The 57,671-nt window shown below is 57.6% G+C and carries 45 protein-coding genes, 1 tRNA gene and 4 pseudogenes (2 of these 50 cut by a window edge); 30 read left to right on the top strand and 20 right to left on the bottom strand.

From position 1 onward, the window contains the following. The 9 genes from tssC to Q6A51_RS01505 form a co-directional block, all read left to right on the top strand. Positions 1–939 carry the 3' portion of a type VI secretion system contractile sheath large subunit gene (gene tssC / locus Q6A51_RS01545; protein WP_201001872.1) on the top strand. Its footprint begins 549 nt before the window's first position, so only the last 939 of its 1,488 coding nucleotides appear in the window; its start codon lies off the left edge, out of view; its stop codon occupies positions 937–939. A 75-nt stretch (positions 940–1,014) separates the two neighbouring features. After that, on the top strand, positions 1,015–1,512 hold the full coding sequence (locus Q6A51_RS01540; RefSeq protein ID WP_117164857.1) for an Hcp family type VI secretion system effector: 498 nt from the start codon (positions 1,015–1,017) through the stop codon (positions 1,510–1,512). 15 nt (positions 1,513–1,527) lie between these two features. After that, positions 1,528–1,977 (top strand): type VI secretion system baseplate subunit TssE, encoded by a 450-nt coding sequence (tssE, locus tag Q6A51_RS01535; RefSeq protein WP_201001871.1) that lies wholly within the window; start codon positions 1,528–1,530, stop codon positions 1,975–1,977. Further along, positions 1,961–3,757 carry a type VI secretion system baseplate subunit TssF gene (gene tssF, locus Q6A51_RS01530; RefSeq protein ID WP_304573963.1) on the top strand — a complete coding sequence of 599 codons (1,797 nt, stop codon included), beginning with the start codon at positions 1,961–1,963 and terminating at the stop codon, positions 3,755–3,757. The genes tssE and tssF overlap by 17 nt, the downstream gene beginning before the upstream one ends. Continuing rightward, positions 3,721–4,740 carry a type VI secretion system baseplate subunit TssG gene (tssG, locus tag Q6A51_RS01525; protein WP_304573962.1) on the top strand — a complete coding sequence of 340 codons (1,020 nt, stop codon included), beginning with the start codon at positions 3,721–3,723 and terminating at the stop codon, positions 4,738–4,740. The genes tssF and tssG overlap by 37 nt, the downstream gene beginning before the upstream one ends. 2 nt (positions 4,741–4,742) lie before the next feature. Next, a complete protein-coding gene (gene tssH / locus Q6A51_RS01520; RefSeq protein WP_304573961.1) occupies positions 4,743–7,304 on the top strand; it encodes a type VI secretion system ATPase TssH in 2,562 nt (853 codons plus the stop codon). A 38-nt stretch (positions 7,305–7,342) separates the two neighbouring features. Further along, positions 7,343–7,879: a hypothetical protein gene (locus tag Q6A51_RS01515; protein ID WP_304573960.1), complete on the top strand. Its 537-nt coding sequence runs from the start codon at positions 7,343–7,345 to the stop codon at positions 7,877–7,879. A 110-nt stretch (positions 7,880–7,989) separates the two neighbouring features. Beyond that, the gene (gene tssI / locus Q6A51_RS01510; RefSeq protein ID WP_304573959.1) at positions 7,990–9,996 is read left to right on the top strand and encodes a type VI secretion system Vgr family protein; all 2,007 of its coding nucleotides are present in this window, start codon (positions 7,990–7,992) and stop codon (positions 9,994–9,996) included. 11 nt (positions 9,997–10,007) lie between these two features. After that, the gene (locus Q6A51_RS01505) at positions 10,008–10,553 is read left to right on the top strand and encodes a toxin-antitoxin system YwqK family antitoxin (RefSeq protein WP_304573958.1); all 546 of its coding nucleotides are present in this window, start codon (positions 10,008–10,010) and stop codon (positions 10,551–10,553) included. On the opposite strand, the gene Q6A51_RS01500 is transcribed toward Q6A51_RS01505, so the two are convergent. From Q6A51_RS01500 to ptrR, 5 genes are all read right to left on the bottom strand, one after another. Further along, positions 10,554–10,886 carry a hypothetical protein gene (locus Q6A51_RS01500; protein ID WP_201007254.1) on the bottom strand — a complete coding sequence of 111 codons (333 nt, stop codon included), beginning with the start codon at positions 10,884–10,886 and terminating at the stop codon, positions 10,554–10,556. Positions 10,887–10,921: 35 nt separating this feature from the next. Next, positions 10,922–11,317: a DUF4280 domain-containing protein gene (locus tag Q6A51_RS01495; RefSeq protein ID WP_025259740.1), complete on the bottom strand. Its 396-nt coding sequence runs from the start codon at positions 11,315–11,317 to the stop codon at positions 10,922–10,924. Between the two features lie 68 nt (positions 11,318–11,385). Next, positions 11,386–11,766, bottom strand: coding sequence for a VOC family protein (locus tag Q6A51_RS01490; RefSeq protein WP_201007256.1), 381 nt, complete (start codon positions 11,764–11,766; stop codon positions 11,386–11,388). Between the two features lie 101 nt (positions 11,767–11,867). Continuing rightward, positions 11,868–12,566 carry an alpha/beta fold hydrolase gene (locus tag Q6A51_RS01485; RefSeq protein WP_304573957.1) on the bottom strand — a complete coding sequence of 233 codons (699 nt, stop codon included), beginning with the start codon at positions 12,564–12,566 and terminating at the stop codon, positions 11,868–11,870. 65 nt (positions 12,567–12,631) lie between these two features. Continuing rightward, positions 12,632–13,519, bottom strand: coding sequence for a putrescine utilization regulator PtrR (gene ptrR, locus Q6A51_RS01480; protein WP_304573956.1), 888 nt, complete (start codon positions 13,517–13,519; stop codon positions 12,632–12,634). Between the two features lie 102 nt (positions 13,520–13,621). Here ptrR and Q6A51_RS01475 point away from each other — a divergent pair, with 102 nt between their 5' ends. Next, complete coding sequence (locus Q6A51_RS01475; protein ID WP_304573955.1) at positions 13,622–15,013, top strand: aldehyde dehydrogenase family protein; 1,392 nt, start codon at positions 13,622–13,624, stop codon at positions 15,011–15,013. A gap of 42 nt (positions 15,014–15,055) precedes the next feature. On the opposite strand, the gene Q6A51_RS01470 is transcribed toward Q6A51_RS01475, so the two are convergent. The 5 genes from Q6A51_RS01470 to Q6A51_RS01450 all read right to left on the bottom strand — a co-directional run bounded on the left by Q6A51_RS01470 (position 15,056) and on the right by Q6A51_RS01450 (position 21,931). Then, positions 15,056–15,640, bottom strand: a complete 585-nt coding sequence (locus Q6A51_RS01470) for a flavin reductase family protein (RefSeq protein ID WP_201007264.1) — start codon at positions 15,638–15,640, stop codon at positions 15,056–15,058. 76 nt (positions 15,641–15,716) lie between these two features. Further along, complete coding sequence (gene fabF / locus Q6A51_RS01465; protein ID WP_304573954.1) at positions 15,717–17,009, bottom strand: beta-ketoacyl-ACP synthase II; 1,293 nt, start codon at positions 17,007–17,009, stop codon at positions 15,717–15,719. A 41-nt stretch (positions 17,010–17,050) separates the two neighbouring features. Beyond that, positions 17,051–20,131 carry an efflux RND transporter permease subunit gene (locus tag Q6A51_RS01460; RefSeq protein ID WP_201007271.1) on the bottom strand — a complete coding sequence of 1,027 codons (3,081 nt, stop codon included), beginning with the start codon at positions 20,129–20,131 and terminating at the stop codon, positions 17,051–17,053. Next, positions 20,128–21,237: an efflux RND transporter periplasmic adaptor subunit gene (locus Q6A51_RS01455; RefSeq protein WP_304573953.1), complete on the bottom strand. Its 1,110-nt coding sequence runs from the start codon at positions 21,235–21,237 to the stop codon at positions 20,128–20,130. Before Q6A51_RS01455 ends, Q6A51_RS01460 begins: the two co-directional genes overlap by 4 nt. 79 nt (positions 21,238–21,316) lie before the next feature. Continuing rightward, positions 21,317–21,931, bottom strand: a complete 615-nt coding sequence (locus Q6A51_RS01450; RefSeq protein ID WP_304573952.1) for a TetR/AcrR family transcriptional regulator — start codon at positions 21,929–21,931, stop codon at positions 21,317–21,319. Positions 21,932–22,161: 230 nt separating this feature from the next. Between Q6A51_RS01450 and Q6A51_RS01445 the strand changes: the two genes are divergently transcribed. Both Q6A51_RS01445 and Q6A51_RS01440 read left to right on the top strand, forming a co-directional pair. Then, positions 22,162–22,746 (top strand): nucleotidyltransferase family protein, encoded by a 585-nt coding sequence (locus tag Q6A51_RS01445; protein ID WP_304573951.1) that lies wholly within the window; start codon positions 22,162–22,164, stop codon positions 22,744–22,746. Between the two features lie 19 nt (positions 22,747–22,765). Continuing rightward, positions 22,766–23,524: a carboxymuconolactone decarboxylase family protein gene (locus Q6A51_RS01440; protein ID WP_304573950.1), complete on the top strand. Its 759-nt coding sequence runs from the start codon at positions 22,766–22,768 to the stop codon at positions 23,522–23,524. A 69-nt stretch (positions 23,525–23,593) separates the two neighbouring features. On the opposite strand, the gene Q6A51_RS01435 is transcribed toward Q6A51_RS01440, so the two are convergent. Further along, positions 23,594–24,043, bottom strand: coding sequence for a (R)-mandelonitrile lyase (locus Q6A51_RS01435; RefSeq protein WP_405046114.1), 450 nt, complete (start codon positions 24,041–24,043; stop codon positions 23,594–23,596). A 256-nt stretch (positions 24,044–24,299) separates the two neighbouring features. Then, positions 24,300–25,250: a DMT family transporter gene (locus Q6A51_RS01430; RefSeq protein ID WP_201017620.1), complete on the bottom strand. Its 951-nt coding sequence runs from the start codon at positions 25,248–25,250 to the stop codon at positions 24,300–24,302. Between the two features lie 142 nt (positions 25,251–25,392). Between Q6A51_RS01430 and Q6A51_RS01425 the strand changes: the two genes are divergently transcribed. Continuing rightward, positions 25,393–25,887 (top strand): Lrp/AsnC family transcriptional regulator, encoded by a 495-nt coding sequence (locus tag Q6A51_RS01425; RefSeq protein ID WP_201007281.1) that lies wholly within the window; start codon positions 25,393–25,395, stop codon positions 25,885–25,887. 6 nt (positions 25,888–25,893) lie between these two features. On the opposite strand, the gene Q6A51_RS01420 is transcribed toward Q6A51_RS01425, so the two are convergent. Then, entirely contained in the window at positions 25,894–26,196 is a 303-nt protein-coding gene (locus Q6A51_RS01420; protein ID WP_304573948.1) for a putative quinol monooxygenase, read from the bottom strand. 914 nt (positions 26,197–27,110) lie between these two features. On the opposite strand from Q6A51_RS01420, the gene mqo reads away from it, so the two are divergent. Continuing rightward, the gene (gene mqo / locus Q6A51_RS01415; protein ID WP_201007284.1) at positions 27,111–28,748 is read left to right on the top strand and encodes a malate dehydrogenase (quinone); all 1,638 of its coding nucleotides are present in this window, start codon (positions 27,111–27,113) and stop codon (positions 28,746–28,748) included. Between the two features lie 92 nt (positions 28,749–28,840). Here mqo and Q6A51_RS01410 read toward each other — a convergent pair whose 3' ends face one another. Further along, positions 28,841–29,266, bottom strand: coding sequence for a VOC family protein (locus Q6A51_RS01410; RefSeq protein WP_025259725.1), 426 nt, complete (start codon positions 29,264–29,266; stop codon positions 28,841–28,843). A gap of 137 nt (positions 29,267–29,403) precedes the next feature. On the opposite strand from Q6A51_RS01410, the gene Q6A51_RS01405 reads away from it, so the two are divergent. Then, the gene (locus Q6A51_RS01405) at positions 29,404–30,279 is read left to right on the top strand and encodes a LysR substrate-binding domain-containing protein (protein ID WP_304573947.1); all 876 of its coding nucleotides are present in this window, start codon (positions 29,404–29,406) and stop codon (positions 30,277–30,279) included. Positions 30,280–30,475: 196 nt separating this feature from the next. Continuing rightward, positions 30,476–32,044: a sensor domain-containing diguanylate cyclase gene (locus Q6A51_RS01400; protein WP_304573946.1), complete on the top strand. Its 1,569-nt coding sequence runs from the start codon at positions 30,476–30,478 to the stop codon at positions 32,042–32,044. 130 nt (positions 32,045–32,174) lie between these two features. On the opposite strand, the gene Q6A51_RS01395 is transcribed toward Q6A51_RS01400, so the two are convergent. The 5 genes and pseudogenes from Q6A51_RS01395 to Q6A51_RS01375 form a co-directional block, all read right to left on the bottom strand. Next, complete coding sequence (locus Q6A51_RS01395; RefSeq protein ID WP_304573945.1) at positions 32,175–32,669, bottom strand: hypothetical protein; 495 nt, start codon at positions 32,667–32,669, stop codon at positions 32,175–32,177. Between the two features lie 360 nt (positions 32,670–33,029). After that, positions 33,030–34,331 carry an Nramp family divalent metal transporter gene (locus tag Q6A51_RS01390; RefSeq protein ID WP_304573944.1) on the bottom strand — a complete coding sequence of 434 codons (1,302 nt, stop codon included), beginning with the start codon at positions 34,329–34,331 and terminating at the stop codon, positions 33,030–33,032. A 122-nt stretch (positions 34,332–34,453) separates the two neighbouring features. Then, entirely contained in the window at positions 34,454–34,693 is a 240-nt protein-coding gene (locus tag Q6A51_RS01385) for a hypothetical protein (protein ID WP_221599290.1), read from the bottom strand. Between the two features lie 484 nt (positions 34,694–35,177). Continuing rightward, positions 35,178–35,643: pseudogene (locus Q6A51_RS01380) on the bottom strand (ParA family protein); the annotation flags it as partial. A 193-nt stretch (positions 35,644–35,836) separates the two neighbouring features. Next, a tRNA-Asn gene (locus Q6A51_RS01375) sits at positions 35,837–35,912 on the bottom strand. Positions 35,913–36,073: 161 nt separating this feature from the next. On the opposite strand from Q6A51_RS01375, the gene Q6A51_RS01370 reads away from it, so the two are divergent. From Q6A51_RS01370 to Q6A51_RS01360, 3 genes are all read left to right on the top strand, one after another. Continuing rightward, positions 36,074–37,699: an NADP-dependent glyceraldehyde-3-phosphate dehydrogenase gene (locus Q6A51_RS01370; protein WP_304573943.1), complete on the top strand. Its 1,626-nt coding sequence runs from the start codon at positions 36,074–36,076 to the stop codon at positions 37,697–37,699. 158 nt (positions 37,700–37,857) lie between these two features. Further along, a complete protein-coding gene (locus Q6A51_RS01365) occupies positions 37,858–38,370 on the top strand; it encodes a sigma-70 family RNA polymerase sigma factor (RefSeq protein ID WP_025259719.1) in 513 nt (170 codons plus the stop codon). Between the two features lie 121 nt (positions 38,371–38,491). Further along, positions 38,492–39,484 carry a FecR family protein gene (locus Q6A51_RS01360; protein ID WP_304573942.1) on the top strand — a complete coding sequence of 331 codons (993 nt, stop codon included), beginning with the start codon at positions 38,492–38,494 and terminating at the stop codon, positions 39,482–39,484. A 20-nt stretch (positions 39,485–39,504) separates the two neighbouring features. On the opposite strand, the pseudogene Q6A51_RS01355 reads toward Q6A51_RS01360, so the two are convergent. Then, positions 39,505–39,957 (bottom strand): annotated as a pseudogene (locus Q6A51_RS01355) (energy transducer TonB); the annotation flags it as partial. Between the two features lie 505 nt (positions 39,958–40,462). Between Q6A51_RS01355 and Q6A51_RS01350 the strand changes: the two are divergent. The 11 genes and pseudogenes from Q6A51_RS01350 to Q6A51_RS01300 all read left to right on the top strand — a co-directional run. After that, the gene (locus Q6A51_RS01350) at positions 40,463–42,883 is read left to right on the top strand and encodes a dynamin family protein (protein WP_304573941.1); all 2,421 of its coding nucleotides are present in this window, start codon (positions 40,463–40,465) and stop codon (positions 42,881–42,883) included. Then, complete coding sequence (locus tag Q6A51_RS01345) at positions 42,880–43,788, top strand: diguanylate cyclase regulator RdcB family protein (protein WP_304573940.1); 909 nt, start codon at positions 42,880–42,882, stop codon at positions 43,786–43,788. Before Q6A51_RS01350 ends, Q6A51_RS01345 begins: the two co-directional genes overlap by 4 nt. Further along, positions 43,785–44,864 carry a patatin-like phospholipase family protein gene (locus Q6A51_RS01340; protein ID WP_304573939.1) on the top strand — a complete coding sequence of 360 codons (1,080 nt, stop codon included), beginning with the start codon at positions 43,785–43,787 and terminating at the stop codon, positions 44,862–44,864. The genes Q6A51_RS01345 and Q6A51_RS01340 overlap by 4 nt, the downstream gene beginning before the upstream one ends. A 306-nt stretch (positions 44,865–45,170) precedes the next feature. Continuing rightward, positions 45,171–45,335, top strand: a pseudogene (locus tag Q6A51_RS01335) (GGDEF domain-containing protein); the annotation flags it as partial. Positions 45,336–45,349: 14 nt separating this feature from the next. Next, positions 45,350–46,318, top strand: a pseudogene (locus Q6A51_RS01330) (AraC family transcriptional regulator ligand-binding domain-containing protein); the annotation flags it as partial. Positions 46,319–46,473: 155 nt separating this feature from the next. Beyond that, positions 46,474–49,308, top strand: coding sequence for a TonB-dependent receptor (locus Q6A51_RS01325; RefSeq protein ID WP_201017633.1), 2,835 nt, complete (start codon positions 46,474–46,476; stop codon positions 49,306–49,308). 49 nt (positions 49,309–49,357) lie between these two features. Next, complete coding sequence (locus Q6A51_RS01320; protein ID WP_304573938.1) at positions 49,358–52,180, top strand: M16 family metallopeptidase; 2,823 nt, start codon at positions 49,358–49,360, stop codon at positions 52,178–52,180. Then, the gene (locus Q6A51_RS01315; RefSeq protein ID WP_304573937.1) at positions 52,177–53,850 is read left to right on the top strand and encodes an ABC transporter ATP-binding protein/permease; all 1,674 of its coding nucleotides are present in this window, start codon (positions 52,177–52,179) and stop codon (positions 53,848–53,850) included. Before Q6A51_RS01320 ends, Q6A51_RS01315 begins: the two co-directional genes overlap by 4 nt. A 375-nt stretch (positions 53,851–54,225) precedes the next feature. Beyond that, positions 54,226–55,380, top strand: a complete 1,155-nt coding sequence (locus tag Q6A51_RS01310) for a mandelate racemase family protein (protein ID WP_201002926.1) — start codon at positions 54,226–54,228, stop codon at positions 55,378–55,380. A 76-nt stretch (positions 55,381–55,456) separates the two neighbouring features. Next, positions 55,457–57,079 (top strand): ABC transporter substrate-binding protein, encoded by a 1,623-nt coding sequence (locus Q6A51_RS01305; RefSeq protein ID WP_304573936.1) that lies wholly within the window; start codon positions 55,457–55,459, stop codon positions 57,077–57,079. Positions 57,080–57,110: 31 nt separating this feature from the next. Further along, positions 57,111–57,671 carry the 5' portion of an ABC transporter permease gene (locus Q6A51_RS01300; protein WP_025259706.1) on the top strand. 477 nt of this gene lie beyond the right edge of the window, so the window shows 561 of its 1,038 coding nt (coding positions 1–561); it begins with the start codon at positions 57,111–57,113; the stop codon falls past the right edge of the window.

Genomic DNA, 57,671 nt, shown 5'->3' with positions numbered 1-57,671 from the left:
GCGGCAGCGGCTCACGCGCCATTCATTGCCGCAGCCAGCCCGCGCCTGTTCGACATGAGCAGCTTCACCGAACTGGCAGTGCCTCGTGACCTGGCCAAAGTGTTCGAGAGCCAGGAACTGATCAAGTGGCGCTCCTTCCGCGAAAGCGAAGACTCGCGTTATGTCTCCCTGGTGCTGCCGAACTTCCTGCTGCGCCTGCCTTACGGCCCGGACACCAGCCCGGTTGAAGGCATGAACTTCGTCGAAGACGTCACCGGCACCGACCACAGCAAATACCTGTGGGGCAATGCGGCCTGGGCACTGTCCCAACGCATCACCGAGGCCTACGCCAAATACGGCTGGTGCGCAGCGATTCGCGGTGCAGAAGGCGGTGGCGCGGTCGAAGGTTTGCCAGCGCATACTTTCCGCACCTCCTCGGGCGATATCTCGCTCAAGTGCCCGACCGAGGTGGCGATCACCGACCGTCGCGAGAAAGAACTCAACGACCTGGGCTTCATCTCGCTCTGCCACAAGAAGAACAGCGATGTTGCCGTGTTCTTTGGCGGGCAGACGACCAACAAGCCCAAGCTCTACAACACCAACGAAGCCAACGCCAACGCGCGGATTTCCGCCATGTTGCCGTACGTGCTCGCCGCTTCGCGCTTCGCTCACTACCTGAAAGTGATCATGCGCGACAAGGTCGGCAGCTTCATGACCCGCGACAACGTCCAGACCTACCTCAACAACTGGATCGCGGATTACGTACTGATCAACGACAACGCGCCGCAGGAAATCAAGGCCCAGTACCCGCTGCGTGAAGCGCGCGTGGACATCACCGAGGTCGCCGGCAAGCCAGGTGCCTACCGCGCCACGGTGTTCCTGCGTCCGCACTTCCAGCTGGAAGAACTGACCGCCTCGATCCGTCTGGTTGCCAGTCTGCCGCCGCCGGTAGCAGCCTGACCCTGAGCCCTGCGGGCCTGGCTCGCAGGGCTTCTCCCCCACTTTCTTTTTGCCAATTTGCAGGAGTTACACCCGATGGATGCGATCATTCTGGATCTGGGTGACGATATTAAAGGCGACAGCATGCTGGAAGGCTTCACGGACAAGATCGAAATCATGTCCTACAGCCATAACGTTGCCATGCAAGTGACCAACGACGTCAGCAACTCGGAGCGTACTTCGGGTAAACCCCATGTCGGTGAGTTCACCCTGACCAAGTTCGTCGACAGCTCCACCCCCAACCTCAACAGCTACTGCTGCGCGGGCAAGCCCATCGCTACCGCCAAGATCACCATTGGCCGCAACGCCTCCGAAGGCAGCGGCCAGATCATGCCGTTCATTGTCTACACCCTGGACAACGTTGTGCTGTCCAACGTCAGCGTCAGCGGCGGTGCCGGTGGCAAACCGGTGGAAACCATCTCGCTGAACTTCACCAAGATCAAATGGGAACTGACAGCCCAGAAAGACGATGGCACCAAAGAAGGCGTGGCTGGCACCAGTTGGGACCTGGCCGCCAACAAGAAAGCCAGCTAAGAAAGGTAACTCGCCATGCCAGGCACAGGCATTCGTCCGCCGTTATTCGAGCGCCTGGCTTTCAGCGAGGAGCAGACGCAACACACCCGATTTTTCGACCGACAGGCTCTGGCCGACTCGGTCCGGACCGAACTGTTGCGCCTGCTCAATACCCGCCGCGCTTCAGGCAACATGACAACGCCACCAACCCTGCTCGACTATGGCATTGCCGACTGGAGTGCCTTGCAAGCCAGCAATAGCGATGATCGACGCCGCATGACCCGGGAAATCCGCGCAGCAATCACTCACTTCGAGCCTCGGTTGCACTTGACCGGTGTGGATGTGCAAACCATGCCCGGACGCCCCCAGCAACTGGATATCCGCCTGAGCGGCACCCTGCGCCATGACCGTCAGGAATGGCCCGTAGCCTTTGTGGTTCAGACCTCGCAAGCCGGGCTGGAGGTCAGCCATGAGCGACTCGATTGATCCGCAACTGCTTGATTATTACCAACGCGAACTGACCTGGCTGCGACATGCCGGCAGCGTATTCGCCAACCGCTACCCCAAAGTCGCCCGACGCCTGGAACTGTCTCCCGGTGAAAGCCAGGACCCGCATGTGGAGCGCCTGCTCGAAGGTTTCGCCCTTCTGGCCGCACGCCTGCAACGACGCCTGGATGACGACTACGACGAATTCAGCAACGCCCTGCTGGAACAGCTTTATCCGCTGGCCATCAGGCCCCTGCCCTCGTGCAGCATCGTCCGGTTCGAGCCGGACCCGAGCAAAGGCAACCTCGCAGCGGGCTATGCATTGCCACGGGATACGCCCTTGTTTGTCACCACGACCAAGGGTGAAAGCATCCACTTTCGTACCAGCGCCGAAGTGACTTTGTGGCCCATTCAGATCAGCGAAGCCGTGCTGCTCAATGCTGAAGAAACACAGGCCCTGACCGGTGTGACCCAGGCCCGTTCGGCCCTGCGCCTGAGTCTGGAATGCCTGGGAGAAACAACAGACTGGGCGCAACTGAGCATTGAGCACCTGCGCCTGCATCTGGACGCATCACCGGTGGTGAATGCCGCGCTGTACGACTTGCTGGGCGCCCATGCCGTCAAGGTCTTGAGCGGCGCACCGGGCAGTCAGCCAGTCGCCCATGGCGACCTGCCGCACATTGTCGGTTTCGCCAATGACGAAGCTCTGCTGCCAGAGGAAGACGGCGTACATCCAGGCATGCGTTTGCTCGCCGAATATTTTGCCTTCCCGGAAAAATTCCACTTCTTCGATATTCCCCTGAGCACGGCTCATGTCGAAGGCCGCACGCTTTATCTGTATATCGTCTTCGACCGCGCTCCTCAGGCTCGCCTGCATCTGCAAGCCAGCGATATCGCACTGGGCTGCACACCGGTGATCAATCTGTTTCCGCGCACATCCGAACCATTGCGTCCGGACGGCACGCAAAGCGAATACCGGCTGATTGCCGACAGCCATCGCGAGAACAGCGTCGAGATCCACAGCATCCGTGGCATGCGCGCCGCATCGCCCCAAGGCGTACGCCCGGTGCCGGCCTATTACGGCAGCCAGCACAGCCTGGGCGACAGCAACCTGTACTGGCATGCCCGACGCATCACCGGGCTGACGCCCAACCGACTGGGCAGCGACCTGATGCTCAGCCTGGTCGACACCCGCTTCGACCCGCTGCTCGACGCACCGAACTACAGCCTGACGGCGGAGCTGCTTTGCACCAACCGTCATCTGGCCCAGAGCCTGAGCGCTGGAACCCCTTTGAGCTTCGAGCGGCCCGGCCCGGTGGCCAAGGCCAGCCTGATCAACCCGCCCAGTTCGCAAAGCTCGCCGCATCTGGGTGGCGACTCACGCTGGCGTCTGATTTCGCAACTGAACCTCAACCACCTGTCACTGGTGGAAGGCCCCAAGGCGCTGGAAGCCCTCAAGGAAATCCTCAGCCTGCACAACCTGCGCGACGAGGCCAGTGCCCGTCGGCAGATCGAAGGTTTACAAAAGATGACCTGCGAACGGGTCATCGCCCAGGTGGGCGAAGATGCCTGGCGCGGCTGGCGCAACGGGCTGGAAGTCAGCCTGCAACTGGACCCGGAACACTTCGTCGGTAATAGCGCCGTGCTGTTCTCGGCAGTGCTGGCGCAATTCTTCTCGCTTTACGCCACCGCCAACCGCTTCGTGCGTACGGTGCTGGTCAACTCGGACAAGGAGGTCAAGACATGGCAACCCCAGGCCGGCATGCCCCTGTCCCTCTAAGCGAGGTCTTGCGCAAGGAGCCACAGACTTTCGAGCTGTTGCAGGCCTTGCTGATTCTGGAGCGCGAGCACCCGCAGGCTTCGCCATTGGGCACCGGCACCTCGCCACAGGCCGAAGCCATCCGCCTGCGCGGCCCGCTGACGCCCTTGTTTGCTTCCAGCGAAGTCGAAAACCTGACCCAGGAACCCGGCCAGCAACCGGTACTGACGACGCCGATCTTTGGTTTGGGCGGCCCCGACGGTCCTTTGCCGTACGCCTTTCAGGAATGGCTGCAACAACGCGCCCGCGCCAAGGATCATGCGCCTGCCGAGTTTCTCGACCTGTTCCAGCATCGCCTGCTCAGCCTGCTCTATCGGGTGCTGCGCAAGCATCGCGTGGCGCTGGGGTTCACCGTGCCTTCAGCCAGCCCTGTGCAGGCGCAGTTACGCGCTCTGACCGGCCTGCTGCCAAAATCATTGCAGGAACGCCAGGCACTGCCTGATGCCGCGATCATGGCGCGTAGCGCCTTGTACTCAGGCGGCCGTCGCTCGCTGGCCGGTTTTGCTGCCATCGTGCGTCAGCATTTCGGCCTGCCGGTACAGATCAGCGCGTATGAAGGCGCATGGCGCAGCATTCCGCCAGCCAGTCGCAGCCTGCTGAAACCCGGTGGCCGCAACCTGAAACTGGGCAGCACCGCCATCGCCGGAACCCGTGTATGGGACGAACATGCAGGCATTCGCCTGACCATAGGCCCCTTGCAGAACGCGCAGGCCAGACGCCTGCTGCCCGAAGGCGAAGCCCATCAGCAGCTGGCGAGCATGGCGGCGCTGTATTTCGGCCCCGATCTGGACTGCTCATTGACCTTGCTGGTATCGGGTGCCGAACCCATGGTCATGAATCTAGAGAATCCACCGACTCTCAACTGGAACGGTGGCTTGCGCAAAAAACCCAATCAAGACCTGCAGCGCATCGATACACGGCTGCGCCAACCGGAGATGTCCTGAATATGGAACTCGGCAGCCTGATAGCACGCCTCAACGCCGACAGCCGCCGCGCTCTGGAACGCGCCGCGCAGCGCTGCCTGCAACGGGGTCATCACTACGTTGAAATCGAGCACCTGCTGCTGGAACTGCTGGATATCGAGGGCGGCGACCTGGCCTGCCTGCTGCCGCGTTTCGGCCTGGAGCGCGATGCGCTGACCGCAGAAATCAACAAGGCGCTGGAACTGTTCAAATCCGGCAGTACCCGCACTCCGGCACTGTCCGCGCAGACCATCGGCCTTTTGGAAGACACCGTGGTGCAGGCCAGCGTCATGGGCCAGCAAAGCATTCGTTCAGGGCTGTTGCTGCTGGCCTTGCTGGACAGGGATGAACGTCGCAGCCTGCTGCTCAACAGCGCATCCTCGTTGCTGCGCATTCCCCGGGATGTGCTGCGCAACAACTTGCAGGAATGGGCGCAACCCTCTCGCGAACATATCGCCATCGCCGTACCTGGCCAACCGGGCAAGGCTCCGGTGAAAACCGTCGAGGACTCGACTCTCGACCAATACACCCAGGACCTGACCGCCGATGCCCACGCCGGGCGCATCGACCCCATCGTGGGCCGCGACGGGGAAATCCGTCAGTGCATCGACATCCTGCTGCGCCGTCGCCAGAACAACCCGATTCTGGTGGGTGCGCCGGGCGTGGGTAAAACCGCCGTGGTCGAAGGCCTGGCGTTGCGCATTGCTGCCGGTGACGTGCCGCCGTCCTTGCAGGATGTCAGCCTGCGCGTGCTCGACCTTGGCCTGCTGCAAGCCGGTGCCGGGGTCAAGGGCGAATTCGAGCAACGTCTCAAAGGCGTGATCGATGCGGTACGCAGCGCAGAAAAACCGATCATCCTGTTTATCGACGAAGCCCACACCCTGATCGGTGCCGGTGGCGCGGAAGGCGGCAGTGATGCGGCCAACCTGCTCAAACCCGCTCTGGCCCGCGGCGAACTGCGCACCCTGGCTGCCACCACCTGGATGGAATACAAGAAGTATTTCGAGAAAGACCCGGCGCTGGCCCGACGATTCCAGTTGGTGCAGGTGGAAGAGCCGGACGAAGCCACAGCCGTGGAAATGCTTCGGGGCGTGGCGACCAAACTGGAGCAGCACCATGGCGTGCAAGTGCTGGATGCAGCGATTCACGATGCGGTGAAACTCTCACACCGCTACATCTCCGGGCGGCAACTGCCGGACAAGGCCATCAGCATCCTCGACACCGCCTGCGCCCGCGTCGCCCTCGGCCAGCACGACGTCCCTCCGCCGCTGGAAAGCCTGCGCCATCGCCAGCAAAGCCTGAAGGAAGAAGTCGAACGCCTGCGTCGCGAGCAGGCCACCGGTCTTGATCATCGGGAACGCATCACCACGCTGGAAAGCGAATCCAGCAGCAACCTGCAAGCCATCCGTGAGCTGGAAGTGCGTTGGGGCGAAGAGCGCGAGGCCGTGCGCGAACTGCTGGAAACCCGTCGCGAACTGCTCGCCCTGAGCGAGCGCGTGGACGCCAATACCGACCTCGAAAAACGCGACCCGGACACCGACAGCCGCATCGATTACCTGGCTTCCGAACTGGTGCGCCTGGGAGCCGGGCTGGATGCCATTCGCCAGGACGATCCATTGGTGCCCGAACAGGTCGACTCCAAGACCGTCGCCGCCGTGATTGCAGGCTGGACCGGCATCCCGGTGGGCAAGATGCTCGCCGACGAAGCCCATGCCGTGCGGACCCTGGGGCAGCGCATGGGCCAGCGGGTCATGGGCCAGAAAGCCGCCCTCGACACCATCGCCCAACGCCTGCAAGCCTACCGCGCCGGCCTGACCGACCCACAGAAACCGGTCGGCGTGTTCCTGCTGCCCGGCCCTACCGGCGTCGGCAAGACCGAAACCGCCTACGCCCTGGCCGACGCCCTGTACGGCGGCGAGCGCAACCTGATCAGCATCAACCTTTCCGAGTACCAGGAAGCCCACACCGTCAGCCAGCTCAAAGGCGCACCACCCGGTTATGTGGGTTACGGAACCGGCGGCGTGCTGACCGAAGCCGTACGCCGCAAACCCTATTCCGTGGTGCTGCTGGACGAAATCGAAAAAGCCCACCCGGATGTGCTGGAAGCGTTCTATAACGTGTTCGACAAAGGCGTCATGGAAGACGGCACCGGCCTGGTGGTGGACTTCAAGAACACCGTCATGCTCGCCACCAGCAACGTTGGCGCCGAACTGATCCTCGACACCCCCACCGCCGAACTCGACAGCGACCCGTTCAACGAACGCCTGCACAAAGTCCTGCTACAAGCCTTCCGCCCCGCCTTTCTTGCACGCATGACCGTGGTGCCTTATCACCCGCTGGATGAAGCGACACTGGAAGGGATCGTGCTGGCCAAGCTGGAGAAACTGCGTGGCCGGTACAAGGCCGCGACGGGTAAACAGTTTGATTTTGATAACGGGATTGTCAAGGCCGTGCTCGCGAAATGCAGCGGGGCTGGGGCGAGGGATATTGAGAATGTGTTGATGAAGCAGGTGACGGGGAAGTTGGCGGAGTGGGTGTTGGAGTGAGGTCGTATAGCCACTCATAATTTAAAGGAGCCTAAATAATGATCAAAAAAATAATTCAGGACGAAAAGAAACATTTAAGAGTAATAAATTTCACAGAGAGTGGAGAAACAAGTTTCAATATAGACACTGAAATCTTACCTCCCAACATCGCTCTATTACCCGATGGCGATCACAAAGCATATTACCTTTCATGGCGCCCAAACAGTGGGCTTTACATGGATATTCCGTCAACACCAAACAGTGTCGAACCACATATTTTCTTAACAGCAAACTTATCTGGCTGTTGCGTCGGAGTGCAAAACTGTGGAACAAAGATAAGGTTACGCCATTACAATCTAGATGACACCGACAACATAATCTTTAGTCAAAATGATCTCTCCCGATATGGTGACAATATATTTTGGTTGATGCCAAATGACAAATATAAAAAAACAGGCATCAAAAATGCCAAATTCTATACACACCCGTCCAATGGGGCTGACGCGATATTCTGGGGAGAATACACTTCAAAAAAATGGAATTTCTATTATCAAAATGGAAATTACGACACAAAAATTATAAGCTTCAATTACTGACTAAAAACCCTTTACTCACTTATAAATCAGTCCTCACTACGATAAAAACAACATGGATGTCCGTACTGATATAATGTTCTGAATAGAAACTTGGTGCATGAGGTCATTAAATGCCCCGCTCCACCGACACCACAACCACCCTATCCCTGACCGGCTCAGCCCTCACCGAGCTGTATCCAGACGTCATCAGCGGCGAGGAATCCCTCAATGCGCTGGGGCAGTATTTCCTGCATGGTCAGGCCGACACTGCGCTGACGCTGACTTCCGCTATCGCCACTCACGTCACGACCACCCTGCATAACGATGCGATGCTGCGCCCAATGGATGCGCTGGTGGCGGAGATCCGGCAGCTTCCGGCTGACGCCACGGCGGATCGTTATCAGGTGTTGTTACGGCCGTGGCTGTGGTGGCTGACGCTGGCGAGTAATAACCGGGTGTTTCAGAACCTCTCCACGTCGGACATCGTGACGTCGATCTTCACTGACCACGGTTTCAGCGATCACAAGCTGTCGCTGACCGGCAGTTACACGCCGCGTGAGTACTGCGTGCAGTACGGCGAAACCGACTTTGCGTTTGTGTCGCGCCTGCTGGAAGAGGAAGGGATTTTCTGGTTTTTCACCCACGAGGAAGGCAAGCACACGCTGGTGCTGGCGGACAACAACGATGCGTTTCCGGCGATTCCCAACGGGCCGGCGGTGAAGTATCTGGGCCAGGGAATGGGCAATCGGGAGCTGCACGGGATTCGTTCCGGGCAACTGGTGTTGCAGGCGGTTTCCGGGGTGTATTCGGCGTCGGATTACGAGTTCACCACGCCCACCACTTCGCTTTACAGCAAGGCGGAAGCCAAGGCTGGTCCGTTGTCGATGTATGAGCATCCGGGCGGTTATATCGCCAAGGCACGGGGCGATGCATTGACCAAACAGCGGGTCGACGGGCTGCGCAGTCAGGAGAAACGCTTTGTCGGTGAAAGCGACTGTCGCTGGCTGGTGCCGGGGCACTTTTTCACTCTGAGCGGCCATGACGATGCGACCCTGAATATCGACTGGGTGGTGACAGCAGTCACTCATGAAGCCAGCCATGAAGGCTATCGCAACCGCTTCGAGGCCATCCCCAAGGCCACCACTTATCGCCCGGCGCGGGTGACATCCAAACCGCGCATGCACACCCAGACGGCCACCGTGGTCGGCAAGTCCGGCGAGGAAATCTGGACCGACGAATATGGCCGGATCAAGATCCAGTTCCCTTGGGACCGCGACGGCAAGAGCGACGAAACCAGCTCCTGCTGGGTGCGTGTGGTACTGCCCTGGACCGGCAAGGGGTTCGGCATGCAGTTCGTGCCGCGCATTGGCCAGGAAGTGATCGTCACCTTTATCGACGGCGACCCCGACCGGCCATTGGTCAGCGGTTGCGTGTACAACGGCGACAACGCCCTGCCCTACGCCCTGCCCGCCAACCAGACGCAATCGGGGATCAAGACCAATTCCTCCAAGGGCGGCGGCGGTTTCAACGAGTTGCGTTTCGAGGACAAGAAAGACGCTGAGGAAGTCTTTCTGCAAGCCCAGAAGGACTTCAAGACCAATGTGCTCAACGACACCACAGTCACCGTCGGCCACGATGAAACCCTGACCGTACAGAACGCCCGCACCCGAACCGTCAAGGAAGGCGATGAAACCGTCACGCTGGAAAAGGGCAAACGCAGCGTCACCATCCAGACCGGTAGCGATACGCTGGATGTGAAGGACACTCGCACCGTCAAGGTCGGCGGCGACCAGACCCATAGCACCGGCGGCAACTACACCGACAAGGTCACAGGCAATTACAGCCTGACCGTGGACGGCAACCTGACCCTCAAGGTCAGCGGCACCATCACCCTGGAAAGCGGCGGCAGCTTCACGATCAAGAGCGGTGCCGATCTGGCCGTGCAGGCCAGCACTTCGATCACCCAAAAGGCGGGAACGGCCCTGACCAATCAGGCAGGCACATCGCTGGAAAACAAAGCAGGCACGACCATGACCAACGACGCAGGCATCAGCCTGACCAACAAGGCCGCAGCGTCACAGACCGTGGATGGCGGCGGCATGCTGACCATCAAGGGCGGCCTGGTACAAGTCAATTGAGATCCTGAGCCATGGCCAAGACTGAAACAGTGGATGTACAAAGCGGTGATGCACAACTGGCCGGACGCTTGAATGATGGCCAACTGGATGGGCCGTTGCGAATCGAAAAAGACAACCGACCGCTGGCCAACCTGAATTACAGCCAGGGCGAGTTGCAGGGCATGAGCCTCACCTACCACCCCAACGGCCGGGTTTCCGCGCAATTGCCTTACGTGAACGACAAGCTGCATGGCATCGCGAATTTCTATTCGCCCGAAGGACTGTTGCAACGTCGGGCCACCTATAAAATGGGCCTGCTGCATGGCGAGGCCAGCATTCATTATCCTGACGGGCAACTGGCGGAATTGGAGCACTACAAGGACGGTGTGCGCGACGGGCTGTATCAGCGTTTCCACACCAACGGCCAGGCATCCTTCAAGGCCCGCTACCTGAATGGCCAGTTGCTGGATCAGGAACAACAATTCGCCGATGACGGCCGCCCGCTGGATGCCAAGGGCAAACCGGTTTCACACCTACGCTGGTGGTGGATGAATAATGTGTCGCCTGCGCAGTCCTGATCAGGATCTCAGATAAAACGCAAAGGACAGTTCAAATACCTTGAAGAAGACCTGCGCGATAACAAACGCCATGATCATCCAGACAATCGTCAGCTTGATCAGCGTCCAGGTACTTTCGCCAGTAAACCGCTTCAACCCCGCAAAGTAGATCAGCAAGCCGAGGATGAAGATAAACGCATATAGAAGCTTTTCAGTGCCTTCAAGAGCGACGCCCATCACCTGAAGAAAAGCAACGACCAGTAGCGCCGGAATAATACCCAGCCCGACATTCATGATCCGGGAAGCCACAACCAGAGATAACGTACTGAAAGCAATCGAGAACAGCACACCCATCCATATCGTCCTTGCAGAAAAGCGTTTTTATCAAACTAAGGAATCAACATCTGCACCTGACCCGGCATCACAATCTTGATCACCCCGGCCCAGTTGCACATCAGCATGCTGTTGGAATCAATCGCTGGCATGCCGCCCAATAACACCGTTGGCGCACCGCCCGGAATCCATGGCGAGGCCGTTGCGGGAATGCAAGGCATGGGAGTGAGCACGCCCAATGCTGCCGCCGTGGCCGCGATCACCATGGGGTTGGCTGTGCTCATGCACATTCCGAAGGTGGGAATATTGACCAACGGAATGTGATCCATGATGGTCGCCGCCGGCATGCTGCTGGTCAGCACGCGATTGGTCGGCAATACGTTCAATACGGTAGGCGCAGCGCCGAAACTGCATTGCAACGTGGCACCGGCACAAACTTGCGGGCATGACATCGGCAGATACCTGAGGAAGGTTCGGAGGACAAAATAGCGCAAGGCCTTTGGCCTGCCAATCAAGCCCCTTACAAATACTCGGATATCTCGATCAGGTTCAGGTCAGGGTCCCGGACATACACCGAACGGATCGGTCCTGTGGCTCCGGTCCTTTGTACAGGACCTTCCACTATCGGCCAGTTCTGCTGCTGGAGATGGGCGATCACTTCATCCAGAGGGCGGGCGCCGATAAAGCAAAGATCCAGCGCACCGGGTACCGGCAGATGCGCCTTGGGCTCGAATTCGTGGCCTCGCACATGCAGGTTGATCTTCTGATTGCCGAAGCGAAAGGCAATACGGCCATTGCCAAAGGTTTCCAGGCTCATGCCCATGACACGGGTGTAGAAATCCTGACAGGCTGCCGCGTCGCAAGTCGTGAGGACCAGGTGGTCCAGATGATCGATAAGCATGGTGTTCCTCTCACAAAAAAGTGGACGAAAAATCGGTAGGAGCGAATTCATTCGCGAAGAAGGATGTCTTCGCGGATGAGCAGAGCGCCGCCCGATTGCTCCTACAGAAGCCATTCCTGCAATAGCTCGGTTGTACGCTGCGGATATTCCAGAGGCGGCAGATGTCCGCATTCGGGAAGGACGACCAGACGCGAACCGGCAATGCTCCGATGGGTGAACTCCGATTCTGCCAGAGGTGTTATTTCGTCATTCTCGCCGACGACAATCAGGGTCGGCACGCTGATCGTCTCCAGAAGAGAACTGTAGTCCTGACGCTCGATGATCGCTTGCTGCTGACGGATGAAACCTTCCCTGCCAATGGCCTGCGCCATGTCCATGACCTGTTGTGCAGCGGCAGTGCCTATGCAACGGGTATGAATGATACGCGGCAGCAAGTGAGGTGTTACACCCATGAACTTGCCCAGTTGCGCCAGCTCCAGCAGGCCACGCCTGACTCTGGCTCGATCCTCGCTGTCTGGCCGGACCATGGTGTCGAACAAGGCCAGTGCCACCACCCGCTCGGGAGCCTGACGCATGATTTCCATCGCCACATATCCGCCCATGGACAAGGCCGCCAGGGCAAAAAATGGCGGAGCCTGTTCCAGCGTGCGCCGGGCCATTTGCGCGATGCTGTCGTCCTGAGAAAGATCCGCAACGAAAACCCTGCGTGAAGACTCGAAAGCAGCCGTCTGATGAGCCCAAAGTCGCTCATCGTTCAGCAGGCCGGGCAAAAGAACGAGAGGAATGTTATTGCAAGCCAACGTGGCGCTCCTGGAGCAAAGGAAAAATACTCATACATGACATCTTCCGAACCTCATTCGGCACATCATTGAAGCTGCTCGTTACGAGCAGGCCCGCCCCGCGCCTCCAGCAACTCGACAAACCGCGTCAGACTCTGGGAAACAGTGCCCCTGCGCCACACCAGCCAGGTCTGCAGAAAACGGAACTTCTCGGACAGTGGCCAGATACTGACGGTGGTGCAGCCCGGCATGCTTTCGAGCATGCTGCGTGGCATCAGCGCCAGGCCCGCACCCGCGCTGACGCACGCCAGCATGCCGTGATAGGACTCCATTTCGTAGATCTTGCCCGGCACTGCGGCGTCGTCGGTGAACCAGCTCTCGAAGTGATGACGGTATGAGCAATTGGCGCGAAAGGCGTAGATGCTTTCGCCATTCACATCCAGCCCCCGCGTAACGGGCGGATGGTTGAGCGGCGCGATGATCACCATCTCTTCCTCAAAGACCGGCACGCCTTCCAGCGCCGGATGCAGCACCGGCCCATCCACGAACGCCGCCACCAGGCGTCCGGACAACACACCATCGATCATGGTGCCGGACGGCCCCGTGGACAGGTCCAGTTCGACCTTGGCGTATTGCTGGTTATAGGCCGCCAACAGCGCCGGAATACGTACCGCTGCCGTACTCTCCAGCGAGCCAAGAGAAAACGGGCCTTGGGGTTCTTCGCCGGAAATGGCCATTCGCGCTTCTTCCACCAGCGCAAGGATGCGCCGGGCGTAGTCCAGAAAATTCCAGCCAGCCGGTGACAGGCGCAAGCGGTGCTTTTCACGAATGAACAGCTCGACGCCCAGGTCGAGTTCCAGCTGCTTGATGCGTGTGGTCAGGTTCGAGGGCACCCGATGGATGTGCTGCGCGGCGGCGCTGATGCTGCCCTGCTCGGCGACGGCCTTGAATATTTCAAGCTGGACGAGATCCAATTCATTCTCCAAACGTGAACGATACGATCATTATTATTCAGTTTCGCAAAGCATAGCACGACGATACTCTGGCCCCATTCCCACCCACAAGAGGATGGCGTCATGACACAGATTTCCAGCCACACCCATGCAATCTCGATCAACCCGGCCAACGGCGAACAGATCGGCCACTATGCGTTTGAGTCCGACTCGGCACTGGATGCCGCCCTTTCCCGTGCGGCCGACGGTTATGCACTATGGCGACGCAAGACGGTCGATGAACGCGCTCAACTGCTGGTTGCGCTGGCCAGGGCATTACGCGACAACGCGGCCGCAATGGCACAGATGATCACCCGGGAAATGGGCAAGCCCATTGCTCAAGCCCGTGGCGAAATCGAGAAATGTGCGCAGCTCTGCGAGTGGTACGCCAGCCATGGCCCGGCGATGCTTGCACCGGAACCGACACTGGTCGAGAACAACAAGGCGCGTATCGAGTACCGCCCGCTTGGCCCGATCCTGGCGGTCATGCCCTGGAACTTCCCGGTCTGGCAGGTACTGCGCGGTGCCGTTCCGGTCTTGCTCGCCGGCAACACTTACGTGCTCAAACATGCGCCCAACGTGATGGGCTGCGCCTATCTGATACGCGACGCACTCCAGCAAGCCGGTTTCCCGCAAGGCGTGTTTGAAGTGATCAACGTGGCTCAGGAAGGCGTATCCCGCGCCATTGCCGACCCGCGCATTGCCGCCGTGACACTGACCGGCAGCGTACGGGCCGGGGCTGCGATTGGCGCTCAGGCAGGTGCGGCCCTGAAGAAATGCGTACTGGAACTGGGCGGCTCCGATCCCTTTATCGTGCTCAACGATGCCGACCTGGACGAAGCCGTGAAAGCCGCCGTTATCGGCCGCTATCAGAACACCGGCCAGGTCTGTGCGGCAGCCAAACGTTTGATCGTCGAACAGGGCATCGCTGAAGCCTTCACCCGCAAGTTCGTCGAAGCCACTCGCCTGCTGGCAGTTGGCGATCCATCGAGCACAGAAACCTATATCGGCCCCATGGCTCGTTTCGATCTGCGTGACGAACTGGATCTTCAGGTGCAGGCCACTCTGGCCGAAGGCGCGACCTTGTTGCTGGGCGGTAAAAAGGCCGAAGGCGCTGGCAACTTCTATGAGCCCACGGTGTTGAGTGATGTCACCGACCAGATGACATCCTTCAAGGAAGAACTGTTCGGCCCGGTGGCTTCGATCATCACCGCCCGCGATGCCAGACATGCACTGGAACTGGCCAACGATAGCGAATTCGGCCTGACTTCGACCATTTACACCCGCAATGTCGAACTTGCCGAACAACTGGCTGACGAGCTGGAAACAGGCGGTGTGTTCATCAATGGCTATTGCGCCTCCGACCCGCGTGTTGCCTTCGGCGGCGTGAAGAAAAGCGGCTTTGGTCGTGAGCTTTCACACTTCGGCGTGCGAGAGTTCTGCAATGCGAAGACCGTATGGCTGGATCGCCGTTGATCGATCGGGGGAGCCTTGCGCTCCCCCGGTTTTTACACCCATTTATTCTTCTTCGCTTTCAACCCGAACCAGATCACCGATGGCGTAGAAAGTCCCGCCAGCGATGTAGTGCAGGCTGCGCCAGCGAGGATCGGCCGTCTCGAAAGCCCAATGGCCATCCTTGAACGCCCGCTCATCGGCCCAGGCTCCCACAACCTCGCCGATGAACAAATCATAGGTCTGCTGGTTATGGGGCTCAGGAACGAGCTTGCAGATCAGCCAGGCCGAACAGCCCGCCACCAGCGGAGTCTCGTACCCTTCAATACGAAACAGCTCGACACCTGACTTTTCCAGCTTGTCGGGCATATAGCCAAGGCTTTGTGTCCCGACGTCATAGGTCAGTTGTACCTGCTCAACCGTCGGCACCTGCAGAGCGAAATAGCCACTCTTCTCGACAAGCCCACGGGTTCTGGTCATCTTGTCGATGACCACCGTGACCTTGGGCGGAGAAAAGTCCAGGGCACAGGCCCATGAAGCCGACATCACGTTATCCGTCCCGGCATGGCTGGCAGAAACCAGCACGGCAGGGCCGTGATTTATCAGCCGGTAGGCCTTTTCCAGCTCGACTGGGCGAATAGGGTTATCCACGAAACCTCCTTCAGAACAGGCAGTGCAAAGGCACAGTCTACTGAATACGAAGCCTTTCTGTGGAGAGCCCCGACTTTCACAAGGAAGGCTCCCAACGACGAAAGACAACGCTGGCATTCACACCACCAAAGCCGAACCCGTTCGACAGCGCATGGGTCAGCGGCAGTTTTCGGGCGTGCAGGCCGACAAGCTCAAGCCCGTCTGCGGCCTCATCCGGGTGAGTCAGATTCAACGTGGGCGGCACGATCTGATCGCGTAATGCCAATACCGTGAAGATGGCTTCAATGCCGCCCGCCGCGCCCAGCAGATGCCCGGTAGCGGACTTGGTCGACGTGATCGCCACGCCAGACCCCGCACCGAATACCGAACGAATGGCTGTCAGTTCGCCCTTGTCGCCCACTTGAGTCGAAGTGGCGTGAGCATTGATGTGCTGAACGTCGTCAGGGCTCAAACCAGCCTGCTGCAAGGCCTGTTGCATGGCGCGCCGGGCTCCCCCGCCATCTTCGGGGCCAGCCGTCAGGTGATAGGCATCGGCGCTGGTGCCGTAGCCCACCAGTTCCGCCAGAGGTGTGGCACCACGCGCCAAAGCGTGTTCAAGAGACTCGATGACCAGCAGCCCGGCCCCTTCGGACATGACAAAACCGTCACGCTCACGATCAAAGGGGCGCGAGGCTTCCTGCGGCTGCTCGGCAAACCCTGTAGACAGCGCCCGAGCCGCCGCAAAGCAGCCCAGAGTCACTCGATCAATCGCGGCCTCTGTCCCACCGCAAACAGCGATATCGGCCTCACCGCTCCTGATCAGCCTTGCCGCGTCGCCAATGGCTTGCACGCCTGCTGCGCAAGCGGTCACTGGCGCGCCGAGCGGGCCTTTGAAGCCGTGCCTGATGGAAACATGCCCGGCCGCCATGTTGGCCAGGAAGGACGGCGCCGTGAATGGCGACAATCTGCGAGGGCCACGCGCATCGGTAGTCCTTACGGCCTCGGCGATGGCACCGAAACCACCCACACCCGATGCAATGATGGTCGCAGTCCTCTGCTGCCCGGCCTCATCGACTGGATGCCAGTTCGCTTGCTCAAGAGCCTCATGGGCAGCAACGAGTGCAAACTCGATGAAACGGTCCATCTTCTTGCGGTCCTTGGCCGAAATGAGACGGTCAGGGTCATAACCGGCAATGGCATCCTCCTCCAGCGACGGCACCTGCCCGCCTACCGCAACGCCTGTGCCCTCGGTGATGTCATGCGCCAGGTTGCGAATGCCGGACTGTCCTGCCAGCAGTCTTTTCCAGACCTCCTCCACACCACATCCCAGTGGCCCGACAATCCCGACACCCGTCACTACGATTCGTTTTTGAGCCGTGAAATCAGTCATTCAAAACCTCTTCATTACACTGTTGGCAGCCATGACACGGGTCATGCTGCCTTTTCGGTGGATCCGGTATCAGGACGGATCCTGAACCAGATGGCGTACATGGCCGGCAGGAACACCAGGGTCATGATGGTGCCGCCAAAGGTGCCGCCGATCAGGGTGTAGGCCAGCGTTCCCCAGAACACCGAATGGGTCAGCGGGATAAAGGCCAGGATTGCCGCCAATGCCGTCAGCAATACGGGACGGGCACGCTGTACGGTGGCTTCCACCACTGCACGGAAAGGCTCCAGCCCCTGGGCCTTGTTGTCGTGGATCTGGCCGATCAGGATCAGGGTATTGCGCATCAGGATGCCCGACAGCGCGATCAGGCCGACCAGGGCATTGATGCCGAACGGTTGCTGGAACAGCAGCAGGGTCGGCACCACGCCGATCAACCCCAGCGGTGCGGTGAGGAACACCATGACCATGGCCGAGATCGAGCGCACCTGGAGGATGATGATCAGCAACGTCAGAGCAATCATGATCGGGAACAACGGCAGCATTGCCTTGCTGGCCTTGGCCGACTCTTCGCTTGATCCTGCCTCCACGATCCGGTAGCCATCAGGAAGTGTGTCGATCACCGGTTGCAGTTGTTTCAGGACAACACTGGAAACATCGGGCGGCTGCAAACCCTCGGCGATGTCACCGCGTACGGTGATGGTTGGCGTACGATCACGGCGTCGCAGGATAGGGTCTTCCATCCGCACGTCGACATCGCCTACCTGGGATAGCGGGATACGCTGCCCGGCCGAACCCACCAGAGTGAAACCGGCAATCTTCGCGGGATCGAGGCGTATGTCGCCCGCTGCACGGCCCACCACTTGCACCGAACGGATATCTTCCCGGACCGCTGTAATCGGGACTCCAGTGAGCAGAAACTGCAATTGTTGCGCGACGGCATTCGACGTCAGGCCGACCGCCTGCAAGCGATCCTGATCCAGTGAAAAATGCAGCACAGGCACCAACGGCCCCCAGTCGGTATTGACGGTCCTCATCATCGGGCTCGCCTGCAAGACCTTCTGAACCTGGCCAGCGATTTCACGCAACTTCAAGGGATCAGGCCCCGTCACGCGATAAGCCACGGGGAACGGCGAATACGGGCCAAACACGAGTTGCGTGACCCGGACCTGTGCCTCGGGTGCCAGCCCATCGGCAGCCGCCTCGCGAAGACGGAACTTGAGGGCTTCACGCGCCTCCTGACTGTCCGTCAGCACCACAATCTTGGCGAAGGACGGATCAGGCAGTTCAGGCGCCATCGCCAGGTAGAAACGTGGCGCACCCTGACCGATGTAAGACGTGACAATCCTGGCCTCCTTCTGCTTTTGCAGCCAGGCTTCGACCTTCGCAGCAGTTGCGCTGGTCTGCTCGATGGAGGTTCCGTACGGCATCTGCACTTCGACCAGCACCTCCGGACGGTCCGAGGTCGGGAAGAACTGCTTCTTGACCAGCCCCATGCCGAGAATCGCCACTACAAAGGCTCCGATCACCGTACCGGCGACCAGCCATTTGCGCGCAATGACGCTTCTCAGGAACCGACGGAAACGGTTGTAGTTGGGAGTGTTGTAGATGGCTTCATGACCACCCTCGACCTGTTTGAGGTCCGGCAGCAGTTTCACGCCCAGATAAGGCGTGAACGCCACGGCTACCACCCAGGAAGCAATCAATGCGATGCCCACGATCCAGAACATGTTGCTGGTGTACTCGCCAGCCGTCGAATGGGCGAAGCCATTGGGCATGAAGCCGATAGCGGTCACCAACGTGCCGGAGAGCATGGGCGCGGCCGTGTGGCTCCAGGCGTAGGCCGATGCGGCCATGCGGCTGTAGCCCTCCTCCATTTTCACCACCATCATTTCGATTGCGATGATGGCATCGTCCACCAGCAGCCCCAACGCCAGGATCAGCGAGCCCAGGGTAATGCGGTCGAAGTTCTTGCCGGTGGCCGCCATCACCACGAACACCACTGCCAGCGTCAATGGCACAGCCGCCGCCACCACGACACCCACGCGCCAGCCCATGCTGAGGAAGCAGACCAGCATTACCACCAGCAGCGCGATGAAGAACTTGACCATGAACTCATCGACCGATGAGCTGATGTTCACCGACTGGTCGGTCACCTTGGTCAGCGTCATGCCCAGCGGCATGCCGTCGTTGATTTTCGCAGTCTCGGCGTCGAGGGCCTTGCCCAGATCCAGGCCATTCCAGCCTTCGCGCATCACTATACCCAGCAACAGGGCGGGTTCACCGTTGTTGCGCACCTGAAAGGTGGCCGGGTCTTCATAGCCGCGCTCGACCGTCGCCACATCCGACAGTTTCAGGGTGCGGCCCTGTACCGAAACCGGTGTGTCACGAATCTTTTTCAGCTTGTCGAAAGCGCCGTCCAGACGGAGAAAAACCTGCGGCCCGTCGGTTTCGATCGAACCGGCAGGTGTCAGCACGTTCTGGCTGTTCAGGGCCGCGAATATCTCCTGAGGAGAAATCCCCAGCGTTGCGAGGCGATCATGGGAGAAGGACACAAAAATGCGTTCGGCCTGCTCACCAATGATGTTGACCTTCTTGACCCCAGGCACATGCAAGAGGCGCTGGCGCAATGACTCGGCATCGCGCACCAGCAGCCGTTGCGGTTCGCCTTTGGCCTTCAAGGCAAAAAGCGCAAAGGTCACATCGGCAAACTCGTCGTTGACCATCGGCCCGATGACACCCGCCGGCAAGAGCCTGGTTTCGTCACTGAGTTTCTTGCGTGCCTGATAGAACTCTTCCTGCACTTGCGAAGGCGGCGTGCTATCGAGCAGCGACAGCATGGTGAAAGCCATGCCCGGGCGCGTGTAGGTTTCCGTGCGGTCGTACCAGCGCAGCTCCTGCAAGCGTTTTTCCAGCGGCTCGGCGACCTGATCCTGCATCTCCTGGGCTGTAGCGCCAGGCCATGCGGTGATCACCGTCATCTGCTTGACCGTGAACGGCGGGTCTTCCGCACGCCCAAGGCCAAAGAAAGCCAGAATGCCGGCAGCAGAAATCAGAAAGATCAGGAACAGCGTGATGGAGCGCTCGCGAACGGCAAGCGCCGACAGATTGAAACGCCCTTCGCTCATGGCTGGCTCCCGGCGACTTTGGCACCAAGCGTTTCGTTCAGCCGGACCTGATCGCCGTCATGCAGCAGATGGGCTCCCAATGCCACCACTTGCTCGCCGGCCTTGAGATTGCCGGTTACTCGCACCACATCGTCGTGCAGGGCAAGCACCTGAACAGGCTGCCAACTCACTTTTAAAGGCTTGCCGGAAATGCTCCACACGCCCGGACCAGTGCCCGGATCGTAAAGCGCGCCCATCGGTATTTGCAGTGCTTGAGTGGACGTTGTGCCATAAGCGATCTGGAGGCTGACAGTCGCTCCCAAGGGTGCGCTGGCCATCGCGCCCTCTAGCACATACCTCGCCTCGAAAGTCCGAGTCACGGGATCGGCCGCGTTGGAGAGCAAGCGCAGTTTTGCAGGCACTGCCCCAAGGCTGCTGCCATACAGGGTGGCCTGTGCCACGGAGCCCACGGCCGGGCGCAGAGTCTCGGGCAGATGAACAATGGCTTCACGCAACCCTGCCCGCGCCAGCCTTACCACGGGTTGTCCGGCACTGACGACCTGACCGGGCTCGGCCAGGGTTTCCACCACGACACCATCGGCATCGGCCAGCAGAACGGCATAGCTTGTGGCGTTCCTGGCCACATTGGCCTGGGCTTGCGCCGCACTGAGTTGCGCCTTCGCGGAATCCGCTGCTGCTTTTATCTGAGCGTAGGTAGAGGCCGAAACCGCGCCGGTAGCGACCAGATTCCGATAACGTGCTTCGTCATCGACAGCCTGCCTGGCCAGTGCCTGTGCGGCGATGACAGCCTCTTGCTGTGCCTTGGCCTGCAGGCCCAGGTCCACCGGGTCGATACGCATCAACGGCTGACCTTGCCTGACGCTCTGGCCGGTATCGACAAGACGCTCAAGCACCTTGCCCGAGACGCGAAAACCCAGATCACTCTGAATGCGCGCCGCGACTGTACCGGTGAAGGAGCGCGAAATATCCGATGAATCCTGAACGGTAGCGGCTCTTACCAGAGGCGCCTGAGTGCGTGGATCGTTAACGACGGAAGAGTCGCCACACGCTGTCAGGACGAGTGGCAATAAACAAAGGGCAATGACAGCAGATCGGCGACGAGGCATGAGTGTACGAGCTCAGATTGATGATCCAGAGCCAGATTCTCATTCTAGTGACCAATTAAGTCAATAGTCACAACTCTATCTAAGGTGCCATGCTGCGCAAGATCAATGCCGACAGATGTGCCGTCGTTTCATCTGCCAGATCGAGGCTGTACTGCAACAGCACGGGGCTGATGTAGGGGCGCATCACCAGATAAATGGCATTGGTCACCTCGTCCAGCGGCGTCTTGCGCTCGAATTCGCCGGCCTCCCGGCCTTCCCGGACAATCTGCTCGATCAATTGTCGCAGGCGCGCTTCATGCTCGCGCGCCGAGGGCCACTTGTCCCTGGCCGAAACGGCGGCAATGTCATAGAGCTTGCGGTCGTGGAAGAACAGATTGCTGCCCGCCTCTAGCAAGGCCTTGAACATGCGCCGCAGCTTTTCGGAAGCGGTCGGCGCATCCACAACAGCCGCATCGATGATCTCCATGATGGCGGCCAGCCGGTTCGCGCAAATAACCTCGCCAATCGCCTGCTTGGAGTCGAAGAACTTGTAGATATAGGCCTTGGAAAAGCCGATGGCCTTGGCCAGATCGGACACGGTGGTCTTCTCGTAACCATAGTGTCCGAAGTGCTGGGTGGCGGCTTCGACGATCTGGTCGCGAACGCTATGATCCGAAGGACCGCGTGAGGGGGATGCATTCATGTTTTCAGTCATTTTCCCGGCTTGGCCTGCGTGACGCTGATTGACAACGAGTGACTATATTTCAATTTGGTCATTACTTTCTACCTTCTGGCCCTTTCGCGAATGAATTCGTTCCTGCCTGTTTGCTATCCATTCATTCATGAAAACAGCTCATGACTCCATCCCGTCTTGCGAGCTTAATGAATCCCTGACCATCTTCTATGATGCCTGTTCAACTCTGTTCCTGCCCTCAAGGACTCCGGATGAATGAGTCTGCACCTCACGTAATCGGCCTCATACTGGCAGCCGGGCGCAGCAAGCGCTTTGCTGACGACAAGCGCCGGGCACTTCTGCCCGATGGGCGCAGCATGCTGCAAGCCAGTATCGACACGGCCAGACAGTCCTTCAATGAAGTCTGGGTGGTACTGCGCAGCGATGACGATGCGCAGGCACTGGGGATTGTGCCCGATGTCGGCATCGTGCACAGCGAACAGGCCGACCTCGGCATGGGCCACAGCCTGGCCAGCGGTATCGAGGCGCTGATGCCCTCGCCTGCCATCGCTGTCGCCGTCCTGCTCGCCGACATGCCATGGCTGCAGACCGCGACGTTGCGCAGCCTTGTGCTACTGGCCGATCCACAGCGTATCGCCCAGCCGGTATATGCCGGACAGCGCGGGCACCCGGTCATCATTGGCCGCCAATTCTGGCCAGAACTTCTTTTGCTCAAAGGCGATCAGGGCGCAAAGACATTGCTGGCAGCCAATGCCTCGGCATGCGACCTCATGGCAACGGATGATCCCGGCACCGTGCGCGACGTCGATACGCCAGAGCAACTTCACTCAAGTTGAAATCAGGGAAGCCCACACCATGAAGCACTTAGCCGCTGCGACCTTTCTCGCGTGTTCAATGGCAGAAGCCAGTCAAGGCACACCCAAGCCGGACCCCAAGCCTTCGCCGGATGTTCTGGCAGTCGCGCCACAGTTATATAGCTACACGACAGACTTGCTGTTTGCCGAAGTCTGGAAACGCAAAGACCTTGAACCCCGTGACCGCAGCCTGATCACCCTGGCCTCTCTGCTGGCTGGCGGGCAAACGGCGCAGATGACCGGCCATATCAATCTGGGTCTGGACAATGGCCTGAAACCCGGCGAAATCAGCGCCCTGATTACCCATCTCGCATTTTATAGCGGCTGGCCCAATGCAATGTCAGCAGCAGCCGTAGCGAAAAAGGTCTTTGCCGAAAGAGGCCTTACAGTCGAGCCGCCGTCGAAGGAGCGTCTGACGCTGAATGAGGAAAGCGAGAAAAAGCGTCGGGAGAGTGTCGAAAATGCCGTCGGCTCTGTGGCACCGGATCTCGCCCACTACACCAATGAAGTTCTTTTCGGCGATCTATGGCGAAATACCGAGCTCAGCCCAAGGGATCGCAGCCTGATCACCGTCGCGGCGCTCATCACCCAGAATCAGTCGGCGCAACTGACATTTCACCTGAATCGCGCCATGGACAACGGCCTGACACAGGCCCAGGCCTCGGAAGTGGTGACGCACCTGGCCTTCTATGCGGGCTGGCCGAAAGCGATGTCCGCCGTGCCGGTGCTCAAGGAAGTCTTCGAGTCACGCAAGAGCTGAAACCGGCTCGAACCAGAACCCCGCAGAGTCACCGTGGCAATTCTGCGGGGTTCGTCAAAACGCTCACTATCATTTATCCAGGGCAGCCGCCTGAGCGTATTCCTGTTCGCTGACCTGCTGCATCCACTCAACGACCTTGCCATCCAGAGACTCGGCAATGGCGATGTGAGTCATGCCGGTTTTCGCAGTCGCGCCGTGCCAGTGCCTGACATTTGGCGGAATCCATACCGTATCGCCTGGCCGGATGGTCTTGATCGATTGCCCCTGCTGCTGAACCAGGCCTGTACCCGCAGTAACGATCAGGGTCTGGCCCAATGGATGGGTATGCCAGGCCGTGCGTGCGCCCGGCTCGAAAGTGACTGTCGCGCCACCGACTCGTGCATCGCCGGTCCCCTTGAAAGGAGCATCCACGTGCACCTGACCTGTGAAATAGTCAGCCGGCCCCTTGGCCGAAGGTTGGGAGCCGTTCTGAGTGACGGTCACGACCGGGCTCGTCTCGCTGTGAGCTTCAGTTGCCAGAAGGGAAAGGGAAAGTGCTGTTGCTGCAAGCGTCTTCAATTACAGTCCTCCATCTACATGGATGAGCGCGCCGGCGGGGCATGAAGGTCGTCAATCACAGAGTTGCCTGACTCATGCCCACTCTGGAGGCGGCTGCGTCGATTTTGCCGTATCTCTTTGCGGCGATACGACATATCCAATCTATCAGCCTGAAGAGTCAGTGATTAGTCACCTGAATCAGCTAACCGCCATGAGCCAGCCTCATCAATGCGCAACATCAGGCAGCGCTGGAGCGCTTGACCGTCACGATCAGGATGCCGCCGATAATTGCCATGATCCCGACAATCAACGTCATCGTCAGTTGCTCGCCCATGAAGACCACCGACATCAACAACCCCACAACCGGAACCCCGAGCATCGCCGTCGACATGCTGGTGCTTGAAAGCCACATGCTGGCGGCATTGACCGCGCAAAAGCAGAACGCCGTTGCCAGAGGCCCCATGAAAATCAGAATCTCCCACAAGGTTCTGGAGCCATCGCCCGTGAAAGGCCCTTCGGTGAAGTAAGCCAGGGCGATCAAGGGAACGGTGGCGACCAGCATCTGCCAGGGTGCCAGTTGGTAGGCACTGGTGGTGCTTTTGGAGTAACGCAGATGCAGGATGCACATTGCCCAGCAGAATGAAGCCGCCAGCAGCATCAGGTTGGCTTTCACCAGGGCTCCGTTGCCCCAGTCCAGAGTCAGGGGGTTGAACAGCACACAGACACCGACGCCGCCCAACAGCGTGCCGATCAGTTGCCGAGTGGACAGTTTTTCACGCAGGAACATGACGGCAATCGGCGTCACCCACAACGGCGTGGTGTAGGCCAGGACGGCAGAGCGCCCGGCAGGCACCTGGGTCATGGCAATCGCGCCCAGCACGGTAAAGGTCAGCATTTGCAGCAGACCGACACTCAGGATCAACGGCAGATCCTGCCGGGTGGGCAGCCGCAGCTTGCCGGTCACCATCTGTAATGCGAACAGGCAGGCTGCACCGGTAGCAAAGCGCAGGGTTGAAAACCAGACAGGCGTAATGTGCTCAAGGCCGGTTTTCATGACCGGCCAGTTGGCACCCCAGATCAGGATTGCCATGACCAGTAAAAGCACGCCCTTGGCCTTGGAAGAAGACACCAGACTCTGCGCATGAGTCGAGTCAGTCACCATGGTGTTGTGCTTGCTTGCGTCCGGCATGTTTCTCCCCTCGTGGAAGCGCGTTTCGAGGGAAAAATTTTAACTGGCGTATCGGGAGAAAGTTTCTCCCTTCTTTGCTATCAATCGAACGGATCAAAGATGTAATCTCTGCAAAATCACGCTTTCACAGAGGTTTATTCTTTTGAAAAAACTGGATCGGACCGATATCAGCATTTTGAACACCCTGCAGCAGGATGCTGGCATCACCAATGCGGACCTGGGTCGTTCGGTAAATCTCTCACCTACGCCCTGCTTCAATCGGGTCAAGGCCATGGAGGAAGCGGGCCTGATCAAGGGGCAAGTGACGCTGCTGGACCCTCAGGTATTGGGCCTGCATCTCAATGTATTCATCCATGTGAGCCTGGAAAAACAGGTCGAAGGCGCCTTGCGGCTATTTGAACAGGCCGTGGCAGATCGCCCGGAAGTGATGGAGTGCTACCTGATGACCGGTGATGCCGATTATCTGCTGCGCATTCTGGTGGCCAACATTCAAGACCTGGAGCGTTTCATTCTGGATCACCTGTCGAAGATTCCGGGGGTCGCGAATATCCGCTCCAGCTTTGCCCTCAAGCAGGTGCTTTACAAGACGGCCCTGCCGCTGCCGCCCAACGGGCTGACGCTCTCAGAACCTAGATAACCCGCTTCAATGTTCAGCCTGAGGAGTGGCGAAACTGACAAACGTCAGGTTCGCGCCACACTCGATCAGGGAATTGATCAACGCCGACATGGCTGCGCCGCTGAAATGCTCCGTCATGTCGCAAGCACTTGCCCAGTAACCGCTCAGAATCCACAGACAATCCTCATTGGCGCTTCGGCCAAGCGCATACCCAAGGCATCCTGGCGCGCTCTGAAGCTGGGCAATGTGCAGCTTCACACGGCTCTCGAAAAACGGATCCGTGTCTTCGATGAAACGAATTTCCAATGCATTCATGGCATTGATATGCATTACAGCACTCTCCCGCGAAACCCGAGCCATGCATTCAGGTGGTTGATTTCTATCCCGGTAGTGAACTTAACGATCAAGCCGCTTCATGACTATAAGGTTCAGCCGAATGCACTCATGAACTCCACTCATCAATAAGCCATTCACGCCAGAGGTCACGCCCCTAAACTTCGGGCCAGACAGGCCGAAAACAAGATAGTCAGATGCTTTCAGATGCCCGAAAAGAGGGAAAACGTCGTTGTGTGACGGGTCAATCTCGCTGATCAGGCCTTAATCCTGGATACATCCTGTAATATTTAGCTTGCTATCAATGGCAGGAAAACGCTCTCATTTTCAGGTTAACGGCTCCCAAAAAGCGCTTTCTGGATTACATCAGGCTCGACAGGACAGGCAGGACAAGGCTCTAGAACGTGATGGCAACTCGCACCAAAGGTTCACATTATGCGAAAATACCGAGTCATCGCCGACTTGGAGAGCCTGACAGAACATGGCAGCATGCGCGCGCTCGCCAGATCTGACGATGATGAGCTTATGACACGCAGGTCACCGTAGCATGTCGCGGCAGCCTTGATGACGGACCAAGACACCCCAGACGTGTCTATGCGTACCGACCAGGCGTCGCAACTCCGTGAGGAAGCTGATGGGTATGGCTTGCGAGTGCAGGCAGATGTCTTTTCTGCACGAGAGCCGTACCAACAGAACTATGTGTCACTCAAGCCGCTGAAGCCAATGATGATAAGAAGTCAGCGCAGGAGGACATAAAAGTGAGGTCTAAAGCGTTATTGTATTGGCCTTGTATGTCCATCTCTAGTCCTTGTGGGTGTGAGAGTTTGTCGCATGCGGCATAGCATGCGACACGCCATGGCTCCCATAAACAGAAGTAGAGAGCGGATGGCGTTTATCATATGGATCACAGTATGTTGAAGAAAATGAACACGGCTCTGCTGGGCCTGGCTATGTCGATGGGTCTCATGCCCTTGCATGCGGCTGAAGCAAAAAAAGTAGACGTTTTGCTCATCGGGGGGGGAATCATGAGTTCGACCCTGGGTATCTGGCTCAATGAGCTGGAGCCAGGCTGGTCGATCGAAATGGTTGAACGTCTTGATGGCGTCGCACAGGAAAGCTCGAACGGCTGGAACAACGCCGGTACTGGTCACTCTGCCCTGGCCGAGCTGAACTACACGCCAGAAAAAGATGGCAAGATCGACGTCTCCAAGGCCATCGAAATCAACGAATCCTTCCAGATCTCCCGCCAGTTCTGGGCGTGGCAGGTCAAGAACGGTGTGTTGAAAAACCCGCGTTCGTTCATCAACTACACCCCGCACATGAGCTTCCTGTGGGGCGACAAGAACATTTCGTTCCTGAAAAGACGCTATGAAGCACTGAAGGTCAACCCTCTCTTCAGCGCCATGCAGTACTCCGAAGATCAGGAGCAGATCAAGAAGTGGGTTCCGCTGATGATGGAAGGGCGTGACCCGAACCAGAAGATCGCGGCTACCTGGACTCCGATCGGTACTGACGTGAACTTCGGCGAAATCACTCGCCAGTTCGTGGGCCACCTGAAGAACCAGCCTAACTTCAATCTGCAACTGTCGAGCGAAGTTGAAGACATCAAGCGTAATGCGGATGGCTCGTGGCGCGTGTCCTACAAGAACCTGAAAGACGGCAAGGAAACCGAAACCGACGCCAAGTTCGTGTTCATCGGTGCTGGCGGTGGTGCACTGCACCTGCTGCAGAAGTCCGGCATTCCTGAAGCCAAGGAATACGGTGCATTCCCTGTTGGTGGTTCGTTCCTCGTGACCGAAAACCCACAGATCGCCGATCTGCACATGGCCAAGGCCTATGGTCAGGCTTCGGTTGGTGCACCTCCAATGTCGGTTCCTCACCTGGACACCCGCGTACTGGATGGCAAGCGCGTTATCCTGTTTGGCCCATTCGCGACCTTCTCCACGAAGTTCCTGAAAGAAGGCTCTTATCTGGACCTGCTGACCAGCACCACCCTGCACAACGTCTGGCCAATGACCCGGGTAGGCATCAAGGAATACCCACTGGTTGAGTACCTTGCCGGCCAGCTCATGCAGTCCGATGATGATCGCTTCGCAGCCCTGAAAGAGTACTTCCCTAACGCCAAGAAAGAAGACTGGCGTCTGTGGCAGGCAGGTCAGCGCGTTCAGATCATCAAGCGTGATGAAGAGAAAGGCGGCGTCCTGAAACTGGGTACCGAGATTGTCAGCTCCAAGGACAACAGCATTGCCGGCCTGCTGGGCGCATCGCCAGGTGCATCGACCGCAGCTCCGATCATGCTGGGCGTTCTGGAGAAGATCTTCAAGGACAAGGTTGCAACCCCTGCCTGGCAGGAAAAGCTGCACCAGATCATCCCAAGCTACGGCACCAAGCTGAACGATCATCCTGATCAGGTTGCCAAGGAATGGGCTTACACCAGCGAAATCCTGCAACTGCCAGCACCTCCAGCTGTTGGCGCTGCAGCACCGGCTCCGGCAGCAACACCTGCCAAGCCACGCGAAAGCAACGCAGCGACTGATATGGCGCTGTAATGCCAAAGCCCCATCAAACCTGGTTTGATGGGGCTTTTTTCTGTAGCCGGGAAATACCGCTTTACCGCCTCCCCTACCTTCCCTCCTGACGCCTACTTCGCGAACAACTGCCCCATATCCTTGAACGCCTTGAACTCCAGTGCGTTGCCACAAGGGTCAAGCAGAAACATCGTCGCCTGCTCACCCACCTGCCCCTTGAAGCGGATGTAAGGCTCGATCACGAAACGAGTCTCGAACGACCTCAAACGCTCGGCAAGCGCTTCCCACTGCTCCCATTGCAACACGATGCCAAAGTGCGGAACAGGCACGTCATGCCCGTCCACCGGATTGCTATGCGCACTTTCCTGCACTGCGTTCTTCGGCGCTTCGTGAATCACCAGTTGGTGGCCATAGAAATTGAAATCGACCCAGTGATCACTGGAGCGCCCCTCTTCCAGACCAAAAACCTGACCATAGAAGGAACGCGCAGCCGCAAGGTCGTAGACGGGAATCGCAAGGTGAAAGGGAGAAAGACTCATCGAAAACTCCAGGCTTTTGGTTTTTATCAACCGCAAGGGCTTGCTTGCGGCTGTTCAAGTGCTGGAGAAATCATAGAAGCCGCGACTCAACAATAAAATCAATATATATTTCTCAGGCTGACAAAAGAGATTTATCAATGATTCGTGAGCTGAAAACCCTTGTGGCGGTCGCACAGGAAGGCACTTTCGCCGCCGCCGGGAACCGGATCGGCCTGACACAGGCTGCCGTCAGCGCACAGATGCAACGTCTCGAAACCGAACTTGGCTATCAGCTATTCGACCGCAAGGGCCGCTCGGCACAGCTCAATCGAATGGGACATCAGACCCTCCTGCAAGCCCAGGAACTGATCCGCCTCTACAACAACCTTGGCTCGACAGCCAGCGGACAACCCGAGAGCATACTGGTCAATATCGGCGCAATTGCCTCGGTCCAGCGCTCACTGCTCCCCGATGCACTGGCAGCCTTCCACCGCCAATGGCCTCAATGTCGCACCCGCGTCATACCGGGTGTATCCATGCAACTGGTTAACCTGGTGGATGCCGGCGAAATCGACATGGCAGCCATCATCCGCCCACCCTTCGCACTGCAAAGCGACCTGCGCTGGACCGCCCTGGCCAGCGAACCCTATCGCCTGATCGTCCCAAGCCACCTGCCCGGCGATGACTGGGCCGAACTGCTGTCCACCCAGCCCTTGATCCGCTACGACCGCACCTCGTTCGGCGGCCGACAGGTCGACCGCTTCCTGCGCCAGATGCACTTCACCTTGCGCGAAGCCTGCGAGCTGGATGAACTGGAAGCCATCATCAAACTGGTCGCCAATGGCGTAGGCGTGGCACTGGTTCCCCAGACAGCCGACCACCGGCAATGGCCCGCTGAAGTGCGGGCGCTGGATTTAGGCGCACACACGTTTCATCGCGATGTGGGGTTGGTACATCGGGCCAGGGAGAGCTTGAGCGAGCCGGTAAGGTTGTTGATTGAGCTGGTGGAGGGGTTGGTGCAGGTGCGTAGATAGACCACGACAATTCTTCAGAAAAGAACCGGTTTTCTTCAAAAAGCCCGTAAGTCGAAAGACTCTGTAGATATCTGCCGTAAAAAACACAAACTGAAACGATTAACCTACTGGTTTTCCTTATGCTTTACAGATATTTTCCCGCGATTCCAGCAGGGCATGTGCTCTGACAGCCTTCTAGGTCATCTTGCAGGTGTTTATGAGTACCCCGGTCCAGCGCCCTAAAAGCAAAGCTTTTTTTCTTGGGCTGGCGTTTTGTCTGTTGCTGAGCCTGGGCATTACTTTGGCCTTGATCTGGCTTCCCGACCAGTACCCGGCCAATAGTTACATCGAACTCGCCCTGATCATCCAAACACTTTTTCTGGGCAGCCTGTGCATCTCCACACACCTGCGCCAAAAGCAGTCGCAGGCGCAGTTCGACGAACTGATTGCGCAGAAAAACCAGATCAGCTTCTTGAATGCACGCATCACCAACCTGATCAATGCCGCCACCCAGGTTGCCGTCGTCACGACTAACGCGCAAGGAGAGACAAAGCTTTTCAGCGATGGTGCCCAGGCCATGTTCGGCTTCAACCGCGAGGAGATGCTTGGCCGCAATAATGTTCAGATGCTTTATGTAAAGGAAGAAATCGATGCACGCCGACAATTGCTAACCGACCCCGCCCTTCTTGCACTGACTGACAAACAGCTCATTCGCAAGCTCTCCAACGACGACAACGAGGTCAGCAAACCAACCGAATGGACTTATCGGCGCAAAGACGGCAGCCAGTTCACCGGCGAACTGCGCCACGCCCGGTTCAGCGACGCAAATAGCGGTGAAGTCGAACACATCAGCGTGATCATTGACGTCAGCGAGCGCATCGAATTACTCAACAGCGTCCGAAAAAGCAAGGCACTGCTCACGCAGTTGACCCAACACATCCCGAACATGCTGTACCAGTTTCATTTACGAGCGCCTGGCGAAGGCTACTTTTCATTTTGCAGCCCCAGCATTGAAGACATCTTCGAGTTGAGTGCCGAAGCAGTCATCGGCGTTGACTTCGCCGATAATCCACTCTTCAAGCGCCTGCATCCCGATGACTTGCCATTGATCAGGGCAGTTTCTGTGGCATCAGTGGAAACAGGCGATGGCTGGATGTGTGATTTCCGCGTAGTGCTACCCGTTAAAGGCGTGCGCTGGCTACGCGGAGATGCCCATGCCGAGCGCCAGCCGGACCAGACATTCATCTGGTACGGCTCGTTCAGTGACATTACCGAACTCAAGGACCGAGAAGAAAAACTTCAGACCCAAGCCGTCACCGACGAATTGACCGGCATCTATAACCGCCGTCATTTCATAAGTTCGCTGGAACAACTGGTGGACACCGGTAAACGCTACACCACCCCTTTCTCGCTGATCACATTTGACCTGGACCACTTCAAATCAATCAATGACCGATTCGGCCATGGAGTGGGCGATACCGTATTGCAACAAGTCTGCACACTGATTCGCCAGCGCCTGCGCTCCAGCGATATTTTTTGCCGAATCGGCGGAGAAGAATTGGCAATCCTTTGCCCGCTAACCTCACATGCAGACACTGGAAAACTGGCCAACATGCTGTGCCAGGCATTAGCTAATCATGAAATCGATGTCGCTGGCCGCGTCACCGCCAGTTTCGGTTTTGCCACCTGGACGAAAGACCTGAGCGCCGAAGAACTGCTGAGCCTTGCCGACATGGCCAGTTACAACGCCAAGAAGAATGGGCGCAACCGGGTCGTAGGGGCCTAGGGGCCGTCATCCATAGTTCACGACCAATAGCCAGCAACAGTGCAGGCACGGGGACACGCATACATTTCATGGGGATGCAGAGCTGGCGACAGCAAGAAAATGCATCCCCTGTATCATCACCCGAACCGGATCACTGCTTCAGATCCGTCATCAGCTTGTCAGTGAGCAGATCGATAGCGCGATTGAACGCCGAACGCAGTGCCTCGGGGTCAGCAGCATACCTTTCTGGAGTAAATGCCTTGTCATTACCGGCGCTCATTGCGGTGATGGTTTCAAAGTTACGCCATATCTGCTCATCGCCACGCCTCATGACAGCGACGACGCCCATCGTCGGATAAAGCTCTTTGCTGAAGTTGACCAAAGACACTCCCCATTGGCCGCCTCTCAACTCGATTGTTGCATCTGCACTCGCTTCATCTGCAACGACGACAAAGAGCTTCTCCTGCGCAATTCTTGCCTTGAAGCGATCACGCAGCATGACCCCAACATCAATACCGTTACGCTGCATATTGAGCAGTATGGCTTCTCTTGGGGTGATCCCGGCTTGTGCGGACGACAGACTCGTGCTGGACAGGACAGTCGGATAAAGAGAAGTACCAGAGGCTGCATTGGCCCCTGCGCTCATACCCGCCTCCCAGGCTTGAGACATACTGTTGAATTGAAAATATTGCGGCGAAAACTCTACCGGGGTAAGCCAGACGGTTTTAACTCGCTGTCGGTTCTCATGACTAAGATTTTTGGTTACGCAGCCACACAACATAATGTGAGGCACAACAATACAGTCATGCGTCCGCTTGAAAAGTGCATTACAACTCCCTGAAATTGATATTCATGCACTACTATCACGGGTACGTTACACGAATGGTATCGGCTGCTGAAGCAAGCGCATAACGAAGGTGCAATATGGACAGCATGCGTGCCACCTTGGCCAAGATCAAAGCAGCCGAGAGCCGAAGAGGCAATAAGCCTCCTCGGCGACTCAGTATCAGGTAAACAGGTCGACACCCAGCTGGAAAGCGACCCAGAGCGCCAGGCATGTTGCGAAGAACAATGCGATATTTTCAAACAGGTTATTGCGATATTTCTTGTCCAGCAGCGACTTCTGGTTGGACATGATCAACAGGCCCAGCGAAATGACCGGCAAACCAATGATGTTCAGCGCACTGACCCCAATGGTCAAGGTCACGAAATCCGGCATGCCAGGCAGCGACCAGATCAATGGCGTTACCAGAATGAACAGCATGAACCACTTATGCATGGGGTCATGGTGAAACTCTTTACCGTACCTCTCGCGACGAGCAGGACTGACATGCTGGAACGCATCGGTAATCAACATCGGGAATGCAGTGGTTTTTCCTGAAATACTGGCGAACAGAGTCGCGAATACGCCAATAAAGAACACATACCAACCAGCGGGGCCAAAGAACATTTCCAGCGCCTTGCCCAAGTCACCCAGGGTCTTCACCTCGATACCGTTTGGCCGCAGAATTTCCGCTCCGACAATCCAGATGGCCAGGTTAATGACGATCCCGACGCACACGGCAAACAATAAATCGTTACGCTGAACACGCTTGTGCTGAGGCCCTACCCAGCCCTTCTGGCGCATGACATAGGGATGCACGAAGTTTGCAATGGAACCTGCAACCGCGCCGATCACCGATACCGCAACCAACAGCGCGCCATGCACACCTTCATCCGGCGGGATACTGAAACCAATGGTGCCTTTGACAATACCCACAACATCCGGGCCGGACATGACAGCCAAGGCGATAAAGGCCAGGGTCATGACAGCCAACAACAACTTCATCACGCCTTCGATCATTGAATAGATGTTGCGACCGACCAGCATCCATACAGCCAGCACCACCGCTACCGAACAGAGCAATGGGTGGTCGATCTTGAACAGCATCGCCAGCGACTCACCTGCCCCTTTGATCATGTAGGCATTCATCAAATGCCCCATCAGCAAGGCATAAACAAGCATGAACCAGGCAAAAAAGGGATTCAGTTGCGCATAACCCTGAAGGATTGTCATGCCTTGGTTGTTGCACAACTGGAAGCGAGCAATGATGTTTACGATCAGGTATCTCAACAGCAGAGAAACCGCCAACACCCACATCATCGCGTAACCGTAATTCGCTCCTGCGACAGACGACGTAATCAGATCACCTGCACCTAGCCAGGACAGTACGGCAATGATGCCCGGCCCCAGCAGTTTCAGCATTCGTGTAAATCGATTTTGTGCGCGCCCGGATGCCTGACCTTCAACGGAAGGAATGCTTGCCATAGAGGATGTCTCCATTATTGTTTTTGTTAGATCCATAGCAGTCGAACACAACTCATTAGACGTCGTACAACACTTCTGAAGAAAATGTGTTTTTAGATATTTCAATCCCAGGGTGTCAGACTTCATTCTAGCCAGCCGAAAAACTCTTCAAACATTCTATAAAGCAGCCTACAAGCCTCATCCTCCGACAAGCCTGCCTCAATAACCAAGCACTCACCCCGCTCCTTGTATACAACTTTCCACTCACTACCGTCCTGCACAATAGAATATGACTCACTTTGAGCAGCCAAAGACCCAAGCGAGTAAAAAATCTCATTCACCCCCTTACGAATTAGGATTTCTTGCAACTGTTCAATATTCACGATGAATCAACCTCACATATCCGCTCTTAGGATCAAGATAACTTATGCCTCCGGGAAGCTCTAATTGCCCCCCCATACCTCGCTGACCAAACCATGGAAGAACTCGACTTTGGATAACATAAAGCGCTGGCCTAACCACGTGCTGCTGGCCCCCATAGCCCCCCCCCCCGCATATCCTGCAATTGTTGCTCCTATTGCCGACGCAGCGACATTTCTCCAACTAAATGTCGTATCAAGCCCCACAATACGATTGGCGATTTGACTGCTTGCATAGTTGAACGTACCCAGCGCAGCATAGCCACTGCCGTAGGCTCTACCCGTCTTCATTGCCTCAGCAGCAGTACTCGCCCAAGCACCAAGACTTCCTGTCTGAGCCAGAGTACCGAAGCCAGCTGGCCTCCCCCCACATCCAGAACTAGCTAGTCGGGTCACGTTCCGGCTCTTTCAGTACCTGCACGCGAGCTTCATCACAGTGGATCACCTAGCGGGCGGCAAGCATATCGGGGGGAGATGGGCGAAACAGCCATGTCCGAAGCCAGCAAAGCCATTTCCAGCATGACCGAGCGAGCGCCCTGGGTGTCGATCAGCACCAGATCGAAGTCATCGGCAAACGCCGCCACCAGATTCTTTAGTCGCAGACGCCCATCGGCCGCATGCAGCAACAGGTTGCTGAGCTGGTTGAAAGGATCGTTGGAGAGGATCAGAGACAGGTTGGGGATGCAGGTGCGGCTGACGATCTGCTCGAAGCGGGTTTCGTTATGAGCGATAAGCTCGTAGATACCGCCTGGAGCCTCATGGTCGAGCCGATAAAACGACGACAACGAAGGCTGGGTGTCGAGGTCAATAAGCAGGGTACGAAGATTGGCATCGGCGCAGAACGCGCCCAGATTGGCGGTGACCGTGGTTTTTCCAGGTCCGCCCTTGGTTGAAACGATAGATACGATTCTCATGATGCACGCCTCTAAATCGATTGATTAGAGACGGCGCCGGATCGTCAAAACAGGGCACGCGACTTTGTTTCCGGATGTAAAAAAACAAGGTCTTGGACGTTTTCACTTCTGAAAGCCCAATGACGTATCAGCTGTCATTGGTATGCGCTTTCAGCAGAAACGACGCAAGACCTTGATTTATATCCTAAAATTCTGGCTCCACGACCTGGACTCGAACCAGGGACCCAGTGATTAACAGTCACTTGCTCTACCAACTGAGCTATCGCGGAATGAGCGCTATCTTACTGATTAAAATAGGTAAGTCAAGCATCCCCTTGAAAAAATATTGAGCATAAACAGTCATTTGCAGGCGCAGGGTTTCGTCGTGGGTTTGCTGTGGCGTAGTGTGTTCGCTTGCCCCCGCAACGCTTATCACAGAAAGGAGAACGAGATGACCCAGGCTAACCGTCTTGAAACGTTGTTCCCCACCGCTGACGACATTCCGGAGCAGTACCGTACAGGCCCGGCCATCGAGCAGCGGGAATATCTGGTCAATGGTGTACTGCAATCATGGCAAGGGCCTCTGGCTCCGGTGCGCAGTCCGGTTTGTCTGAGAAGTGCAACGGGGCTTGAGTCGGTGATTCTGGGCAGTACGCCGCTGCTGGATGCAGAAACGGCCATGACGGCACTCGATGCTGCGGTTCAGGCTTATGATCGTGGCCAGGGTCGCTGGCCGACAATGCGTGTGGTGGAGCGCATTCAGCATGTAGAGTCGTTCCTCAAACGCATGCGTGAACAACGCCAGGCCGTGGTGAATCTGCTGATGTGGGAGATCGGCAAGAACCTCAAGGACTCGGAAAAGGAGTTCGACCGTACCTGCGATTACATCGTCGACACCATCAATGCCCTGAAAGAACTGGACCGCCGCTCCAGTCGTTTCGAGCTGGAACAGGACACCCTTGGCCAGATCCGTCGTGTACCGCTTGGCGTGACGCTGTGCATGGGGCCTTACAATTATCCGCTCAACGAAACCTTCACCACCCTCATTCCGGCCCTGATCATGGGCAATACCGTGGTCTTCAAGCCCGCAAAGTTCGGCGTGCTGCTGATTCGTCCGCTGCTTGAAGCCTTTCGGGACAGCTTTCCGGCCGGGGTCATCAATGTGATCTACGGGCGCGGCAGGGAAACGGTCAGTGCCTTGATGGCCACCGGCAAGATCGACATCTTTGCCTTTATCGGCACCAACAAGGCCGCCAGCGACCTGAAAAAGCTGCATCCCCGCCCTCACCGCCTTCGTGCCGCGCTGGGGCTGGATGCAAAAAATCCCGGCATCGTGCTGCCCGATGTGGATCTGGATAACGCCGTCAACGAAGCGGTGACCGGTTCGCTGTCTTTCAATGGTCAACGTTGCACAGCCCTGAAGATCCTCTTCGTTCATGAGGATGTGGTGGATGGTTTTCTGGAGAAGTTCCAGCAGAAGCTGGCACAGTTGAAGCCCGGCATGCCTTGGGAGCCTGGCGTGTCCCTTACGCCACTGCCGGAGCCAGGCAAGACTGACTACCTGCAAGGCCTGGTTGTCGACGCCACGGCAAAGGGTGCCCGGGTCGTCAATGAAGGCGGCGCAGACTTCAGCGAAACCTTCTTCTACCCTGCCCTGCTGTACCCCGTGACACCGGACATGCGCGTCTACCACGAAGAACAGTTCGGCCCGGTCGTGCCGGTAGTCGCTTATCGGGATCTGCAAACCGTGATCGACTATGTGCTCGACTCCGACTTCGGCCAGCAACTGAGCATATTCGGCAATGACTCTACCCAGGTCGGACGACTGGTGGATGCCTTTGCCAATCAGGTGGGCCGGATCAATATCAACGCCCAATGCCAGCGAGGCCCGGACCAGTACCCGTTCAATGGCCGCAAGAATTCCGCCGAGGGCACCCTGTCGGTTCACGATGCCTTGCGCGTGTTCTCGATCCGTACGCTGGTAGCGACCAAGTTCCAGGACAGCAACAAGACACTGATCAGCGACATCATCCGTAACCGGGAGTCCAGCTTCCTGACCACCGACTATATCTTCTGAAGTCCGGAATCAGGGGCGCAGTGCAAGGCTGCGCCCCTGACAATGCAGTGGCAGAAAGACATAAATCGCATTTGATAATGATTATCGAAAACAGGTAGCATGCCCACTTTCGGGCAGGACATGTCGCACCTCCCCACGCGATACGAGCACTAACCTCCGTGGATTCGTCCGCCAGCAAACTCGACCTTTATATGGCGCATCGCTCTGCCTTGGTGGACTATGCCGCGCCCATCGTAGGCTGCCGTGCTCGCGCCGAAGATGTGGTCCAGGAAGCCTGGCTGCGTTTCAATGGTCGCCCCAATCAAGACACCACCATCGACCATCCGGTCGGCTATCTGTATCGAATCGTACGAAACCTGGCCCTGGACCTGACACGCAGTATTGCGACCGAAAAACGCCAGCCCGACGGCGACACCCTGCTGGCGGAGCTACCAGCCGCTACTGCGTCCCCCGAGCAGGAAGCGGTCAGCCATGATGAGCTGCAACAAGTCTCTGATGCGCTGGCGCAATTGCCGGAACGAACCCGCATGGCTTTCGAGATGCATCGTCTCGGTGGCTACACCCTGCAACAGATCGCAGCAGCTCTGGGTATCTCGGTCGGGCTGACTCACCAGTTGGTACATGATGCCTTGAGTCATTGCGCAGCCTGGCTGGAGCGAGGCAATGGCTGAGCCCCGTTCAAAGAATTTTCAGGAAAATCTGAAAAAAAACACGAGCCAAACGTCTTTTGCAGAAGGGAGCCATAGTGTGCGACCCTCTCACGCCTTTTCTACAGCTGGAGTCTTGCCGGACATGCCGCAAGCCGAACCTCGCCAAGCTCGTCTGGATATTGCCCTGGATTGGCTGATGCGTGTCCGGCAGGGGCCCGACGATGCTCGCTTGCAGGCTGAGCTTCAGGACTGGCTGCAGGCCGCACCGGAAAATGCCGAAGCCTTGCTCAAGGCCGAACGTGTCTGGAGCCTGACCGGCCAGCTTGCTCCGGCAACAGCTCATAAATGGCCTCCGGTTCCACCTGTAGCGACAGCTCCTGTACCACCCGCACCTTTCGTCGCCCGCCCAAGACGCCGACGCACCTTGAGCTGGGCCGTTGGCGGAGCGCTTGCTGCCTGCCTCGTGGCTGCCGTGGCTCCCAGTCTGAATACTGCCTTGCAGGCGGACTTCCAGACCGCCAGCGAGCGACGCGAAATCCAGTTGCCGGACGGCAGCCGCGCAGTGCTCGACAGCAACAGCGCCATTGCCTTTGAATTCACGGCCACCCGTCGCGATATTCGCCTGCTGTGCGGGCAAGCCTTTTTCGAGGTCAAGCCTGATCGCAGCAAGCCCTTCAATGTACGCGCACAAGACCTCGACGTGACCGTCACCGGCACAGCCTTCAATGTCGATCTGGAAGCGAAGAATATTGAAGTTGGCGTACAGCATGGCTCGGTAAAGGTCATTGAGCGCGGTTCAAACCGAATCCTGAATCCAGGCCTGAGCGCAGGCCAGCTACTGGACTTCAACCGCAGCACCGGCCAGGCAAAACTGCAAACCCTGCCTGCCAATCGCATCGCCACCTGGCGTAACGGCCAGCTAGTCGCCGACAACGCCCGCATGGCCGATATAGTGGGCGAACTGCGCCGCTACCTGCCCGGCACTCTCTGGCTGAAAGACTCGCAACTGGCCGAGAAACGCATTACCGGCGTGTACGACACCAGCAACCCCGAGGCCGCATTGCGTGCAATGGCGCAGCCCCATGGGGCGAAGATTGAAAGCTGGGGACCTTGGGTGCTGGTGATCTCGCGGTAGTTTTGAAACGGAACACTGCTTTACTGACTGATCCGGTAATGAAACGTGTTCTTCACCCCCGAAACCGTCACCGCCTTTCCCTCCACAATCCGCGGCTGATACCGGAAGGTTTCCGCTGCGGTCATTGATGGCCTGATAAAAAGCGGATGACAGGTACCTTGAACCTGTGGGTTGACGACGCGGCCTTGAGGGGAAACGTCGTAGATAACGGTGCAGTCGCCTTCGATGCCTTTGTCCAGCGCGCGCTGGGGATAGTCGGGGGCTTCTTTGCTCAGGGGCTGGTATTGGCTGCTGTCGACGGAGGCTGCCGTCTGTTGCTGGGCCTGGCGGGCGCGTTCAGCGGTTTGTCTGGCCTGTTCGGCCTGGTATTGTTGCTCGGCCTGCTGCTGCGCCACGCGCTGTTGTTCCTGCTGACGCTGCTGCTCGGCCTCCTGAGCATGTTGCCGTTGCTCGCGCTTTTGCTCTTCGACGCGCCCCAGCACATAGCACAGGAGCCTGAAGGCTCGAACTCCAGAGTCATGCTGGTCATTGCGGAGCCTCGGTCACCAGTCACAGATACGTCACACCACTGCGCTGATGAACACTTGAGTATCTAGACGCTCGGTCACCAGTCAGGTTTGCGCTCCTGCATGCCTTCCAGGCTGAGGGCGTTACTCAGTGCCGCAGGGTCAAGATCGCGAACACGTTAAACATATTGTTGATGTGCCTTGTAGTCATGATCGGCTAGACGCACTCCATATCGGGCACATGACGTCGTTACTGACTGCACCAACATTTGGTCTATTGGCATCTTTGGGATGGCACGACCGAGGAATTGGCCCCTTTCTACTTGCCTCAATAACCACTATGCATTGAGCTCAGAGTAGATAAATGTCATTTTGATATCACCAGCATAGCAATACATAATCGGCAGCTTGTTTGCGGTAGACGCCCTACGGATGACTAGGGGCCATTGATGCATCGTGCAAGGAGATTTTGATGCAAGAACAATCGATAGATCTGCTACGTGATGAGGCTCGCAGGCTTCTCAGCCTGGAGCTAGGCCTGCTGCACCACGTGAAAGAAGGCGAAGGTGTGCTGTCCGATGATCAGGCTGATGAGCACCAGACCTTCAGCAAAGCGAACATCGTCAAAGAGATTGATTACCTCGAAGGCGAGCTGCTCAAGGTCGGTGAGTTAAAGATGGTTCTGGCCGTCGTAGGCACCATGAAAGCCGGTAAATCGACCACAATCAATGCCATCGTAGGCCATGAAGTACTGCCTAACCGAAACCGGCCAATGACTGCGCTGCCGACGCTGATCGAGCATACCCCTGGCCAAGCCAAGCCGGTGTTGGAGCTGAAAAACTGCAAGCCGATCAACGACCTTATTGCGCAGCTTGGCAAAGTAATCTCATCTGACCGAGGTAACGCGTCGCTGCAAAATCTGGAACGTACCGATGACATGCTTGACCTCCTGAAGCTGATTGATCAGCGCGGAAGTTTCAAAGCGTTATATGAGGGGTCGGAAAATATCTTCTGGTTCCTCAAAAGCCTGAACGATCTGGTACGGCTTGCGGCATTTCTGGAGGCTGAGTTCCCTTTTGGCAGCTACTCCAGCATCGACGACTACCCTGTCATCCGTATCGAATTTGCTCATCTCGGCCAGGCGGCTGGCCAAGGAAAGTTGGCATTACTTGATACTCCTGGTCCCAATGAGGCGGGCCAACAACACCTTCGAAAAATGCTCAAGGAACAGTTGAAGAAGGCATCGGCTGTTCTGGCAGTCATGGACTTCACACAGCTCAAGTCTGACGCCGATGAGCAGGTGCGAAAGGAGCTAGATGAGATTGCCGATATTGCCGAAGGGCGACTGTTTGCATTGGTGAACAAGTTCGACCAAAGGGACCGCAACGGCGACAATGCTGACCAAACACGTACCTTCGTGGCCGAGTCGTTGATGAATCGCAGGCTCGATGCAGCAGATGTCTATCCAGTCTCTTCGCGCTGGGGATATTTGGCCAGCCGCGCCCAACAGGAAATTGCCAACCACGGCAAGCTCCCTGAGGCCAAGAGAGGCCAAAATGCCTGGATCGAAGACTTCGGCCAGTTGGTGCTAGGCATGGAATGGGAAGACGCCTTGCAAGACACCGAACTTGTACAACGCGGTGCCAGTCACCTTTGGAAAAAATCAAATTTCGCCGAGCCACTGGAGAAAGTGATCTTCAAGGCCCACCGGCAGGCAGCGGTCATGGCGTTGTCCTCTGCGGCATCGAAACTGCTTGATACGGCGACCCGACTTGCACGTTTCCTAGAAGTGCGTGATACCGCTTTGGCCAAGAGCGTCGAAGAACTTCAAGAGCAGATTGGGTCGCTGCGCGATGACATTGCGATGATTGATCGCCTGGAACAGGACAGCGAGGAGTCTTCGCAGAACGCGCTGGCGGAAATCAAGTGCGAGATGAGCATGACCTTCACCAAATTGGCGGAGGATATCAAGCATGAGGTCAGCGAAGGGTTCAAAGCGGGAAAGCAGCAAGAGCAGCAACAAGCCGTCGCTCGAATTCAAGAGCAGCCCATACCAATCATTGCAGGACTCCTCAAGGGAGCGCTTAGCACTTGGTTGGGCGGCGAACGGGCTCGTCGCACACGCAACGGTTTCGATTTCGATTTCGACGAAAAAAGCCCTGTCATCAATTTCGATAAGCGGTCTGAGGCTGAAGCGCTGCTGAAAAAAATCGAAGACGGTGTGCAAAGCATCATTAGCGGTGGTGAAGTCGAACTAGTAAGACGTATGAGTGAAATCCTTAAGGATTTTCGCATCACTTTCGCAGAGGCTATCGAAGCCAAAGCCAACCAACTGATCGAAGGCCTGAATGAGCGGCTCAAACGCAGCGGTTTTGCCATCGATGTGAACATCCCGGATACGACGCCGCTGACTCTCAAGTACACCGCTGGCGAGATTCTGCATGACTCGGTGGATAGCAAACACCGTAACGTCTCGCGCTCTCGCCGCAGCAAAGGGCCATGGGGCACCATTTGTAGCTGGCTCGGTACCTCTGACTGGGGCTGGGAAGAGTACACGGTCAAGCAGAGCTATTATGCAGTCGATATCAATAAAGTCCGCAAAGCAATCGACGCATCAATTGAGCAGTTGTTCAAAGACTTAGAGGTCTCTGCTGCGGACACCATCGCTCAGCCGCTCAATGAGGGGCTTCACACCTTCTTCGAGCAACTCAAAGGCAGTATCGAAAGCATTCGAAGCGACTTGCAACAGAGTATTCGCGATCAGGAGCGCAGCCAGGACGAGCAAATTGCATTGGCTGGCTTGCTTTCCAGTTACAAGCGCGAAGTCATGCCCATCAAGCGCGACAGCGAGGAGCTACTACGAGATGCGAGCCCGGAAGGGGTATTAGCATGAGCGAAGCGCAAAACGATGAATTAATTGGTGAAATGAGCCATCTGTTGACCTGCCTTCCAGAAAAGTTCGTGGTGGACTTCGCCAACGGTATCGATGTGTCGCGCGAGCGGCAGCGGCATATGTCGACACGGACCGGGATGTTCGATCGCCTTTATGATGGATTTACTGGCAAAACAGCTCGAAACCAAGCGGAAATTAATGCAAGCCTAACCGATGGTGTCGAGGGGGCACTGAAGTGGCTAGGCGAGCTGACTCAATCGATGGCCAAGAGCAACCGCGCCATCTATCAGGTGCAAACTCGCGTCAATAGGCTGAAGCAGGATCTAGCTACACTCGCTAACTATTCAGCCGATACTCGCTACGCGTTGGAGCAACTTTCTCAGCACTTGGGCGACCGATGCAGTGCTTTGGAATTGAAGGTTGCGCAAATTGATAGCACCCAACGTGCACAATTACACCTCGAGAGTGTGATGGCCAAGTGGGGGGCGGGCCGGTTCGCTGGTCTCAGCCTCACCGGACGCTGCTATGCGGTGTTTGAGGAGTTACGCTGGGGAGCATTCGGCGATCACTACCAGGCCATTTCTGGTACTGACCGTCAGCAGTTGCTGGAAAACTTGGCTAACCGGTCAATCATACAGTTGAGCCTTGAAGCCAAGGTGGGACAAGGAGAGCGTATTGCTACCCGCAACCGCTGGCTGGCGCGGCCATCGCTAGACGGACGATGGAGCGTAGGCGAAGAGACGCTTTCTTATCTGGGTGATTGGTCTTGCCCTGATCGCTCGCCAATGACCTATGCAATTTCGCAGATGCCTGATGAGCTGCCACTCCGGGTGCCTCTGCTGGGTTCTGCACGGCGTATGGCTGAAGGCTTGGTCAGTGAATTGTTTTTGGAGACCTCAGCATGAGTGCATCCCTGAAAGTGGGCTTGGTACTGTCGGGGGGCGGAGCGAAAGGTGCATACCAAGTTGGTGTGCTGAAAGCCCTGCGTGAACTGGGTACTCGTATTGATGCGGTTTCAGGTGCAAGTATCGGAGCACTCAATGGGGGCATTCTCGCGTCAGCGCCTTCACTGGATGTTGCAGTTGAGCGTCTGGAGCAATTGTGGGGGCGCTTGAGTAAAAACTCCCCTTTGACTATGAAAGTACCCGGCTATGTGTCATTGCTGGTAGCTGCAGGATTACGCATGAACGGCGCGCCAGCCATTCTTGCTGCTGCTCATGGTGCCAAGAGGCTAGCCCAACACTTTGATGTCGAGCTCCCCGAGTGGCTGGATAGCTGGGAAGACGGCTTTCTAGACGACAAACCGTTGCAGCAACTGATGGATGAGTTCCTAGTCAGCAAATATCTGGAACATGGCCTGCCACTGTACGTTTCTCTGTACAAGAGTCTGGGAGGTGTCGAGGATGTAGCACATGCTGTTTGCGCTGAGCTTGGCTTTGGTGACACACCGCATTCAACGTTTTTTCATGTCCAGTCGATTGCTGATGAGACGGAACAGAAACGCATCTTGCTGGCCTCGGCGGCGCTTCCGTTGCTTTTTAAATCACACCGTCACGAAGGGCAACGCTGGTCGGACGGAGGTCAGGGTGGCTGGCAAAGCATGCAAGGTAATACGCCGATTACCCCCTTGCTGGAAGCTGGTTGCAACCTTGTCATCGTCACGCACCTAAGTGATGGGTCGGTTTGGAGCAGGCAGCGATTCCCAGACGCAACCATTCTGGAGATTCGCCCGACCAAGAGCTTGGCACGTGCGACTGGGCCGTTAGCAGGGGCTCGAGATTTGCTAGGTTTTGATGGAGAGAAGATTCCATCGTGGATCGAACAAGGCTATCAGGACACGCTCCATTGTGTAGGTCGTGTGCTGGATGCACAGAGGGCACGCAATGAGTTGCAAGCTTCGGAAGCGGCTCTGGTTAACATTGACTGCGAGTCCAATCAAGCTGATCAGGTGCTTACCGACGCAATGGCCCGATTGAAGTGAGTTTCGCGAGGGTCGTGGTAATTTTGCCCGTCTCTCGCAACTTAAGAACTCGTGTCAGCACCAATAGTCAACCATCCACAGAAAGTAATGATTAACGTCCAGAGTTTTCCGATTCGACGCTACTGAAAGCCATAACTAGCTGATTCATTGATAAATACCCTATGAGGCATCTCAAAAAACACCAAATTCCAACTCTGCCAAAAACGGGCCATAACAGCCAACAACCGTCCGCCGCCCCCATCACCCAACTGTCACAGTAATCTGTTGTGCTGGCCGGCATTCAGCGCTCCGGGAGCCCGTCAGGCCATATTCAGCATTCTCAAACCCCATCGCGGGAAACTCGCTCTGCTGATGGTCACGGCCAATATGGGGCTGCTCGCTTTTCTGGCTTTTGGCGATATCAAATACGTCAGCGAATGGAAATGGCTGGATCTCATCGGCGAAGGCGGCTCGGCGCTGCTGGCCTTGATCTAGCTGTTTCTGGTGTTATCGACCTGGCGTTGTCGCGCGCTATCGACAGCCACCGCCTGCTCAAAGGCACCGGTCTGTTCTACGAGGACATCATTGCAGGCAAGACACGCCTGAGCCCGCAACAATTCTTCGCCCTGATCGGCAATGCCCAACGGCAGATGGGCGCCGATGACACCAGCTTCCTGTTTGGCCAGCGCCTGTTTCCCGGCCATTACGGTGCAGCCAGTCATGCCTTGCGCCATGCCCGGAATCTGCATCAGGCTCTGGAAATCCTGATCCAGCAGCAGGCGCTGCTCAGCCCGCTGCTGACGCCGCGCTTGGAACTGGACGAGCACTATGCCTATCTCTACTGGCTGGACAGTTGCGGCGCAGGCGAGCAGCAGCGGTTTGTGCTGGAAGCCGGCATGACCGCGCTGATCGCGATGAGTCATCTGCTGGGCGGTGAGCGTCTGCCCTGGGAATGCAGTTTCTGTCATGACGAGCCACGCTATGTCGAGCAGTACTGGGTTCATCTGGGGGAAAACACCTCGTTCGGGCGACCACTGGACATGATGCGCCTTCCCAGAGAATGCCTGACCCGTCAATGGCCTGGCGCGTCTCCGATTGCCGGGCAAGTCGCTCAGCAGGAAGCCAGCGCACAACTGGAAACGCTGGGCATGTACGCCAGCCTGCTGGACCGGATCTACCGTTATCTGCGCGATAACGTGCGTGAAGCACCGAACCTGGATCAGGTCGCCCAGGCTTTCGCCATGAGCCCGGCGACCCTCAAGCGCAAACTGCAGAAACACGGCACCAGTTTCCAGGCCCAGCACGATCTGGCCCGCAAACACGTGGCCCTGCACCTGTATCAGATCAAGGGTCTGAGCAATGAAGCCGTCGCCGAATACCTGAACTTCAATGACCCCGCCAACTTCCGCCGTTCCTTCAAACGCTGGACTGGCAGTACCCCGAAACTGATCCAGCGCCTGTTCAATTTCGACTGAAAACGACCTGAGAATGGCCTCTGCCCGCCCTTCATGAAGTTTTTTCAATTATTTTCTGAAAATTTCCCGAGCTGCCCCGTCCTTTGACTCGCACATAACATTGAGATCAATTCTCATTCAAAAATGCGGGTTTTAAGCCCGTACGGGGACGTGGGATGACACCGAACACTCAGCCATCGCGAAGCCTGGGCACAGCGATTCGCAAACACCTGAATCACGCCACACAACTCAGCGCCTTGAGCCTGTGCTGGATGATCAGCAGCCAGAACGTAATGGCCAGCGAACCGCTGAGCGAGCGTGAGCAAATCCTGCAAACCCGCCATAGTTTTGATATCTCGGTACAAGAACTCTCGGCCGCGCTGATCAGCTTCGGCCAGCAGAGCGGCCTGCAAGTCAGCGTCGACCCGGCCTTGCTGGGCAACCGTTACTCACAAGCCGTACAAGGCCAGATGAGCAGCGAACAGGCCCTCGCGAAACTGCTGCATGGCACTGGCATCGGCTGGGGCTATGAAGATGGCAGCCTGGTGTTTCACCTGACCCGGACCAGCGGCTTCGATGCGCCGATGGAGTTGCAGAGCACGGTGGTGCTGGGTGAGCCGGTAGAAAACAGTTTCCAGGGACAGACCGTGATCGGTCGCAAGGCCATCGAAGCCTTCCCCGGTGCCAATGGCGACATCACCACCCTGCTGCGCATGCACCCAAACGTGCAATTCAACAATGCTCAGCAAAGCTCCAATTCTCCCGGCGAAATCGACCCGGCGGATATCAGCATCAACGGCGCCAAGTTCTACCAGAACAACTTCATGATCGATGGCATCTCGATCAATAACGACCTGGATCCGGGCGAGCACGACTACAACTCCATTCGCCAGTTCGACTCGGCACCCAGCCGTTCACACGGCATTGCGCTGGATGCCGACCTGCTCGAAGAAGTTCGCGTTTACGACAGTAACGTCCCCGCTGAATACGGGGGCTTCAATGGTGGTGTGGTAGACGCCATTACCCGTAAACCCACCCAGGAAATGCATGGCAAGATTTCAGCGTCCATGACACGCTCGGAATGGACCAAATACCACATCAGTGGCGAGGACCAGGAAGGCTTCCAGACCTCCACGGACGAGCAATACCAGCCTCAGTTCGAGAAAACCACTGTGCGGGGCACACTGGAAGGTCATCTGACAGAGAACTTCGGGGCCATTCTCAACTTTTCCCAGAAACGGGCCACCATTCCGCTGAATGTCTACGATAACGGCTACAGAAGTGATACCAGCCCCAATACCAAAGACCAGACACGCCGTATCGACAACTACCTGCTCAAGACCTACTGGAATGCCAGCGAGCGACTGACCCTCGATACCTCGCTGACCTATGCCCCGCAGGAAAATTTTTACTTCCGGGCCAACCGCATCAACTCCGGCTTCACCACAGAAGGCGGTGGCTTTCAGGGCGCGATCAACGCCAAGTGGCAAGGTGACAATGCCGTCTGGACCAATAAACTGGCGCTTACCAACCTGAACAGTTCGCGGGATGCCGAGTCAGACGAATACATCAACTGGTACTTCTCGACCGTAAAGAACTGGGGCAACCCCAACAGCAACACAGCCCGCAGCGCCGAGGGCTCGTCCGGGTCGCTCGAACAGACACAGCGCGGCATCACCTATAACACCAAGGCCGACTGGTTCCCGATCCAGATTGCAGGCACCACTCACAACTTCACGACAGGCATGGAGTTGTCACACCAGGTCGCAACCTGGGAACGCCTTGACGACGTGACCTCCGCAACCACATTCCGCCGGGACAATGTTGCCACGTGCGCCGGTAACGACTCGCTTTGCTCGATCGGCAGGATGCTCAATGGCAACATCCGGCAATACGCCACACGGATGACCACCTATGAAGCCGGCAAGATTGAACTGACGGAAAACAAATATGCCTTCTTCGCCCAGGACAAGATTGAAATCGGCAAGCTGACCCTGCGTCCAGGCGTGCGCTTTGAGGGCGACGACTATATGGAGAAGAAGACCATTGCTCCGCGCTTTTCCGGCGACTACGACCTGTTCGGCGACCGCAGCACCGTGCTGGTCTTTGGTGCCAACCGTTACTACGGCCGCAACCTGTTCAAGTATCGGCTGGCAGACGGACGCGGCACGCTCAATACCAGTTATGCCCGCGAAACCCAGACCGGCGCCTGGGTAGGAACCCGGCAGGCCAGCACCAGCAAGTTCACCTCCCTTGATGTTCCTTATGACGACGAACTGACTCTGGGCATCGATCAGCGCTGGCTGGATACCGACTTTCGTCTGAAATATGTCAACCGCAAGGGCAGAGACAAGATCAATCGCTCATCGGCTCGTGTCCAGGGATTGGCGGCCGAGAACGGCTATGCGACCGAATACTTCACCTACACCAACGAAGGGATGAGCGAAAGCGACAACATCACACTGAGCGTCACCCCTTTGCATGAACTCAAGTTCCAGGGCACCCGGACCAGCGTGCAGATGGCCTTCGACTGGTCCCGTACTCGTGATGCCTATGGCAACTATGACGATGCCATCAACTCCGAGTTGTATACCAACGAAGATGTGATCTATGACGGCAAACAGATGAAATACAACGAGTTGCCTGCCAGTGACTTCAACCGGCCCTGGACAGCTCGCATGACCACCATCACCGAGATACCGCAACTGAACCTGACCTGGAGCAACTTCTTTCGCTACCGCGGTGGCTACGACCAGATCATCAGTACAGGCGATGACGTGACCATTGATGGCAAAGACTACTCCGTGTACGAAACAGCCACCGTCAAGGCAGCCCCTACCTGGGACATGCGCCTGGACTGGGAACTGCCCACCGGCAAGGATCAGGCCGCATTCGTTGCCGTGGACGTGACCAACGTTGCCGACAAGGTCAATCCGATAGTCAGCAACAGTGCCCGCACCACCTATGAAACCGGTCGCCAGTACTGGCTCGAAGTCGGCTACCGCTTCTGACCTCTGCGTAACCGATTGATCAAACGCTTTAACCGAGATACCTGATCTGATGAAAAAAATAATCATGAGCCTGTCGGGCTTGCTGATGCTGAGCGCCTGCGCCCAGTTTCCCGGCAGCCCGCAAACACAGGCCTGGGACGCCCAAGTCGTACGCGGTCATCTGAGCAATGGCCTGGAATATCGTCTGGTACGTGAAGTCAGCCAGCCCGGCCGAATCGATGCACGTCTGGCCGTCAAGGCCGGTTCCGTGGATGAAGAGGATGACCAGGTGGGTGTCGCCCACCTGGTCGAGCACCTGAATTTCTACAGCCATGCCGGACAAGGCGAGAACATTCGCAGCCTCATGAACCAGTGGGGCTGGGCTCAGGGGCGTAATTACAACGCCATGACCAACTACGACCGCACCCTGTACATGCTCAGCCCTACCGGCGGCACGGCCCAGACCGAGCAGGCCTTGCAGGCGCTTTCGACCCTGACCCTGGCCCATGATTACACCGCGGAAAATCTGGAGCAGGAGCGTCCGGTCGTCATCGAAGAATGGCGCGGCGGCCTGGGTGTCGCCCAGCGCATGAACGATCAGCGTACCGCCTCACAACGCATCGGTTCACGCTACCCGGAGCATCGCACCATCGGCAACGAAGCTGCGATTCGCTCGGCCACGCTGGCTGAACTCAAGAGCTTCGGACAACGCTGGTATGTGCCCAACAATATGGTGCTGACCATTGTCGGCGATATCGACCCCGCGACCCTGCCCAACCGTATCGAACACTGGTTCGGCAAGGCCAGGCCAGGGGCATTGCCCGAGAAAAGCTACCGGGAGCTGCCACTGGACAAGCAACTGAAAATCGTCCGCCTGCAGGACAGCCAGAGCGGTAGCAATCAAGTGGCCTTGCTGTTTCGCCTGCATGAGCCCGACAGTCGTGCGCCCACCCAGGACGGCCTGCGCGAACGCCTGATCGACCGCATTACCCTGTCGGCCTTGCTGGACCAGTTGCGTATCCAGCCTCGGGAAACCGGCGTGCGCAGCCTGACCGTGCAGAAAAGCCTGATCGGCGACTACTCCAGCGTTCTGGGCATTGCTGCGAGCGTGGAAGGTGACGCTCACCAGGTGGCATTGAAACAACTGCTGACGGAAATCGAGCGGGTGCGGCGCTATGGCCTGCGTGATACCGATCTGCGCCGCGAGAAAGAAGAAATACGCGCCGTCGCGCAAAAGATGCTGGCGAAAAACGAACCACGCACCTTCGAGCAATGGATCACGGACCTCAACGATGCAACGAATCAAAATCGCATCGTATCCACCAAACACGACATCGCTTCGCAGTACTTGAAAGCGCTCGACACCGTCGAACTCAAGGACCTCAACCAGCGCCTGAAAAGCTGGACCGACAGCCCGGACCGGGTTCTGCAACTCTCGGCTCCCGGCCTGAAACCGCTGACCTTGCCCACGGCCGAGGCTGTAAACAGCCTGATGGCACAGGTCCAGAGCAGCCCGCTGGACGCCCCGCAAGCCGAAGCTGCCACCGTCTCGACAGAACCCGACGCCCTGCCCGCCTTGCCTGCGGCCACGGCCAAAGGACAGGTCGTGAAACGCAAGGCATTCGCCGAGCAGAAAGTCGAATACTGGCAGTTGAGCAACGGCGACCGTCTGGTCTGGCTCAAACGCAATGGCGACAATGACCGACTGCTGATGAAAGCAGACTCCAGCGCCGGGTTCATGACCGCCGAGATTCCAGCCTGGCGCAGCCAGATGGCGGCGCAATTGACTGGCCAAAGCGCTCCACAAGGCTGGAACGAAGAGCAGATCCGCCGCTGGCGCAGCGAGCAAGGGGTGAATCTATCCCTCGATCAGGAAGCCGACCGTCTGCAAATGGATCTCTCGACAATAGACGCCAAAAAGGACATTCCCGCACAACATCGCCTTCTGGCCATGCTGCAAGCCTATCGCCTGAGCCAGTCGCCAGCAGGCATCGACAGCGAAGCTTTCGAGGAGGCGCGAGACGAGCTGATCGGGCGTCTGTCGCGCAATACCGACAATGTCCGAGAGCTACAGGACAAGGCCCTGCGCAAGCTGCAATACGGCCAGGACAACTGGCAGACGCCAACCATCGCCCAATTGCAGAACGTACAGCCTGAAGAGCTGGATAAGGACTGGAAACGCCTGAGCCAGGCACCGGTGACTTACTACCTGATGGCCGATGTGGACGTCAGCGTTCTCCAGCCTCTGGTGGAACAGGAACTGGCTGGCATTCCTCGCGGCAAGGCCCTGAAGACCAGCCAGCAACAGCAGCGCAGCGGCTACCACGCTCAGGAACTGGCCATCGGCATCGAACCTCGTGCCGTGCTGCAAGCCTTCAGCTATCACCCGCGCACCTGGACACCGGTGGACGCTGCACGAGTCGCGACCTTGCGGGACATAGCCCTCGCCGCCCTCAAACAGCAGCTTCGGGGCGAAGCCTCGGGGGTCTATCGACTGAACTTTGACAGCACGCTCAATCAACAGACCCAACGCATTGAAAGCAGCCTGAATTTCAGTACCGATCCGGCCCGTGTCGAAGAGCTTTGGCAAATGGCCAAGGCCACGCTTGCCGGGCTGTCGAAAACCATCAGCGAAAAAGACATCGCTGCCGCCCGCAAGAACCTGATCCATCAGGAAAAACTGCGCCGCGACGATCCGCAGACCCAGATGCGCCGCCTGATTCTCAGTGATCGTTACTGGGGTGATCCGCGCTACCTGAGCCAGCAACAGCAATTGCTCGACGCCCTGACAGTTCCGGCGCTCAAGCGTCTGGCCGGTGAGCTGTTCGATCAGCAGAACCTGGTCCAGTTCCGCCTGCTGCCTGCACCGAAAGAGGCGGTAGCCGGTCAATGAAAACCCTGAAAACCTTCTATGCCCTGGCCAGCCCCTACTGGCTGGACCGCAGGCAATGGCTGTCGTGGGTGTTGCTGCTCAGTGTGATCGGCATGGGCTTGCTGGTGGTGCAGATCAACGTCTGGATCAACGCCTGGAGCAAGACGTTCTACGACACCCTGGGCGAGTTCAAGACCGAAGCGCTGTACTCGCTGATGGGCCAGTACTGCCTGTACATCGCGGGCTACGTGGTGATCGTTGTCTACCTGGAATGGCTGCGCAAGGCATTGGTGCTGCGCTGGCGCCGGGCGATGACAAAAACCACCATCGACGCCTGGATGCAGGGCCAGGCCTACTATCGGCTGGGGCTGACCGGCGAGCCGGATAACCCGGACCAGCGGATTGCCGAGGACGTGGACCTGCTGGTGGATCGCAGCGTCGAGCTGCTGGCGTCGTTCATCATCAACCTGGCTCAGGTGCTGGCCTTCGCAGGCGTGCTATGGAACCTCTCGGGGGTCCTGAACTTTCAGGTGCTGGGCCATGACATCACGATCCATGGTTATCTGCTGTGGGCAGCCGTGCTTTACACCGTGCTGGGCACCGCGTTCACTCACTTTCTCGGGAGCCCGTTGCAGCCGCTCAACTTTCAGCAGCAGCGTTACGAAGCCGACTTTCGCGCCAGCCTGCTGCGCAAGCGCGACCATGCCGAGCAGATCGCGTTGTATGGCGGTGAATCCGTCGAGAAACGCCAACTGGGCGAACGTTTCGAACACATCGCCGGCAACTGGTGGCAGCTCATGGAACGGATGCGCAAGCTGCAGTTCTTCACCGTGAGTTATGACCGGGTCAGCCGCATCATCCCGGTCTTCGCGGCCCTGCCCGCCTTTCTGGCCAAGACCATCACTCTTGGTGGTCTGATGCAGATCCGCAGTGCCTTTACGGCGGTGCAAGGCTCGCTCAGCTGGTTTATCGACGTCTATCCACGCCTCGCCGCCTGGAGCGCCACGGTGGAACGGCTTGGCCAGTTTCAGCAGGCGATTGAGGCAACCCGTGGCCAGGTTCGCGAAATCGAGCGCACCGTGGCGTTGCGTATCGATGACCTGCAAATCCATCGCCCCGATGGCAGCGTCCTGCTGGATAACATCAATGCCAGCGCCACGACAGGCGAATGGCTGCGCATCGAAGGCCGCAGCGGTCTGGGCAAGTCCACTCTGCTGCGCACCCTGCAAGGCCTGTGGCCCTACTACCGGGGGAACTGGGAACTGCCGGGCGGATCGAGCCTGCTGATTCCGCAGCAGCCTTACCTGCCGCAAATGCCGTTGCGTCAGTTGCTGGTCTACCCGGCCACAGAATGCCCGTCCGATGCACGTCTTGTTCAGGTGCTGCATCAGGTCGGCCTGTCGAAGCTGGAACATCGCCTGGAACAGCAAACCGAATGGACTCGCGAACTGTCCGGTGGCGAGCAGCAACGCCTGGGCCTGGCCCGTGCCCTGCTGTATGCACCGCAGACGCTGTATCTGGACGAAGCGACCAATCAACTGGATGACCAGAGCGCCTGCCATCTGCTCAATATCCTGAAACAGGAACTGCCCGACACACTGGTGATCGGCATCAGCCATCAGCCCAGTGTTGCAAACCTCTTCCAGCGCAGCTTGAATCTGCAGGCCAGCCTCACACCCACCGCCGCCTGACTCCCGCCTCAAAAGCCGGGAGCGTCTGCTCCCGGTGCCTCTGTAAAAAATACAACGCAATGAATTAAAAGGATTTTTTGTAGGAGCGAATTCATTCGCGAGAGGCCCGTACATCCGAAGAAAATATATCGACTTCAATGACGTCTCGCGGATGAATCCGCTCCTACTCGACCCATAGAAGTATGATGACAACAAGGAATCCACCTCCATTCCTGTATGATGACCTCAATAACACCCCATAAAAACTACGAATAATCGAAATAGTCATCACACCACTATTGACCACCCTCTCGATATCTGTAAATAATCGCCCCAACGTTGTATGACGACATACGAATAACCTCCTTTATAAATACAAGACCAATGAAGGCCACCATGAAAATCATCTCTGTCAGTGTCGATGTCTTTTCCTACCCTTCGCGGCGCGCTGTAGACAGCGCCGGCCACGCCCATCCCGGCGAAGAGAAACCGGTCAAAATGGGCATGCTGCGCATCGCCTGCGACGATGGCAGCGAAGGCTTTTCCTTTGGTGCGCCCGAGTTGATCCGCCCGCATATCATCGAGTCATTCGTGAAGAAGGTGCTGATCGGCCAGAACCCCATGAACCGGGAAAAAATCTGGCAGGAACTGGCTCACTGGCAACGCGGCAGTGCCAGCCAGTTTACCGATCGTGCCCTGGCGCTGGTTGAGCAGGCCTTGTGGGATCTGGCCGGACGAGCCCTGAAACTGCCCGTGTACAAATTGCTGGGCGGTTATCGAGACAAGGTGCTGGCTTATGGTTCGACCATGTGCGGCGATGACCTGCCGGGCGGTCTGTCCACGCCGGATGAATACGGCCAGTTCGCCGAGAAGCTGGTCCAGCGCGGCTACAAGGGCATCAAACTGCACACCTGGATGCCACCGATTTCCTTCGCGCCCAACCCCCAGATGGACGTCCAGGCCTGCGCCGCCGTACGCGAAGCCGTAGGGCCGGATATCGCCCTGATGCTCGACGGCTATCACTGGTACAGCCGCACCGACGCTCTTTATATAGGCCGCGAATTACAGAAGCTCGACTTTGCCTGGTTCGAAGAGCCAATGATGGAAGACTCCAGCGAATCCTATGCCTGGCTCGCCGCGAATCTGGACATTCCGGTACTCGGACCTGAAAGCATTGCCGGCAAGTACCACAGCCGCGCCAGCTGGGTCAGCAACAAGGCCTGCGACATCCTGCGCGCCGGTGTGGCAGGTGTTGGCGGTATCGGGCCATGCATGAAAGTCGCGCATCTGGCCGAATCGTTCGGCATGGACTGCGAGGTCCACGGCAACGGCGCAGCCAACCTGAGTGTGGTCGGCGCCATCAGCAACTGTCGCTGGTACGAGCGCGGCCTGCTGCACCCTTTCCTTGAGTACGATGACGTACCGGCCTACCTCAATACCCTGGTCGACCCCATGGACAGCGACGGTTACGTGCATCTTTCCCAGAAGCCGGGACTGGGCGAAGACATCAACTTCAGTTATATCGAGACTCATACCCTGCAACGTTACTGAACCGGCTGTACCACGAGGGGCGATCAGAGCGCCCCTCGTCAAAGTGTCTTTATAAATATAAAAAAGGACCGCCCCCATGAAACTCTGGCCCAAGCGCCTGCCCTGGCTGCTATGCCTCGCCCTCACGGCGACATTTCTGCACACCCCGCCTGCCACCGCACGCGGAGAAACACCCGTCGATCAATTGGTGATCGGCATGAGCATGATCAATCTCCTGTCCCTGGACCCCGCAGGCGCAACCGGCCTTGAGGTGTCGGAGGTCAACTCCAATGTCTACGACATGCTGCTGGAACAGGACGCCGCACGCCCGGACCAGTTGATTCCGGCTCTGGCCGAACGCTGGGAAATCAGCCCGGACCGCATGCGCCTCACCTTTCACCTGCGTCCTGGCGTGACCTTTCACTCCGGCAACCCGCTGACCGCCCAGGATGTCGCCTGGTCTCTGCAGCGCGTGGTCACTCTCAATAAAGCCCTCGCCTCCACCTGGAAAGCCTATGGCTATACGGCGCAGAACGTCAGCCAACTGATGCGCGCCGAAGGACCATCAACTTTCGTTCTCGACCTGCCCAAGGCCACCGACCCGTTGCTGGTGCTCAATACCCTGGCGACTTCCCCAAGTGCTTTTGTGATTGATCGCGTCACCGCCCTGCAAAATGCCCAGGGTGACGATCAGGGCGCAGCCTGGCTCACGACGCACACTGCAGGTTCCGGCGCCTTCAAACTGGATATCTGGCGGGCCAACGACGTGATCCTCATGACCCGCTTCGACCAGTACTGGCGCGGGCCGGCCAAGATGCGCCGGGTGATCATGCGCAACATGACCGAGTCCCAGGCCTTGCGCCTGATGGTCGAACGCGGCGATCTGGATGTGGCACGCGGCATGGCCGCCACCGACATCAAGGCCCTGACCCGCTCTGAAGAAGTCAGCGTACAGACCATCCCTCGCGGCACGCTCTATTACGTGGCCCTGAGCATGGAGCAGCCGTTGTTTCAGGACATACGGGTTCGCCAGGCCATTCGTTCGCTGATCGACTATCAGGGCATCAATAACGTGGTGATGCCTCACTACGGCCTGATCAATCAGCGCCCGCTGCAACTAGGGCTGGCGGCGCGACTGGACGATCCGGGCTACAAGCTCAACGTCACACAAGCCAAACGCTTGCTGGCCGAGGCCGGGCATCCCGATGGTTTCAAGATCACCATTCGCTCACTCACCGACTCCCCGTTCATCAACATCGCCACCAGCCTGCAATCCACCCTTGCTCAGGCTGGCATTCAGGCCACGATCATCACCGGTACCGGCAACCAGATCTACGGTGCCATGCGGGATCGTCGCTTCGACATTCTGGTCGGTCGCGGTGGCGGCGGCGCCGAACGCCATCCCCATTCCAGCCTGCGGGCACTGATCTACAACCCGGACAACCGCGAGCAGGCCAAGCTGAGCAATTTTCAGGGCTGGCGCACCTCGTTCTACAACGCCGAGATCAACCAGTTGATCGAGCAGGCCGAGCAGGAACGCGATGCCGCCAGACAGCTCAGCCTGTACCAGCGCATCCAGACCCTCTACGACCAGAAGGCAGGTCCCATCATGCCGGTCTCGCAGATGACCGATGAAGTGGTGATCCACGCCGATGTCCGCCAATACCTGGGCCACAGCGCAGCCACCACGCGCCTGCGGGATGTCTACAAGCAACGCTGACCTCATGGGTTCAACGAAGGCAGGAATCATTATGTCGAGTGCATCATTTTCACTTTTGAGCAGTCGGGTCGCCAACGGCACCCGGCGCGGCGGATCAGTGGCGGCGACCCTGTTCGGACTGCTTTTGCTCACTTTCTTCATCGGTCGGGTCATGCCGCTGGACCCGGTGCTGGCCATCGTCGGACCTGACGCCGATGCAGCCGCCTACGCTCAGGCCTATCAGGAACTGGGCCTGGACAAGCCGCTCTGGACCCAGTTCGGCCTGTACCTCAAGGACCTGTTGCATGGGGATCTGGGCAAGGCGCTGCTCACTGGCCATCCGGTCATCGAAGACATCGCCCGGGTGTTCCCGGCCACTCTGGAGCTGGCGACCCTGGCTATCCTGTTCGGCGTGCTGATCGGCCTGCCGCTGGGCGTGTATGCCGCGACCCACCAGGGTCGCACCGGCGACCATATTGCCCGCGTCATCACGCTGTTCGGTTACTCCACGCCGATCTTCTGGCTGGGCATGATGGCTTTCCTGGTGTTCTACGCCTGGCTGGGCTGGGCCGGTGGTGTCGGACGTATCGGCCTGGCCTATGACGGCCTGATC

Origin of the sequence: Pseudomonas serbiensis, from assembly GCF_030580745.1 — a bacterium.
Taxonomy (GTDB): domain Bacteria; phylum Pseudomonadota; class Gammaproteobacteria; order Pseudomonadales; family Pseudomonadaceae; genus Aquipseudomonas; species Aquipseudomonas serbiensis.
Note: the sequence above shows the minus strand (reverse complement) of the source record. Positions and strands in the feature narration are given on the sequence as shown.

Bases quoted from the DNA above. Each gene is read 5' to 3' on its own strand.
- tssH (WP_304573961.1), top strand. From the start codon at position 4,743: ATGGAACTCGGCAGCCTGATAGCACGCCTCAACGCCGACAGCCGCCGC.
- Q6A51_RS01310 (WP_201002926.1), top strand. From the start codon at position 54,226: ATGAAAATCATCTCTGTCAGTGTCGATGTCTTTTCCTACCCTTCGCGG.
- Q6A51_RS01420 (WP_304573948.1), bottom strand. From the start codon at position 26,196: ATGCATATCAATGCCATGAATGCATTGGAAATTCGTTTCATCGAAGAC.
- Q6A51_RS01390 (WP_304573944.1), bottom strand. From the start codon at position 34,331: ATGGCAAGCATTCCTTCCGTTGAAGGTCAGGCATCCGGGCGCGCACAA.
- Q6A51_RS01340 (WP_304573939.1), top strand. From the start codon at position 43,785: ATGAGTGCATCCCTGAAAGTGGGCTTGGTACTGTCGGGGGGCGGAGCG.
- Q6A51_RS01515 (WP_304573960.1), top strand. From the start codon at position 7,343: ATGATCAAAAAAATAATTCAGGACGAAAAGAAACATTTAAGAGTAATA.
- Q6A51_RS01360 (WP_304573942.1), top strand. From the start codon at position 38,492: ATGCCGCAAGCCGAACCTCGCCAAGCTCGTCTGGATATTGCCCTGGAT.
- Q6A51_RS01440 (WP_304573950.1), top strand. From the start codon at position 22,766: ATGAAGCACTTAGCCGCTGCGACCTTTCTCGCGTGTTCAATGGCAGAA.
- Q6A51_RS01395 (WP_304573945.1), bottom strand. From the start codon at position 32,669: ATGAGCGCAGGGGCCAATGCAGCCTCTGGTACTTCTCTTTATCCGACT.
- Q6A51_RS01325 (WP_201017633.1), top strand. From the start codon at position 46,474: ATGACACCGAACACTCAGCCATCGCGAAGCCTGGGCACAGCGATTCGC.
- Q6A51_RS01490 (WP_201007256.1), bottom strand. From the start codon at position 11,766: ATGCTTATCGATCATCTGGACCACCTGGTCCTCACGACTTGCGACGCG.
- mqo (WP_201007284.1), top strand. From the start codon at position 27,111: ATGTTGAAGAAAATGAACACGGCTCTGCTGGGCCTGGCTATGTCGATG.
- Q6A51_RS01350 (WP_304573941.1), top strand. From the start codon at position 40,463: ATGCAAGAACAATCGATAGATCTGCTACGTGATGAGGCTCGCAGGCTT.
- fabF (WP_304573954.1), bottom strand. From the start codon at position 17,009: ATGACTGATTTCACGGCTCAAAAACGAATCGTAGTGACGGGTGTCGGG.
- Q6A51_RS01305 (WP_304573936.1), top strand. From the start codon at position 55,457: ATGAAACTCTGGCCCAAGCGCCTGCCCTGGCTGCTATGCCTCGCCCTC.
- Q6A51_RS01505 (WP_304573958.1), top strand. From the start codon at position 10,008: ATGGCCAAGACTGAAACAGTGGATGTACAAAGCGGTGATGCACAACTG.
- Q6A51_RS01405 (WP_304573947.1), top strand. From the start codon at position 29,404: ATGATTCGTGAGCTGAAAACCCTTGTGGCGGTCGCACAGGAAGGCACT.
- Q6A51_RS01400 (WP_304573946.1), top strand. From the start codon at position 30,476: ATGAGTACCCCGGTCCAGCGCCCTAAAAGCAAAGCTTTTTTTCTTGGG.
- Q6A51_RS01410 (WP_025259725.1), bottom strand. From the start codon at position 29,266: ATGAGTCTTTCTCCCTTTCACCTTGCGATTCCCGTCTACGACCTTGCG.
- Q6A51_RS01445 (WP_304573951.1), top strand. From the start codon at position 22,162: ATGAATGAGTCTGCACCTCACGTAATCGGCCTCATACTGGCAGCCGGG.
- Q6A51_RS01475 (WP_304573955.1), top strand. From the start codon at position 13,622: ATGACACAGATTTCCAGCCACACCCATGCAATCTCGATCAACCCGGCC.
- tssI (WP_304573959.1), top strand. From the start codon at position 7,990: ATGCCCCGCTCCACCGACACCACAACCACCCTATCCCTGACCGGCTCA.
- Q6A51_RS01455 (WP_304573953.1), bottom strand. From the start codon at position 21,237: ATGCCTCGTCGCCGATCTGCTGTCATTGCCCTTTGTTTATTGCCACTC.
- Q6A51_RS01500 (WP_201007254.1), bottom strand. From the start codon at position 10,886: ATGGGTGTGCTGTTCTCGATTGCTTTCAGTACGTTATCTCTGGTTGTG.
- Q6A51_RS01495 (WP_025259740.1), bottom strand. From the start codon at position 11,317: ATGTCATGCCCGCAAGTTTGTGCCGGTGCCACGTTGCAATGCAGTTTC.
- Q6A51_RS01370 (WP_304573943.1), top strand. From the start codon at position 36,074: ATGACCCAGGCTAACCGTCTTGAAACGTTGTTCCCCACCGCTGACGAC.
- Q6A51_RS01345 (WP_304573940.1), top strand. From the start codon at position 42,880: ATGAGCGAAGCGCAAAACGATGAATTAATTGGTGAAATGAGCCATCTG.
- Q6A51_RS01430 (WP_201017620.1), bottom strand. From the start codon at position 25,250: ATGCCGGACGCAAGCAAGCACAACACCATGGTGACTGACTCGACTCAT.
- Q6A51_RS01460 (WP_201007271.1), bottom strand. From the start codon at position 20,131: ATGAGCGAAGGGCGTTTCAATCTGTCGGCGCTTGCCGTTCGCGAGCGC.
- tssF (WP_304573963.1), top strand. From the start codon at position 1,961: ATGAGCGACTCGATTGATCCGCAACTGCTTGATTATTACCAACGCGAA.
- tssG (WP_304573962.1), top strand. From the start codon at position 3,721: ATGGCAACCCCAGGCCGGCATGCCCCTGTCCCTCTAAGCGAGGTCTTG.
- Q6A51_RS01540 (WP_117164857.1), top strand. From the start codon at position 1,015: ATGGATGCGATCATTCTGGATCTGGGTGACGATATTAAAGGCGACAGC.
- Q6A51_RS01450 (WP_304573952.1), bottom strand. From the start codon at position 21,931: ATGACTGAAAACATGAATGCATCCCCCTCACGCGGTCCTTCGGATCAT.
- tssE (WP_201001871.1), top strand. From the start codon at position 1,528: ATGCCAGGCACAGGCATTCGTCCGCCGTTATTCGAGCGCCTGGCTTTC.
- Q6A51_RS01315 (WP_304573937.1), top strand. From the start codon at position 52,177: ATGAAAACCCTGAAAACCTTCTATGCCCTGGCCAGCCCCTACTGGCTG.
- Q6A51_RS01320 (WP_304573938.1), top strand. From the start codon at position 49,358: ATGAAAAAAATAATCATGAGCCTGTCGGGCTTGCTGATGCTGAGCGCC.